This window comes from Streptomyces sp. SID12488, assembly GCF_010548275.1.
In the GTDB taxonomy this organism is placed as follows: Bacteria; Actinomycetota; Actinomycetes; order Streptomycetales; family Streptomycetaceae; genus Streptomyces.
Window position 1 is genome coordinate 1 of sequence record NZ_JAAGLT010000039.1, and the last position, 55682, is coordinate 55682.

Annotated in this window: 54 protein-coding genes and 2 pseudogenes (1 of these 56 running past the window's edge); 31 read left to right on the top strand and 25 right to left on the bottom strand. The window is 70.2% G+C overall.

The genetic code is table 11. From position 1 onward, the window contains the following. Positions 1–226 precede the first annotated feature (226 nt). Entirely contained in the window at positions 227–349 is a 123-nt protein-coding gene (locus G3I56_RS44900; protein WP_275406947.1) for a hypothetical protein, read from the bottom strand. Positions 350–1196: 847 nt separating this feature from the next. Between G3I56_RS44900 and G3I56_RS37795 the strand changes: the two genes are divergently transcribed. From G3I56_RS37795 to rpmF, 5 genes are all read left to right on the top strand, one after another. Beyond that, positions 1197–2009, top strand: a complete 813-nt coding sequence (locus G3I56_RS37795; protein ID WP_164417183.1) for an SAM-dependent methyltransferase — start codon at positions 1197–1199, stop codon at positions 2007–2009. Between the two features lie 75 nt (positions 2010–2084). Continuing rightward, the gene (locus G3I56_RS37800; RefSeq protein ID WP_164417185.1) at positions 2085–2456 is read left to right on the top strand and encodes a DUF6479 family protein; all 372 of its coding nucleotides are present in this window, start codon (positions 2085–2087) and stop codon (positions 2454–2456) included. Between the two features lie 233 nt (positions 2457–2689). Next, a complete protein-coding gene (gene tgmA, locus G3I56_RS37805) occupies positions 2690–2881 on the top strand; it encodes a putative ATP-grasp-modified RiPP (RefSeq protein WP_164312055.1) in 192 nt (63 codons plus the stop codon). Between the two features lie 15 nt (positions 2882–2896). Further along, positions 2897–3889 (top strand): ATP-grasp ribosomal peptide maturase, encoded by a 993-nt coding sequence (tgmB, locus tag G3I56_RS37810; protein WP_164417187.1) that lies wholly within the window; start codon positions 2897–2899, stop codon positions 3887–3889. 88 nt (positions 3890–3977) lie between these two features. Then, complete coding sequence (gene rpmF, locus G3I56_RS37815) at positions 3978–4142, top strand: 50S ribosomal protein L32 (protein ID WP_164311920.1); 165 nt, start codon at positions 3978–3980, stop codon at positions 4140–4142. A 21-nt stretch (positions 4143–4163) separates the two neighbouring features. On the opposite strand, the gene G3I56_RS37820 is transcribed toward rpmF, so the two are convergent. Together G3I56_RS37820 and G3I56_RS37825 are read right to left on the bottom strand one after the other, a co-directional pair. After that, entirely contained in the window at positions 4164–4946 is a 783-nt protein-coding gene (locus G3I56_RS37820) for a TIGR03943 family protein (protein WP_164417189.1), read from the bottom strand. Continuing rightward, positions 4943–5989, bottom strand: a complete 1047-nt coding sequence (locus G3I56_RS37825; protein ID WP_164417191.1) for a permease — start codon at positions 5987–5989, stop codon at positions 4943–4945. Before G3I56_RS37825 ends, G3I56_RS37820 begins: the two co-directional genes overlap by 4 nt. A gap of 115 nt (positions 5990–6104) precedes the next feature. Here G3I56_RS37825 and G3I56_RS37830 point away from each other — a divergent pair, with 115 nt between their 5' ends. The 3 genes from G3I56_RS37830 to G3I56_RS37840 all read left to right on the top strand — a co-directional run bounded on the left by G3I56_RS37830 (position 6105) and on the right by G3I56_RS37840 (position 8405). Then, the gene (locus G3I56_RS37830; protein ID WP_164417193.1) at positions 6105–6512 is read left to right on the top strand and encodes a helix-turn-helix transcriptional regulator; all 408 of its coding nucleotides are present in this window, start codon (positions 6105–6107) and stop codon (positions 6510–6512) included. Between the two features lie 89 nt (positions 6513–6601). Further along, positions 6602–7720: a serine hydrolase domain-containing protein gene (locus G3I56_RS37835; RefSeq protein ID WP_164417196.1), complete on the top strand. Its 1119-nt coding sequence runs from the start codon at positions 6602–6604 to the stop codon at positions 7718–7720. A gap of 13 nt (positions 7721–7733) precedes the next feature. Then, the gene (locus G3I56_RS37840) at positions 7734–8405 is read left to right on the top strand and encodes a nucleoside/nucleotide kinase family protein (RefSeq protein ID WP_164417198.1); all 672 of its coding nucleotides are present in this window, start codon (positions 7734–7736) and stop codon (positions 8403–8405) included. A gap of 69 nt (positions 8406–8474) precedes the next feature. On the opposite strand, the gene G3I56_RS37845 is transcribed toward G3I56_RS37840, so the two are convergent. From G3I56_RS37845 to G3I56_RS37870, 6 genes are all read right to left on the bottom strand, one after another. Further along, positions 8475–10313 carry a hypothetical protein gene (locus G3I56_RS37845; RefSeq protein WP_164417200.1) on the bottom strand — a complete coding sequence of 613 codons (1839 nt, stop codon included), beginning with the start codon at positions 10311–10313 and terminating at the stop codon, positions 8475–8477. A 57-nt stretch (positions 10314–10370) separates the two neighbouring features. Next, entirely contained in the window at positions 10371–12089 is a 1719-nt protein-coding gene (locus G3I56_RS37850; RefSeq protein ID WP_164417202.1) for a hypothetical protein, read from the bottom strand. A gap of 2 nt (positions 12090–12091) precedes the next feature. Further along, positions 12092–12994, bottom strand: a complete 903-nt coding sequence (locus G3I56_RS37855) for a carbohydrate ABC transporter permease (protein ID WP_164417205.1) — start codon at positions 12992–12994, stop codon at positions 12092–12094. Beyond that, complete coding sequence (locus G3I56_RS37860) at positions 12991–13908, bottom strand: sugar ABC transporter permease (RefSeq protein ID WP_164417207.1); 918 nt, start codon at positions 13906–13908, stop codon at positions 12991–12993. Before G3I56_RS37860 ends, G3I56_RS37855 begins: the two co-directional genes overlap by 4 nt. A 122-nt stretch (positions 13909–14030) precedes the next feature. Next, entirely contained in the window at positions 14031–15353 is a 1323-nt protein-coding gene (locus G3I56_RS37865; RefSeq protein ID WP_164417209.1) for an extracellular solute-binding protein, read from the bottom strand. 277 nt (positions 15354–15630) lie between these two features. Then, positions 15631–16761 carry an ROK family transcriptional regulator gene (locus tag G3I56_RS37870; RefSeq protein WP_343240176.1) on the bottom strand — a complete coding sequence of 377 codons (1131 nt, stop codon included), beginning with the start codon at positions 16759–16761 and terminating at the stop codon, positions 15631–15633. A gap of 339 nt (positions 16762–17100) precedes the next feature. Between G3I56_RS37870 and G3I56_RS37875 the strand changes: the two genes are divergently transcribed. The 5 genes from G3I56_RS37875 to G3I56_RS37895 all read left to right on the top strand — a co-directional run bounded on the left by G3I56_RS37875 (position 17101) and on the right by G3I56_RS37895 (position 23726). Then, positions 17101–18009 (top strand): BadF/BadG/BcrA/BcrD ATPase family protein, encoded by a 909-nt coding sequence (locus G3I56_RS37875; RefSeq protein ID WP_164417213.1) that lies wholly within the window; start codon positions 17101–17103, stop codon positions 18007–18009. Positions 18010–18225: 216 nt separating this feature from the next. Next, complete coding sequence (locus G3I56_RS37880; RefSeq protein WP_164417215.1) at positions 18226–20202, top strand: phosphatase PAP2 family protein; 1977 nt, start codon at positions 18226–18228, stop codon at positions 20200–20202. Between the two features lie 290 nt (positions 20203–20492). Then, positions 20493–22052: a phospholipid carrier-dependent glycosyltransferase gene (locus G3I56_RS37885; protein ID WP_239135342.1), complete on the top strand. Its 1560-nt coding sequence runs from the start codon at positions 20493–20495 to the stop codon at positions 22050–22052. 47 nt (positions 22053–22099) lie between these two features. Next, positions 22100–23023 (top strand): MurR/RpiR family transcriptional regulator, encoded by a 924-nt coding sequence (locus tag G3I56_RS37890; protein ID WP_164417219.1) that lies wholly within the window; start codon positions 22100–22102, stop codon positions 23021–23023. Positions 23024–23336: 313 nt separating this feature from the next. Further along, a complete protein-coding gene (locus tag G3I56_RS37895) occupies positions 23337–23726 on the top strand; it encodes a hypothetical protein (protein ID WP_179200586.1) in 390 nt (129 codons plus the stop codon). 58 nt (positions 23727–23784) lie between these two features. On the opposite strand, the gene G3I56_RS37900 is transcribed toward G3I56_RS37895, so the two are convergent. Continuing rightward, positions 23785–24468: a peptidoglycan-binding protein gene (locus G3I56_RS37900; protein ID WP_164417221.1), complete on the bottom strand. Its 684-nt coding sequence runs from the start codon at positions 24466–24468 to the stop codon at positions 23785–23787. Between the two features lie 88 nt (positions 24469–24556). Continuing rightward, entirely contained in the window at positions 24557–24844 is a 288-nt protein-coding gene (locus G3I56_RS37905) for a hypothetical protein (RefSeq protein WP_164417223.1), read from the bottom strand. Here G3I56_RS37905 and G3I56_RS44370 point away from each other — a divergent pair. The 4 genes and pseudogenes from G3I56_RS44370 to G3I56_RS37925 form a co-directional block, all read left to right on the top strand. Further along, positions 24770–25019, top strand: a pseudogene (locus G3I56_RS44370) (cytochrome P450); the annotation flags it as partial. The gene G3I56_RS37905 and the pseudogene G3I56_RS44370 overlap by 75 nt on opposite strands. A 130-nt stretch (positions 25020–25149) precedes the next feature. Next, entirely contained in the window at positions 25150–25851 is a 702-nt protein-coding gene (locus G3I56_RS37915; protein WP_203691626.1) for a TetR family transcriptional regulator, read from the top strand. Between the two features lie 140 nt (positions 25852–25991). After that, positions 25992–26372: a zinc ribbon domain-containing protein gene (locus G3I56_RS37920; protein ID WP_164417227.1), complete on the top strand. Its 381-nt coding sequence runs from the start codon at positions 25992–25994 to the stop codon at positions 26370–26372. Between the two features lie 181 nt (positions 26373–26553). Beyond that, positions 26554–29343: a hypothetical protein gene (locus tag G3I56_RS37925; RefSeq protein WP_164417229.1), complete on the top strand. Its 2790-nt coding sequence runs from the start codon at positions 26554–26556 to the stop codon at positions 29341–29343. 56 nt (positions 29344–29399) lie between these two features. On the opposite strand, the gene G3I56_RS37930 is transcribed toward G3I56_RS37925, so the two are convergent. Continuing rightward, a complete protein-coding gene (locus G3I56_RS37930) occupies positions 29400–29792 on the bottom strand; it encodes a PPOX class F420-dependent oxidoreductase (RefSeq protein ID WP_164417231.1) in 393 nt (130 codons plus the stop codon). 165 nt (positions 29793–29957) lie between these two features. Here G3I56_RS37930 and G3I56_RS37935 point away from each other — a divergent pair, with 165 nt between their 5' ends. The 3 genes from G3I56_RS37935 (at position 29958) to G3I56_RS37945 (ending at position 33338) form a co-directional block, all read left to right on the top strand. Further along, a complete protein-coding gene (locus G3I56_RS37935; RefSeq protein WP_343240177.1) occupies positions 29958–30926 on the top strand; it encodes a hypothetical protein in 969 nt (322 codons plus the stop codon). Between the two features lie 82 nt (positions 30927–31008). Beyond that, positions 31009–31830: an SAM-dependent methyltransferase gene (locus G3I56_RS37940; protein WP_164417235.1), complete on the top strand. Its 822-nt coding sequence runs from the start codon at positions 31009–31011 to the stop codon at positions 31828–31830. A 149-nt stretch (positions 31831–31979) separates the two neighbouring features. Then, the gene (locus G3I56_RS37945) at positions 31980–33338 is read left to right on the top strand and encodes a S1 family peptidase (RefSeq protein ID WP_164417237.1); all 1359 of its coding nucleotides are present in this window, start codon (positions 31980–31982) and stop codon (positions 33336–33338) included. Positions 33339–33411: 73 nt separating this feature from the next. Here the strand turns inward: G3I56_RS37945 and G3I56_RS37950 are convergent, their stop codons facing one another. Then, positions 33412–33597, bottom strand: a complete 186-nt coding sequence (locus G3I56_RS37950; protein WP_164417239.1) for a hypothetical protein — start codon at positions 33595–33597, stop codon at positions 33412–33414. Between the two features lie 109 nt (positions 33598–33706). Further along, the gene (locus tag G3I56_RS37955; RefSeq protein ID WP_164417240.1) at positions 33707–34867 is read right to left on the bottom strand and encodes an ROK family transcriptional regulator; all 1161 of its coding nucleotides are present in this window, start codon (positions 34865–34867) and stop codon (positions 33707–33709) included. A 182-nt stretch (positions 34868–35049) separates the two neighbouring features. Between G3I56_RS37955 and G3I56_RS37960 the strand changes: the two genes are divergently transcribed. Genes G3I56_RS37960 through G3I56_RS37975 form a run of 4 tightly spaced genes read left to right on the top strand, consistent with a single transcriptional unit; the run spans position 35050 to position 39577 of the window. Beyond that, complete coding sequence (locus tag G3I56_RS37960) at positions 35050–35952, top strand: sugar ABC transporter permease (protein WP_164417242.1); 903 nt, start codon at positions 35050–35052, stop codon at positions 35950–35952. Between the two features lie 16 nt (positions 35953–35968). Then, on the top strand, positions 35969–36916 hold the full coding sequence (locus G3I56_RS37965; protein WP_164417244.1) for a carbohydrate ABC transporter permease: 948 nt from the start codon (positions 35969–35971) through the stop codon (positions 36914–36916). 47 nt (positions 36917–36963) lie between these two features. Continuing rightward, the gene (locus G3I56_RS37970) at positions 36964–38319 is read left to right on the top strand and encodes a sugar ABC transporter substrate-binding protein (protein WP_164417246.1); all 1356 of its coding nucleotides are present in this window, start codon (positions 36964–36966) and stop codon (positions 38317–38319) included. A 55-nt stretch (positions 38320–38374) separates the two neighbouring features. Beyond that, positions 38375–39577: a Gfo/Idh/MocA family oxidoreductase gene (locus G3I56_RS37975; RefSeq protein ID WP_164417247.1), complete on the top strand. Its 1203-nt coding sequence runs from the start codon at positions 38375–38377 to the stop codon at positions 39575–39577. Between the two features lie 36 nt (positions 39578–39613). Here the strand turns inward: G3I56_RS37975 and G3I56_RS37980 are convergent, their stop codons facing one another. Next, positions 39614–40309, bottom strand: a complete 696-nt coding sequence (locus G3I56_RS37980; RefSeq protein ID WP_164417248.1) for a L,D-transpeptidase — start codon at positions 40307–40309, stop codon at positions 39614–39616. A gap of 250 nt (positions 40310–40559) precedes the next feature. On the opposite strand from G3I56_RS37980, the pseudogene G3I56_RS37985 reads away from it, so the two are divergent. Continuing rightward, positions 40560–40891, top strand: a pseudogene (locus G3I56_RS37985) (hypothetical protein); the annotation flags it as partial. A gap of 20 nt (positions 40892–40911) precedes the next feature. On the opposite strand, the gene G3I56_RS37990 reads toward G3I56_RS37985, so the two are convergent. Next, positions 40912–41877 carry an SDR family oxidoreductase gene (locus tag G3I56_RS37990; protein WP_239135339.1) on the bottom strand — a complete coding sequence of 322 codons (966 nt, stop codon included), beginning with the start codon at positions 41875–41877 and terminating at the stop codon, positions 40912–40914. Positions 41878–41935: 58 nt separating this feature from the next. Continuing rightward, the gene (locus G3I56_RS37995; protein WP_164417249.1) at positions 41936–42508 is read right to left on the bottom strand and encodes a DUF6624 domain-containing protein; all 573 of its coding nucleotides are present in this window, start codon (positions 42506–42508) and stop codon (positions 41936–41938) included. A gap of 567 nt (positions 42509–43075) precedes the next feature. On the opposite strand from G3I56_RS37995, the gene G3I56_RS38000 reads away from it, so the two are divergent. The 5 genes from G3I56_RS38000 (at position 43076) to G3I56_RS38020 (ending at position 46769) form a co-directional block, all read left to right on the top strand. Continuing rightward, positions 43076–43897, top strand: a complete 822-nt coding sequence (locus G3I56_RS38000) for a helix-turn-helix transcriptional regulator (RefSeq protein WP_164417250.1) — start codon at positions 43076–43078, stop codon at positions 43895–43897. Positions 43898–43900: 3 nt separating this feature from the next. Further along, positions 43901–44146 carry a DUF397 domain-containing protein gene (locus tag G3I56_RS38005; RefSeq protein ID WP_164417251.1) on the top strand — a complete coding sequence of 82 codons (246 nt, stop codon included), beginning with the start codon at positions 43901–43903 and terminating at the stop codon, positions 44144–44146. Positions 44147–44305: 159 nt separating this feature from the next. Continuing rightward, positions 44306–44860 (top strand): hypothetical protein, encoded by a 555-nt coding sequence (locus G3I56_RS38010; protein ID WP_164417252.1) that lies wholly within the window; start codon positions 44306–44308, stop codon positions 44858–44860. Between the two features lie 76 nt (positions 44861–44936). Beyond that, a complete protein-coding gene (locus G3I56_RS38015; RefSeq protein ID WP_164417253.1) occupies positions 44937–45746 on the top strand; it encodes an SAM-dependent methyltransferase in 810 nt (269 codons plus the stop codon). Positions 45747–45833: 87 nt separating this feature from the next. Next, positions 45834–46769 (top strand): alpha/beta hydrolase fold domain-containing protein, encoded by a 936-nt coding sequence (locus G3I56_RS38020; RefSeq protein ID WP_164417300.1) that lies wholly within the window; start codon positions 45834–45836, stop codon positions 46767–46769. Between the two features lie 22 nt (positions 46770–46791). Here G3I56_RS38020 and G3I56_RS38025 read toward each other — a convergent pair whose 3' ends face one another. Together G3I56_RS38025 and G3I56_RS38030 are read right to left on the bottom strand one after the other, a co-directional pair. After that, positions 46792–47724 carry an RNA polymerase sigma-70 factor gene (locus tag G3I56_RS38025; RefSeq protein ID WP_164417254.1) on the bottom strand — a complete coding sequence of 311 codons (933 nt, stop codon included), beginning with the start codon at positions 47722–47724 and terminating at the stop codon, positions 46792–46794. A 151-nt stretch (positions 47725–47875) separates the two neighbouring features. After that, entirely contained in the window at positions 47876–49075 is a 1200-nt protein-coding gene (locus G3I56_RS38030; protein WP_164417255.1) for an FAD-dependent oxidoreductase, read from the bottom strand. Positions 49076–49318: 243 nt separating this feature from the next. Between G3I56_RS38030 and G3I56_RS38035 the strand changes: the two genes are divergently transcribed. Beyond that, a complete protein-coding gene (locus G3I56_RS38035; RefSeq protein ID WP_164417256.1) occupies positions 49319–49510 on the top strand; it encodes a hypothetical protein in 192 nt (63 codons plus the stop codon). 57 nt (positions 49511–49567) lie between these two features. On the opposite strand, the gene G3I56_RS38040 is transcribed toward G3I56_RS38035, so the two are convergent. The 6 genes from G3I56_RS38040 to G3I56_RS38065 form a co-directional block, all read right to left on the bottom strand. Next, positions 49568–50368 carry a hypothetical protein gene (locus tag G3I56_RS38040; RefSeq protein ID WP_164417257.1) on the bottom strand — a complete coding sequence of 267 codons (801 nt, stop codon included), beginning with the start codon at positions 50366–50368 and terminating at the stop codon, positions 49568–49570. A 209-nt stretch (positions 50369–50577) separates the two neighbouring features. Further along, positions 50578–51933, bottom strand: coding sequence for an aromatic acid/H+ symport family MFS transporter (locus G3I56_RS38045; RefSeq protein ID WP_164417258.1), 1356 nt, complete (start codon positions 51931–51933; stop codon positions 50578–50580). Between the two features lie 197 nt (positions 51934–52130). Continuing rightward, the gene (locus tag G3I56_RS38050; RefSeq protein ID WP_164417259.1) at positions 52131–53081 is read right to left on the bottom strand and encodes a catechol 2,3-dioxygenase; all 951 of its coding nucleotides are present in this window, start codon (positions 53079–53081) and stop codon (positions 52131–52133) included. Next, positions 53081–54181, bottom strand: a complete 1101-nt coding sequence (locus G3I56_RS38055) for a 4-oxalomesaconate tautomerase (RefSeq protein ID WP_164417302.1) — start codon at positions 54179–54181, stop codon at positions 53081–53083. Before G3I56_RS38055 ends, G3I56_RS38050 begins: the two co-directional genes overlap by 1 nt. 32 nt (positions 54182–54213) lie before the next feature. Next, positions 54214–54969, bottom strand: a complete 756-nt coding sequence (locus G3I56_RS38060; protein ID WP_164417260.1) for a 4-carboxy-4-hydroxy-2-oxoadipate aldolase/oxaloacetate decarboxylase — start codon at positions 54967–54969, stop codon at positions 54214–54216. Continuing rightward, positions 54966–55682, bottom strand: partial view of a PIG-L deacetylase family protein gene (locus G3I56_RS38065; RefSeq protein ID WP_164417262.1) — the 3' portion only. Its footprint extends 33 nt past the window's final position; only the last 717 of its 750 coding nucleotides appear in the window; the start codon falls outside the window, past its right edge; it ends in the stop codon at positions 54966–54968. The genes G3I56_RS38060 and G3I56_RS38065 overlap by 4 nt, the downstream gene beginning before the upstream one ends.

Genomic DNA, 55682 nt, shown 5'->3' on the forward strand with positions numbered 1-55682 from the left:
CAGCCCCACGACCGGCAACAACGGCTCCAGCACCGACCACTGCTCATCCGAAAGATCCCCACGCCCCACACCTAGATCATCACGGCATGAAGCATGGTCAGGGACTCAGTTCCAAAACACGGCCTAGTCGCTGGAGCAGGATCCGGGTCGTTGACGACAGAGGCGGTTGGGTTGTTGTACGCGTACAACAACCCAACCGCATCCAGGGCACGGAGCCAGACTTGAGTCAGGCCTCTACTTTGCTGTCCGCCCGCTCCATCAGGAGCTCAGCGAGCTCCATCAGCTCGGCTGCTGACAGCTGCTCAGCCAGGGCATCCGCGATCTGTTCGGCACTGCCGATCTCGATCACCGTTCGCGAAGCAGGCGCAGCGGGACGTCGTTCCGTGCTCTGCTCCGGAACCCCGGCCGGCTTCTGACTGGCACGATCCGTCTGTGACGGCTCGGGGGACTGCTTGCTGCTGGGGGCCGCCGGAGGGAGCGCCGTCTCTGAGGTCTGAGCCGGCGCTGCGACCGGATTGGGTGTCAGCGGCCTCGCGCGGCAACGGTCCGTGCCTGTCGTCGGCGCCGTCTCTGCGCCCTGCTCCGGATCCGTGTCCGAGGTCCTGTCCCCGGGCAGACCGCCCGTCAGGGTGTGGGTGCGCCGACGGAGTTGTCGTCACTCAATCAACCGGCTGCGGGGCGTTACCCGTACTCAGGTACGGACGCCGGGGCGGGAGTCCGCCCGACGTCACCGGCCCCGGGGGAAGAGTGAGAGGCAGGGGGGCGCCCTCAGGGGCAGACCTGTCGCGTCCGGCGCCCCTCACCCGCCGCAACGGCCCGCGTCCGCGCCGCCCGTCCCGACGCCCAGCCGGCAGAAGCAGGACGCCTCGACCGGGACGTCCGCCAGGGCGAGCGCGAACTTCAACTGCTGGGCCACGATCCGCGCCTCCCCGTCCTTACCGAGGCGGACGACGTCGTCACCGGCCGCCCGTGGGTACCGAGGTCTAGTCGTCCATCGGTCTCTCTCCCGCTCTCCCGGGCCTGTCCGGCGAGAGTAGGGGCCGGCGCCCGCACACGGCAGCACCCGCTGCGCCGCCTCCCTCTCCGGACGCGAAGAGCCCGGCCATAAGATCACCCTCGTAGGCGCGAACGATGTTGACGGTCCGTGTGCTCGTCAATGTCCGTGCGGGGCAAGGGAAGTGACGAGAGGGAGCGACGTGAGCGAGCAGGGCAGCACGTCAGAGGGACGCGGCCGACTGGACACCTCGGTGGCCCACAACGCGAGAGTGTGGAACTACTGGATCGGCGGCAAGGACAACTACGTCGTCGACCAGGCGGTCGGTGACCACATCGACGCCATGTTCCCGCTGATCCGCAGCGTGGCCCGCGCGGACCGCGCCTTCCTCGGGCGAGCCGTGCGCTTCCTGGTCGCCGAGCGGGGAGTGCGGCAGTTCCTGGACATCGGAACCGGGCTGCCGACGGTGGACAACACCCATGAGATCGCCCAGCGCCTCGCGCCCGAGTCACGGATCGTGTACGTCGACAACGACCCGATCGTGCTCGCGCACGCCCGTACGCTGCTGACCGGCACGCGCGAGGGGGCCACGGACTACATCGACGCGGACATCCACCGCCCCGACGGGATCGTGCAGCGTGCCTCGGAGACCCTCGACTTCGAGCGGCCCGTCGCCGTCATGATGCTCGGCATCCTGAATTTCGTGCTCGACACCGGACAGGCCCAGGACATCGTGCGCCGGATCATGGCGTCGGTGCCCTCGGGAAGTCACCTGGTCCTGACCCATCCGACGACCGACTCGGACCTCGACGGCGAGGGCAACATCGAGGCGATGAAGTTCTGGAACGAGAACGCCACCCCGCCGATCACCGCCCGCCCCCGCGCCGAGGTCGCCGCTTTCTTCGACGGCCTGGACCTTCTCGACCCGGGGCTCGTCTCCTGTGCGCGGTGGCGCCCGGAGAGCGGCTCAGCAGCCGCTCTTCCGCAATTCGGGGCCGTCGCCGTGAAGCCCTGACCGGCCGGAAAAGGACAGGGTTTTCACAGACTCCTTTCAGACGCGCATTCATATGCTGTCGGCGATAATCGGTATATGAGTACGACAACGTCTGAACTACTGGCCGCGTCGAGCGATCTACTCAACGTAGCGGCCGCATTTGTCGCGGGCCTGTTCATCGCTGGTGCACTGATCTGGGCCTTCTGGTTCGGCATGCGGGTCCGGGACCGGGAATCCGCCCGGCCCCGCCCCGACGAACAACCCACACTTCCGCCCTCCGGCCCGGTGCACGAGGTCCGCGAGATGAGAGAGCCGGACGAGATGCCGCGCGCGGCACAGGAGCGGGAGCGGCTCATGCCGCATGATCTTCATCACTCGTCGACGAAGCGGCGGGAGGACCAGCAGCGGGGGCGCTGGGATCCCGGTTCCAGCGGCTCCTTCGGCAGTGGCGGCCTGGGGCGCCACTGACCCGTCCTCGGCCCTGGCGCCGACCTTGCCCCGCGACCCCGCCTCCGCGACCCGCGAGCGCGGGTGGCGGCATGCGAAAGGCTGCCCGGACACAGTTGCCGACAACGGGAGGCAACCATTCACGCGTTCGATTCGTATAACTCCTTGGAGGCGGGGCAAGGGGGACAGGACAGTTGTATTACCGGAGCTCCACCATCCACTTGACCGACGTCGTCGCCGATCGAGGAGAAGCGATGCAGCTGTTCGTCCTGAACTACGCGCGCCCGGCTGAGCAGTTGGAGGTGAGCGCTCCGTACAGTTACGACTGCGGACTGCAGTTGAATGTGCTGCCGGGCGGGCGAATTGCCGCTCATGACCATGCCGTGATGCGCGAATTCGGGTCCACCACGTCAACTGCCGGTTCCAAGACGCACTTCGATGACTGACGTGGACCTGCCGCGATGACGGTCCTGGTTCTGACGTCCGAGGAGGATGTGACGGCGGATCTGGTGGTGGCCCGGCTGAACGGCACCGGCATTCCCGTGGTCCGGCTCGATCCCGCCGATCTGCCCGGCGAGGTCGCCCTGTCCGGCGAGTACGTGAACGGCGCTTTCCGCGGGCACCTCTCCGCCGGTGGCAGGGTGGTGAGCATGGAGGGGCTGCGGTCCGTCTGGGTGCGCAGGCCGGGGGTTCCGGGAGCGCGCGCCTCCTCTCCGTCCGGTTGGCTCACCGAGGAGGCGTCGCAGGCCTTCTACGGCATGCTCCGGGGCACCGGCGCGCGCTGGATGAACCATCCCGACGCCGCCGGCCGGGCCCGCCACAAGCCCTGGCAGCTGCATCTCGCGCAGCGCAGCCGGCTCCACGTACCGGCCACGCTGATCACCACGTTCCCGCAGGCCGCCCGGGACTTCGCGCGGCGTTTTCCCGACCTGGTCGTCAAGCCCGTCTCCGGATCGCATCCCCAGGAGCCGCCCAGGGTGGTGCCGACGAGCCGGGTGGCACCCGACGTCGACTTCAGCGCTGTCACCTTCGGGCCCACCCTGCTGCAACGCCGGGTCGACAAGCGGGCCGACATCCGTTTGACGGTGGTCGGCGACCGGATCCTCGCCGCCCGCAAGGCCGTCGCGGCAGATGCGCACCCTGACGACATCGATGTCCGCTTCGCGCCCTCGGCCGAGCCGTGGCGGCCGGTCGACGTGCCGGCGCCGGTCGCGGAGGGCGTGCACCGGTATCTGCGGGACGCCGAACTCGCCTATGGGGCCTTCGACTTCGCGGAGGATCTCGACGGCGTCTGGTGGTTCCTCGAATGCAACCAGTCGGGCCAGTTCGGCTTCGTCGAGATGGACACCGGGCAGCCGATAGCCCGGCGCGTCGCCGACTGGCTGGCCGGGGAAGAGCCGCAAGCACCGCCGTATCCCCATGACCCGCAGGACTCCATGCGCACGGCTCCCTGAGGAGCCGTCCACCCGATCACACTCAACTGTTAATGGGATCCATTTTCATGTAGCGTCCTGTCTCGCTTGCCAACCGAGGAGGACTCCCATGGCCGTTCCCAAGCGGAAGATGTCCCGCAGCAACACCCGCCACCGCCGCGCCCAGTGGAAGGCGACCACGGCACAGCTGGTGCCGGTCACCGTCGACGGGGTCGAGCACATGGTTCCGCAGCGGCTGGTCAAGGCGTACGAGCGCGGCCTGATCCAGCCCTGACCGGGTTCCCCGGCCCGTGCCTCAGTTGTTCCAGCTCTCGTCGTACGGGTCGCGCGGGGTCGGGACCGGCCTGGCATCGGTGATGTCGAAGAACGGGATGCGTCCCTTGTTCACCGGGTCCCTGGTCTGCCGATCGGTGTAGGTGCCGGTGAGTTCGAGCCAGGTGTCCGGTTGCAGCACCGGGGGGATCCGGCCGGTCAGGGCGACCTTCACCGGCTGGGCGTCCGCCGCGCAGCAGTTGAGGGCCATCCGCACGAGGTACGGGGTGCCCTTGCCGTCGAGTGCGACGAACCCGGTGATCGCGATCCGCCGGTTGCCCAGCGAGCGTCCGTGGTCGTAGGCCGCGCGGCCCGCGTAGTCGACCAGGCTGAGGCGTACGGGGTCACCGGCGGGCATGGGCGGGTAGGCCAGCGGTGCCTGGAGGGCCGTACCCGTGCGCAGGGCGCTGTAGGAGCCCAGGGCGGGCGGGGCCACCAGGATCAGCGCGAACAGGGGCAGCACCAGGAGCCAGGAGACGCGCGGTTCACGGTGGACGTGGACTTCCCCGTCGACCGCGTGCAGCTCCTCGTCGTGTTGGTGCGACTCCTTGTCGTGTTGGTGAACTTCCTTGTCGGGGCCGGTTTCTGAGTGTTTCCGCTCGTACCAGACCGTCGCCAGCGCGGCCACCATCAGCACCGCGCCGGCGCCGACGACCATCGGCTGGAGCCCCGCCTTGACGTAGCGCAGGTAGAGGTCGGTGGTGCCGGCGTGCGCCATCGCTCCGCCGACCAGGAACAGGACGACCGCCTGTGCCTGCCGGTTCACAGGAGCACTGCCCCGACGAGGACCGCCGACGCCACGGCCATCACGAAGGTGGCCGGTGCGAAGCGGAGGGCGAACCCGCGGCCGAAGGTGGCCGTCTGCATGGCGAAGAGTTTCAGGTCGATCATCGGCCCGACCACGAGGAACGCCAGCCTGGCCGTGAGCGAGAACTGGGTCAGGGACGCGGCGACGAACGCGTCCGCCTCCGAGCAGATCGACAGAAGCACCGCGAGGACGGCGAGCGCGAGGACCGAAACCACCGGGTTGTCCGCCGCCAGGCTCAGCCAGCTCGCCGGCACCATGGACTTCAGGGTGGCGGCGGCCATCGCGCCGACGACCAGGAAGCCCCCCGCGTGCATCACGTCGTGCCGTACGGAGCTCCAGAACGCGGCGCCCTTGCCGAGGCCCTCGTCCGACGGATGGGCCGGGGGGCGCAGCCAGTCGGTGCGGCCGAGCCGCTGCCAGAGCCAGCCCATCGCGCACGCCACGAGCAGGCTCGCGACGAACCGGGCGACGACCATCTCCGGTTTGCCGGGGAACGCGATGGCGGTCGCGGTCAGCACGATCGGGTTGATCGCCGGGGCGGAGAGCAGGAACGCCAGCGCCGCCGCCGGGGCGACACCCCGCCGCACCAGCGCGCCGGCCACCGGCACGGACGCGCACTCGCAGCCGGGCAGGATCGCTCCGGCCATCCCCGCGACCGGCACCGCGAGGGCGGGCCGGCTGGGCAGGGCGCGCACGAAGAACGACGGCGGTACGAACACCGCGAGCATCGCCGACAGCAGCACCCCGAGGACGAGGAAGGGCAGGGCCTGTACGACGACGGCGACGAACACCGTCATCCAGCTCTGCATCACCGGCGCGGACACCGCCTGGCGGATCGGCCCCTGCAGGGCGACCACCAGGATCATCAGCATGGTCAGGACGAGCGGCGAGCTGAACTGCCAGCCCTGCTGCTCGCCCGTCGCAGCGCCCTTCGCCTCGTCCGGTGGGGCCTCCGTGTCGCGGTGACCGGCCCCGGGCGGGGCCGCTTTGGTGATGCTCACGGGTGAGGTACCTCCGGGCGTGGCTGTATTGCGTGCGTTCCCTACCACTTCAGTACGCCTGGACGGGCAAGGTTGCTCATTTTGCGAGATCGGGGAACGAGCTAGGTTGGCGCGTATGCAGTCCTACACCATTGGTCAGGCCGCCCGTCTGCTGGGCGTGAGCCCCGACACCGCGAGGCGGTGGGCGGATGCGGGCCGGGTGAAGACCCACCGCGACGAGGGCGGGCGGCGGCTGATCGACGGCCGGGATCTCGCCGCCTTCTCGATCGAACTGGCCAACTCCGGCGCGGGCACCGGCTCCGGCGAGGAGGAGCCGTCGTACACCTCCGCCCGCAACGCCTTCGCCGGCATCGTCACGGCGGTGAAACTCGGTGATGTCGCCGCTCAGGTCGAGATCCAGGCGGGTCCGCACCGGCTGGTGTCGCTGCTGACCCGGGAGGCCGTGGAAGAACTGGGCCTCGAGGTCGGCGTGGAGGCGACGGCCCGGGTGAAGTCGACGAGCGTGCACATCGACCGGACCTGAGCCGGGTACCTGGCCCGGTGCGCACGGGTCGGGCGCGGGGCCGGAAATAATCGGTGGCCGTGTCGGCGGGGCCTGACTACGGTCGCGGCATGGTGGAGACATCCGGCACGTGCACCGACCAGTTCGCCCCGGTACGGGAGGCCTTGGCGGCCTCGCTCGACGACAAGGACGTGGGCGCGTCCGTCGCGGTGTACCTCGACGGCGAACCCGTGGTCGACCTGTGGGGCGGCCACCTCGACGAGGCCCGTACCGTGCCGTGGGAGCGCGACACGCTCACCAACACGTGGTCCACGACGAAGACGATGACTGCCATGTGCGCCCTGGTCCTCGCCGACCGGGGTGAACTCGACCTGGACGCCCGGGTCGCCCGCTACTGGCCCGAGTTCGCCGCGAACGGCAAGGACGACGTCCTGGTGCGGCACCTGCTGGGCCACACGGCGGGCCTGCCCACCTGGGACGAGCCGATGACGGTCGAGGACCTCTACGACTGGCCGACCGCCACCGCCCGCCTAGCCGCCCAGGCCCCGGCGTGGAAGCCCGGCACCGAGGGCGGCTACCACGCCATCACCTACGGCTACCTCGTCGGCGAGGTGGTCCGCCGGGTCACCGGCCGCACCCTGGGTGCGTTCTTCGCCGAGGAGATCGCCGGGCCGCTGGGCGGCGACTTCCACATCGGGCTGCCCGCCGAGCACGACCACCGCGTCGCGCCCGTGATCGCGCCGCCCGAGCGGGTGCTCGATCCGGACGCCGCCCTGCCGCGCGACCGCCCCGGCAATCCGCACTTCCCGGCCGAAACCGCCAACACCGAGGCCTGGCGACGCGCCGAGATCCCCGCGGGGAACGGCCACGGCAACGCCCGTTCGGTCGCCGCCGTCCAGTCGGTCCTCTCCTGCGGCGGCACCGCACGAGGCGTACGGCTGCTGTCGGAGGCGGGCTGTGAACGCGTCCTGGAGGAGCAGTTCACCGGAACGGACTCGGTCCTGGGCGTACCCATGCGCTGGGGCCTGGGGTACGGCGTGAGCAACGGCCAGCTCCCCAATCCCCGCACGTGTTTCTGGGGTGGCTGGGGCGGTTCGATGGTCCTGGTCGACATGGACGCGCGTCTGACGGTGGCGTACGTCATGAACCGCATGCTCGACGCGGGCGCCCTCGGCGACGACCGGGCCTTCCTGATCCTCGGGGCCGCCTACGAAGGGCTGTCCGGGTGAGAGACTCGGGCGCGTGGAACGCCGCCTCTCCTCCCCCGCACCCACCTTCGACGAACTCCTCCGCCGGGCCCGGGCGCTGGTCCGGGACGACCGGCGTGCCGTGCTCGGTGTCGCCGGGAGTCCCGGTGCGGGCAAGACGACGCTCGCTGAGCGGCTCGTCCGGGCACTGAACGGGGACGGCGCTCCCTGGGTCGCCCATGTGCCGATGGACGGGTTCCATCTCGCCGACGTCGAGCTGGAGCGGCTGGGCCTGCGGGATCGCAAGGGCGCGCCGGAGACGTTCGACGCGGCGGGGTACGCGGCGCTGCTGCGGCGGCTGCGTGAGGACAGCGGCAGGACGGGCGAGGGGGAGATCGTCTACGCGCCGGGGTTCGAGCGGGTGCTGGAGCAGCCGATCGCGGGTGCGATCCCGGTGTTTCCGTCGGCGCGTCTTGTCGTCACCGAGGGCAACTACCTTCTGCTGACGGAGGGTTCGTGGGCGCGGGTGCGGGCCCAGCTCGACGAGGTGTGGTTCTGCGAAGTGGACGAGGAGGAGCGGATCCGCCGGCTCGTCGACCGGCACGAGGAGTTCGGCAAGGACCACGACACGGCGGTCGCGTGGGTGCGGGGCACGGACCAGCGCAACGCCGACCTGGTCGCCGCGACCCGGGACCGGGCGGATCTGGTCGTGGAGAGGCAGACCTGATGGACACGACGAGGCCGAGCAGCGCGCGGGTGAGCTGCTCGGCCTCGTACGTCTCGTTCGTCGACCTTCTCAGTCGAGAAGCGTCAGCTCCGGTTCGCCGTGGGCGTCGCCCGCCGGCTCGCCGATCACGGCCGTGAACGCCTCGGTGCGCACTCGGAGGCCGTCCGGCGTGGCGTCGAAGGCCGGCACGAACTCGGCGTCGCCGTCACCGCCGTAGCGGACGGCGAAGACTCTCAGCCCCTCCGGTGCGCCGGGGGCCGGGTCGGCCTCCAGTGCCGTGGAGCTGATCAGGTGGCGCCAGCCCTCGTCGGGGTTGCCGTAGCCGCGCGGGTCGGCCGCGAGGGCGAAGGCCGCCTGTTCCTGGGTCACCTCCGCGCGGGCGTCGAAGTGGTCCGCGCCCTCGGTCTCCGGGTGCGTCAGGCGCAGGGCGCCCGCTGCGGTGACGCCGTCGGCTTCCGCCGTGCGGCGGACCCGGTCGCCGTCGTCCGTGGCGTACGGCAGGCCGGCGAGCAGGTACGGCGTGCCGTCGAGGTGTTCGACGGCGACCGTGACCCACAGGGTCGTCCCGTCCGTGACGTACAGGGACCGGACGTGGCGCAGTACGTGGTCGCGGCCGACGACGGGCTTGGTGACCAGCTTGGCCGCGAGGCCGTCGGCGCGGATGTCGCGGACGCGGACCTCGCCCATCGGGCGGCAGAGCAGGAAGCCGTCCGCCACCGGGCCGAAGCCGTGCTGGCGACCCACCGCCGCCGGGAGGTAGTACGTGCCCGCCGCCTCGACCAGTGACGGGGTCATCCTGTCGTCGAAGGCCACCGAGACCGTGCCCGCGCGGAGTTGATGGCGCAGTGGTTCGGTCGAGGGGGTGCGGTGCCAGGGGGTGGTGTCCTGGATCTGCCAGATGAGCATCCACGCGAAGTGGCCGTCGATGCCACCGTCCTGCCTGACCGCGTGGCGGGCCCAGCGGCTGTCGCCCCGGTAGCGGCCGAGGTCGGCGCCGATGCGGTGGCCGAAGTAGCGCAGGCCGAGGACCGATTCGAAGGCGGAGTGCTGTTCGCTGTAGCGGGGGCCGCCGTTGTCATAGCCGCCGTTCGTCAGGCGGGCGTCGATGTAGCGGGCCAGGGCCTCGCCGTCCTCGGCGAAGATCTCCTCGCCGCTGACCCGGTGCGCCTGGGCGAGGAAGGAGAGGGAGATCGGGCCGTAGTTGTTGTCGTAGGCGCCGCCGTGCTCGGGCGGCAGGGCCGCGCCCCGGTCCCGTACCCGGTGGGCGCGGATCTTGTCGACGTACAACGAGATCGCCCGCGACCGTACCGACTGCCCCTCTTCCGCGGGGAGATGGGGGGCGAGCATCAGTCCGCCCACGACGCAGCCGATGGCCTGGTTGCCGGCCTCCTGCGGGTTGAAGAAGGTCGCCTCGGTCAGCCAGCGCCAGTAGCCGAGCGCCAACTCGACCAGTTCCGCGCGCTGTTCGTCGGCGACGAGTCCCTCGGCCGCGTCCAGGACGTTCACCGCCTGGAGCAGCGCCCACACCGTGCTCGGCCAGTCGCCGATGGGGTGGGCCCCGGACTCCAGTACGTAACGGGCGTACGGGAGACCGGAGTTGCGGATCCTCAGGTTCGGGTAGCCGGGGTTGTCCTCGGTGTAGACCCGCTCCCGGAGGTGGAAGGCGAGGCTGCGGGCCACCGCCTCGGGCAGGCGCGGGTCCTTGCCGCGCTGCCAGGCGAAGGCCAGCAGCGAGGTGATCCCGAGGGAGGTGTCGCCGATGTCGTCGGTGGTGGCGGGGTGTTCGAGGTTACCGTCGCGGGTGAGGCGAGTGAGCGCCTCACCCGCGACGGCGGTCAGGATGGCGTCGTAGTCCGCCGATGTGTCCGGCAGATCATGCAACGGCCCTCGCTGGTGCGGGAGATGCAATGCCCTCAGCCCTTCGTGCCTGGGGTTGCCATGGCGTGGTTCGTCGGAGTCGCGGAGTCACACGACGGGTGCGGGGCGGCGGGCGCGCAGTGCGACGGTCAGGGTGTGCGGGCCGAGTCCGCCGAGGTAGACGCGGTTCCCCGTCGTCGCATCGGTGCCGCCCACCACGGTGTGGTCCTGACCTGGGTCGTAGCGCAGTACGTCGCTCCGGTCCGGTCCGGCGAGCGGTTCGCCCGTCTCGACGGCGGCCTCGACCCGGATCTCGTCGTCGCCGACGCGGTAGGTCAACGGCTCGGTCGTCAGGCACCAGCTTCCGTCGCCGAGCGGTACGGCGCCCTGCGGCTCGCCGCCCGGCCGGAAGGTCAGTTCGAGGGCCCATGGCACCGGTGGGCCGCTGATGTCGATCCGCAGGTCGGCCCCGTCCTCCCGCAGGTCGACCTCGACTCGGGTCGTGTGGGAGACCTCGTCCTGAGGGCGGTCGGGGAAAGCCATCGCCGCGGAGAAGCGGCCCTCGTCCACCAGACGGTAGGCGCCGTCGTCGCGCCTCCGGTCCTTCGGGAGCGGCTGGTAGTAGGCGCCTGTGAGGGTTTCGGTGAGCCGGTACCGGTTGTCGGCGAACTGTTCCATGTCGGCGGCGCGGAACGGGCCCAGGTCGAAGAACCCCCGCGAGAGACGGACCGCGTCGAGGACGGCGTCGCCGGCGAACAGGCGCAGGAAGGTGGGGTTGCAGGCGAGGCCCGAGCGGATGCGCCGGTGCTCGGGCACATCGGAGCCGCCGTACACCACGGTGTGCGCGGTGGCCGAGGCGTGTGCGGCGAGGCGTGCGGTGGGGAGGTACCGGTCGCGCGGGAGCTTCTCCGCGTCCGGGGCCGGCAGGGCGCGGCACAGATCCGGGGTGAGGAGGGTCTGGGCGAGCATGTCGGGGTCGTCGATGCCGTCGGCGGCCGCCAGGCGGGCCGCGCGGGCGAAGTCCCCCCGGCCGGTGCGGATCGCGAGCAGCCGGTAGTGCGGCAGGTAGGGCCACAGCGGGAACGAAAGCTTCTGGTCCTGGCGGCGCGAGTGGACGGTCTCCACCATGCCGTCCGGCCTGATCAGGTCCAGGGTCGTGGTGAGGTTGCGTTCGACGGCGTCCAGCAGGTCGGTACGCCCGAGCACCTCGGCCAGCAACAGCAGCGACGGGTTGGTCACGAGGGACGCGTAGACGGCACTGCGTTCCGAGTACAGGCCCTCCGCGTCGATGTCGACGCCCTCGGCGAGCCACTCCTCGACGCGGTCGAGCAGCCGGTCGTCCGGGAACGACCGGTGCAGCCGGGCCAGCGCCGCGCACAGCTCCCAGCGGTGGTTCGGGGTGTGCACCCCACCCGTCAGGAGACTGCCGGAGGCGGCGCCGGCGATCTCGGCGAGCGCGGCCGTGACGTCACTCAGTTCCGGCCCCGCGTCGGCGGCGAGGACGTGCGCGTCGCACACGTCGTTGACGGTGAAGGCGGAGTCCGGCGGTGACTGCACGTTGTCACCACCGGCGAAGAGGCCGGTGGTGGTCTGCGCGGCCCGCAGGGCGCGGAGGTGGGTCATCGTGGCGGCGACGGCCTGCCCGCTGCCGTGCAGTGCCGAGTCCGGGGAACAGTAGGCCGCGACCAGGGTCTTCACCCGCCGCGCCAGATCACGGTGCGGCACACCGGCGGGTTCCTCGTCGGGGCGGGCCGCCAGCGGGGCGGCCGTCCGGTCGGCGGCGCGGGCCGCCGACCGGACGAACTCGTGGTCGAGCGGGGTGGGCACGGTCAGTCCTTCAGTCCGGCGTTGATGTCGGCGCCCATGACGTAGCGCTGGAAGACCAGGAAGACGAGGATCAGCGGGATCATGGAGATGACCGATGCGCCGAGCAGTACCGACCAGTTGATGTTCTGCGCGCCGACGATGCTCTGGATGCCGATCTGCACGGTGAACTTGTCGGGGTCGTTGAGCATCAGCAGCGGCCAGATGTAGTCGTTCCACCGCCACTGGAAGGACAGGATGGCGAGGGTCAGCATGATGGGCCGGGAGATCGGCACCATGATCCGCAGGAAGATCGACAGCTCACGCGCGCCGTCGATGCGTGCGGCTTCCACGAGTTCGTCGGGAACCGTCAGGAAGAACTGGCGGAACATGAAGCATCCGGTCGCGGTGAGCACGGCCGGGAGGATGATGCCGGCGAAGGAGTTGTAGAGGCCCAGGTTGCGGACCACCAGGAACTCCGGGGCGAGCATGACCTCGCCCGGCAGCATCGTGGTGGCCAGGATGCAGATGAAGAACGCCTTGAGCCATCTGTTGTCGTACTTGGCCAGCGCGTACCCCGTGCAGCAGCTGACACCCACCGTGAGGATCGTCGTGACGACGCACACGAGGGCCGTGTTGATGAAGTACTGGGAGAAGTTGGCACTGTCCCACGCCGCCTTGAAACCCGACAGGGTGGGGTTGTGCGGAACCAGCGTCAGCGGATAGGAGAACAGGTCGCCGGCCGGCTTGAAGGAACTGAGGATGAACCAGAGCACCGGCACCCCGTACAGGCACGCCATGATCCACAGCAGTGTCGTCGCGGGCACCGCCCGCCGGAGCCCGCCACTACCCGCCTTGTAGAGCCGCTTCTTGGAGACGGACCGTTTGGGATCGGCGTCGACCGGGCGTGGCATGTCTGTGGTTGTCATCGGTTCTCCACCCGCCGGTTGACGATCAGCTGGATGATCGCGACGGCCATCAGGATGAGCATGAGCACGAACGACGCGGCGCTCGCGTAGCCGATCTGGCCCCGTTTGAAGCCGGTCTCGTAGATGTACTGGACGAGCAGGTTGTTCGATGTGCCGGGTCCGCCGTTGTTGAGGGCGACGAACACCGGGTATTCCTTCATCGCGTTGATCGTGTTGAGCAGGATGACGATGAACGAGGTGGGCGCGATGCTCGGCAGCGTGATGCTGATGAACTGGCGCCATGGGCCGGCGCCGTCGAGCGAGGCCGCCTCGTAGTACGACACCGGTACGTTCTTGATCGCCGCGATGAACAGCAGCATCGAGAATCCCGTCCAGGCCCAGGATGCCGCCATCACCACCACGATCAACGACAGGTCCGCGTTCGACTGCCATGGAACGGCGCTTCCGCCGAACTGCTCGATGACGTAGTTGACCAGTCCGAAGTTCTCACCGAACAGCCACCGCCACAGGACACCCACGACGATGGGCGACAGAAGCCATGGGATGAAGAAGACGACGCGGGCGACCGACGCGCCCTTTGCGTGCTTGTTCACCACCAGGTTGGCGGCGAGCAGCGAGAGTCCGAAGTTCAGCGGTACGAAGAGCACGGCGTACAGCAGCGTCCGGGTCAGCGCGTCGTAGAAGGTGGAGTCCCCGAACAGGTTGTGGTAGTTGTCCAGTCCGATGTACTGGAAGGCCCCCACACCCGTGTAGTTCGTGAAGGAGTAGACGAGCCCGATCACCGCCGGCCAGACGAAGAACAGTGAGAAGAGCACGACATTGGCCGCGATGAGGACGAGCGGCGCAAGGGTGTACTTACTGCGTCTCCTGCTCCTGGGCGGGCTCGCGGACACGGCCGAGGCGCGTTTTGTCATCTTCCTGACTCCGTGCTGGTGGAATGGATTCCGGTGGGCTCACGCCATGAGCCCGGCATTGCGTGGCCGCCCGGGCCGGGCGGCGGTGTCTCGACCCCGCCGCCCGGCCCGCTGGCCCACGATCAGCCGCCGACCTGCTGGTTGTAGCCGGCCACGATGTTCTCCAGGGCCTTGTCGGCCGTCTGCTGGCCGTTGATCGCCTTGCCGAGCTCCGTCTTGGTCGGGTCCTCGGTGAGGGTCTTGCCCTTCAGCACCCAGTTCGACTGCGCGGAACTGAAGTAGCCGGAGATCGGGGCATAGAGCGGGATCGACTCGTTGTACAGCTTGTACGCCGCCTGCGCCGCCTCGGACTTGAAGGGGTACTTCGGGTTCAGACCGCTCTCGACCGGCAGGAACCCGGACGCCTCGCACAGTGCCTGGTAGTGGGCCGGCTCGTACAGCCAGGACAGGAACTTCGTCGCGGCGGTGGCCGCGTCGGCGTTGTTGTTGAAGCCCACCGTCAGGCCGCCGCTGTTGACGTCACTGGCCTGCACCGGCTGGGCGGGAGTCGGGACGCTCGCCCACTCGAACTTCTTGATGCTCTCCGCGAAGGCGGGAACCTGCCACACTCCGGACCAGTAGGCGACGACGTCACCGCTCTGGAACATGGCCGACGGGTCGGCGCCGCTCGTCCACACCGACTTCGGCATGGTCTTGTCGTCGTTCCATCCGACGAAGGTGTTCACGGCCTTCTTGGTCGCCGCGTCCACCGAGAACTTGCCGGAGTCGTCCGCGTGGACGTACTGCCCGCCCATCTCGTAGACCATGGCGCGGAGCCGGGACGGCGACTGGTCGAACGTCAGGGAGTACTTGGCCTTGGTCTTCTCCCGGACCTCGTTCGCCGCCTTGATGAAGTCGTCCCAGGTCCAGGTCTTCGCGGGCGAGGTCGGGAAGGAGACGCCGGCCTTCTCGAAGAGCGTCTTGTTGATGAACATGCCGGACGCGGTGACGTCCGAGGGGATGGCCAGCACCTTCCCGGACGAGTCCTTCGCCAGGAAGTTGGGGTTGATCTTGTTGGTCGCGTTGTTGGCGATGGACTTGAGGTCGACCAGCTTGCTCGACCAGATCGGGTCCAGCGCCGGCACGGCCGCCACGTCGGGCAGGGAGTTCGCCTGCGCGGCGTTGTGCAGCTTCGCCGTGTAGCCGTCGTAGGGGATGTTGACGAGCTTGACGTCGACGCCGGCTTCCTTCTTGTACTGCGCCACCATCTTCTTCCAGCCCGCGTCCTGCCCCGGAACCGTGGAGATCCAGAACGTCAGCGACTTGGACGTACCGCCTGAGTCGGACCCCCCACCGCAGGCGGAGAGCAGCAGGGCACCTGCCGTGGCAACGGCAGCGAGGGGAGCCAGGCGGCGCATACCGCCGCGGCCGAGTCGGCGGGAGCGCCGCACACCCACAGTGGTCATCTTCGATCCCTTTTTTTCGGTAGGGGACAGAGCACGGCGCCGAATCGAGGCGGCACGGGTGCAGTTTGCAGGAAAAGTTGCCTTCCGGGGGCGCAGCCTCGCCCGGCCGCGTCGTCCACGCGGGGTGGGATCCCCAGCCGTTCTGGCTGTCACCGCACGGGCACGCCCTCGTGTGGTTGCCGTACGTCGAGTACGGGCGGGAGGCTCACCCCAAGTCGGCGTCCCGGCCGACCTAGAAAGCGCTTGTCCGGACATTGGCAGACCGAGTCCGAAACCGTCAATGCTTCGCCCGCGCCGCCTCGGTCACGGTTTGGACTCCTCTGGCGACCGCGAACCGCGCCGCGCCCACCACGGTGCCGAGATCGCCGACCTGACTGCTGACCACTTCGGTGGGCCAGCTCAGCCGCTCCAGCTCGGCCCGCACACCGGGCAGGAGCTGAGGAAACGCGCCGGTACTGCCGCCCAGGACGAGCAGCCCGGGGTCCAGCACGGCGGTCACCGCGGCGGCCAGCCGGCCCACGTCCACCGCGTGCCGGTCGACGACCGCGCGGGCCATGGCGCCGCCCTGCCCAGCCAGCGAGAACAGCTGTTCGACCGTGCGCGGGCACGAACCGTCGAATTCCGGCCAGGCCTCGACCGCCCGGCGCAGCAGCGAACGGGCGCCGATGTACTCCTCCAGTGCCTCGTGGCGGGGCTCCAGGGCGTCGCCCCAGGGGTAGGGCAGCCGTGCGAGCTCTCCGGCCGCCCCGTTGGCCCCGGCCAGTACATGGCCCCCCACGACGATTCCTAGACCGATACCGACACCGATCCGCAGATAGCCGAAGGTGTGCCGCCCGCGCGCCGCACCCTCGTGCAGTTCGGCGAGCGCGGCGCAGTTGACGTTGTTCTCCAGATGGACGGGCACCCCGGGCGGCAGCGCCACGGCCACCGCGTCGAAGACGGGTCCCGCCTTGGCGGTCGCCGGCCGCAGGGTGCCCTCCTCGGCGCGCGCGGTGACGTCGCCGACGGCCACGACGATGGTGCGCAGCGGAGCGTCCGCGGGGAGCGCGGACAGCGCTTCGCGCACCACGTCGGCGGCCTCCTCGCGGGAACCGGTGGCCTCGGCGAGCAGGGTGCCGTCAAGGGCGCAGCCGCGCACCCTGGTCAGGGCGGGGCCGAGGTCGACGGCCAGTACGGAGCCGGCCGCGGGACCGAGTCCGTACACGGCGGCAGAACGGCCCGTACCGCCGGAGGCGATGCCCGAGTGGGCGGCGAGCCCGGCGCTCTCCAGCTCCGCCACGGCGGAGGACACGGTCGGCTTCGACAGGCCCGCCAGGCTCGCGAGCTGCGGCCGGGTGGCCGTGCCCGCCCCGGCCAGCACGGCGAACACCGCGCTCGCGCTCTCGGTCAGACGGGGGCCCCTCGCCACGTCGTGTTCCACAGTCTCCCCAAGGTCGAGGGCCGCACTCCCCCGGTAGCTCGATGTCGTGGGATGCGGCGATGGGATGCCCTGGCATCGCGGTTTCCCGCTGCGTTCCGGCCCGGTCGGGCCATCGCCGCAGTCGAGTGCGCGATGCCTATTGACACGCACTGTACTTCGTTAGTTAACTTCCTAACGAATGTCACGGTGCTCGCCTGCCGTGTCCGCTCAGAGGCCCGTCCCGGGGCTTCCCTAGCTCATCTCCAGCTCTCCCGTACGTCAGGTTTTCCCTGCTCCAGGCACGGTTCGCCCACCGTCGCGCCACAGCGCAACGATGAAAGAGGATCCGTGCAGGACTCCCCATTCCCGCGCCCGCTCGTCGTGGGCATCGACGTGGGCGGCACCAAGACGCACCTGCGCGCCTGCGCCGGGGACGATCCGATCGCCGATCACGTCCGCCCGAGCAGCGGCTGGCGGCCACATGATCCGGTGGCCGCCGGCGACTGGCTGAGCGCGCTGATCGGCGAGGCGCTGCCCACGGGCGCCCGTCCCTCTTCGGTGGCCGTGGGCGCCCACGCCTGTGAGACACCCCGGCAGTGCGAGGAGATCCGCTCCGTACTCCAGAAACGTCTCGGTGTGCCGTGTCTGATCGTCGGCGACGCCGAACTGCTGGTGCCGGCGGCGGGACTGGACAAGGGTGTCGGGCTGGTCGCCGGCACCGGCTCGGTGGCCGTGGGCCGGCGCCTCGACGGCACTCTCGTACAGGTCGGCGGCTGGGGCGCGGTACTCGGCGACGAAGGAGGGGCCGCGGGTCTCGTGCGCGAGGCGGCACGGGCCGTCTGGGCCGCCCATGACCGGGGCCAGGCGCCCGACCCGCTCGCCGAGGGGCTCATATCCGCGTTCGGGGTCAGCGAAGTACCCGCGCTGGGCGCGGCGTTGGAGAGCGCCATGGATATCTCCACGGAGTGGGGACGGCACGCTCCCGTGGTGTTCGAGGCCGCCGCCAGTGGTTCGCTGATCGCCGGAGAGGTGATCGCCGAGGGCGGCCGTTCGCTGGCGTCGCTCGTGGTGCGGCTCGCCGGACGCGGGGTCCCCGTAGACGACGTGGTGGTCTCAGGCGGTACGGTGCTCGCTCAACCAGCCCTGCAAGACGCTCTGTTGGCATCACTTGCCATACTCCTCCCCGGTGCCCGGCTATGGCCGTCGCGGGTACCGCCGGTCGAAGGGGCCGTAGCGCTGGCTCGTTCACTCGTATGACAGTTCGTGGCCGTCTCGCGGTCGCCGGACCATGGGCATCGGTACATGCCCCGGCCGTAGATCTTCGCTCGTACGACCTGCCCTGTGCGCTTCCCCCTCTGGAAACACACAACACACAGGCCGCATAAACCCCATCTGCCCCATACGCACCCGGGGCACCGCCGTCCGTACGTCGTCACCCGGCCGCAGGGCCGAAGAACTCAAGAGAGGCATCGCATGCCGTCAGCAGCCGGGCCCCACGCCACCTCGTCGGCCCGTGGCCGCGAACTCGCAGTCGCCAGACGCGGGTTCCTCCGTACCTCCCTCGGCGCGTCGGCGGGTCTCCTCGCCGCGCCGACCGCCGTCAGCTGGCTGGCCGCGGCCGACGCGAAGGCCGCCACATCGCCTCTCGCGGTGGCGACCGACGCGAACTCGGCCACCGCGCCTCTCGCGTTCGTCGACGACTACAGCACGAACATCGTCGCCAACGCGACGCCCGAGACCAACGCGGTGATCCGCGCCCTCGGTGGCTTCGCCAAGGTGTGGAAGACCGGTGACGCCTGGAACACGGGCACACCCCTGCAGCCCTCGGTCCTGCGCGCCAACATGCGTTACAGCATCCAGCTCACGGGGCTGCGCACGGAGGCGCAGGCGAGGGAGGCGTTCGTCTACGACCGCCAGCACCAGAGCTACGCCATCATCAACGGGCTCGGCCCGCTGGCGGAGTTGTACCGCTCGGGCGCGAAGGCGGTCACCTCGATCACCTCGGCCCCCCACAGCATCCCGGCGGCCAAGATAAACGACGCCGTTCCGGCCGACGCGCCCGCGGGCTCCGCGCTGGGCGCCGGCTCGTACGACTCGGACCTCGGCCAGGTGGCCAAGCTCGTCGACACCGTGCGCGGGGACTTCACCTCCAGCAACCCCGCCAAGTTCAGCTTCCAGTACCCGCGGCCGTGGCGGATGAACGAGAACAGCCAGGTCGTCGACACCGGACAGCTCGACGGACTCGGTTACCCGGTCTACGACTCCGACGTCGTCGTCGTGACGCAGCTGCTGCGGCAGCGCAGCGACGTCCCGGCCGAGGACGGCGGTTTCCCCAGCGGTCACACCAACGCCTTCCACCTGGCGGCCCTGGCGTACGCGTACGCGGTCCCGGAGCGCTTCCAGGAGATCGTGACCCGTGCCTTCGAGCTGAGCCACACCCGGATCATGTCCGGCATGCACTCCACGGTCGACGTCATCGGCGGCCGGATCATGGCCACCGCGCTGGCCGCAGCCGTGCTGTACAAGCCGGAGAACACGGCGCTCAAGGCCGCCGCGCGCAAGCAGGCCGCCGAGTACTTCCAGGCCAGAACGGGCACGACGGCCGACACGCTGTTCGCCTACGCGCACTCCGACGCCCACGACAAGTACGCCGACCGGGCCGCGAACCGCGCCCTGGTCACGCCCAAGCTGACGTACGTCCTGAACCGGCAGGGCCGCTCGACGCCGCTGACCGTTCCGAAGGGCGCCGAGGTACTGCTGGAGACGCGGCTCCCCTACCTGACCGCGGACCAGCGCCGGGCGGTGCTGCGCACGACCGCGCTGCCCTCCGGTTACGTCCTGCTCGACGGCTTCGAGCAGTGGGGCCGGCTCAACCTGTTCGCCGCGGCGGACGGTTACGGCTCCTTCGAGTCCGGCGTGACCGTCAAGCTCGACGCGGCGGCCCACGGCTTCGGTGCGGCCGACTCCTGGCGCAACGACATCGACGGCCGGGGCGGGCTGACCAAGACCGGCACCGGCAAGCTCACGCTGACCGGCCAGAACACCTACACGGGCGGGACGGTCCTCAAGGCCGGCACGCTGGTCTCGGCCTCGTCGCACGCGCTGGGCCACGGCGACGTCCGGGTGCAGGGCGGAACGCTGCGGGTGACCGAGCCGGTCCAGCTGCACGGCGCGTACACCCAGCAGTCGGGAACACTGGCGGTCACGCTGCGCAAGGACCGCCGCAAGGAGGTCGTGACGGTGACCGGGCGCGTGCTCCTGGAGAAGGGAAGCGTCCTGTCGCTGACCCTCGACGCCAAGAACCCGCCGGCCGTGGGCAGCGTCGTCCCCGTCATCACCGCTTCGGCGCTCCGTGGCCACTTCGACCGCGTCACGGTGAACTCGACCAAGATCCGCGCCGTACCCGTCTACACGGCAAAGGGTCTGTCGGTACGACTCCTGAAGCGGTAATGCACGCCGCGGGGCGGGAGCTGATGCGAGAGTAGGGCCATGGCCCGGCTCCGGATCACTCCCGCCACCGCACGGGGCGGACGATGACGCGCGATCGGCACACGGCTCTCGCCCCCAGGACTCCCCCGGACGCGGGGAGCCCGCCCGGCTCCGAGGCTCCGGAGAAGTTGCTCCCCGGTACCGCTCCCGCCGCACCGGCGGCCCCGACCCGGCTCGCCCGACTGCTCGCCCGTCCCGCACGCCACCGCCGCCTGCTGGTCCCGCTCGCCGTGGCCGTCCTGCTCCTCCAGATGGCCGTGGCGATGGTCACCACGGCGGTGGAACAGACGCCCACCATCGACGAGCCCGTGTACGTCGGCACGGCGGCCGTCTATCTCCACGAGCACAGCCTGCGTCTCAACCCCGAGCACCCGCCGCTGGGCAAGCTGATCGTCGCCGCCGGGGTGGCCGCGGCCGGCCCGCATTTCGACCGGGCCTACGACGGTGACCAGAGCCATGTGGGCCGCCATCTGCTCTACGAGTCCGGCAACGACCCCTGGCGGCTGATGCTGTGGGCGCGGCTGCCGGTGATCGCGCTGACGCTGCTCTTCGGGCTGGTGGTGTTCACCTTCAGCCGTGAACTCGCCGGTGTGGTGGGCGGGTTGGGGGCACTCACCCTGTACGCATTCTCGCCGGACGTCGTCGCGCACGGCTCGCTGGCGACGCTCGACGTACCGGCGGCCGGGTTCGTGCTGACGGCCGTGTGGCTGCTGTGGCGGGCGCGGTGGCGGCCCCGCCTGTATCTGCCGCTCGCCGGAGCGGCGCTCGGCGCGGCCGTGGCCACCAAGATGAACACCCTCGCCGCCGTCCCCGTGTTGCTCCTGCTGGCCGGCCTGTCGGTGTGGCGAGCCCGGCTCACGACGGCTCCGGGAGCGCGCCTGAAGCTGCTCGCGCGCGCTGTCGCGGGCGCGGCCCTGGTGGCGCTGGTCGCGGTGGCCGTCGTATGGGCGGCGTATCTCGCCGTCGATCCGCGGCTGCGCTGGACGGCGTCCCCCGGCGAGGTACCGGTCGTGCACGGGCTGCGGGGGCGACTGGCCGGCCTGCTGCCCTTCCCGGGGGCCTACCGCGACGGGTTGCGGATTCAGTTCGGTCTGGAGAACGCGCACTGGGAGGGCTTTCTCTTCGGGCGGCACTACGAGGGATCCCTCTGGTACTACCTGCCGGCGGCGCTCCTGGTGAAGACACCGCTCGGCATGCTGGCGCTGTGGGCTGCCGGCACGGTCGCGTTCTTGACGATTCGTCAACTGCGGTCTGTCGCGCCCTACTTGCTGCTTCCGACGGCGGTGCTGCTGGCCGTGGCCATGGACGGGCAGCGGGACTTCGGGGTGCGGTACGCCATCTTCGTGCCGATGTTCGGGGCGGTGGTGGCGGTCGGGGTGCTCGCGCTGCGGCGCCGGTGGGTGCCGGTCGTCGCGGCGGGGCTGTTGGCGTTCGTGGCGGTCAGTTCGCTGCGGACCTTCCCGTTCTATCTGCCGTACGCCAACGAGGCGTTCGGCTCGGCGGCGAAGACGCACGAGCGGCTGCACGACTCCAACGTCGACTGGGGCCAGGACCTGGGCCGCCTCGCGGACCGGCTGCGGCACCGGTACGCGGGGCAGCGGGTCTGGCTGGTCTACAAGGGCAGCGGCGTCCCGTCGTACTACGGGATCCACGCGTCCGATCCGCGCGGCCGGCCCGAACGGAAGGTGCGCGGAGTGCTGGTGGTGTCGGACTCGTCGGTCGCCAAGGCGCGGGGGCGACTGGCGCGGCTGATCCACAGCAGCCACGAGGTCGACGAGGTCGGCCACTCGATCACGATCTTCCGCAGGTGAACGGTGAGCTATGTTGAGTCGCTGTGGGAGACGAACGAGGCACATCGGTGCCATCGCCGCAGCAGGCACGCGCCCAGGCGTCCGCGATCACCTCGGGCAAGACCGCCCCGGAGGTGGAGGCGGCGCCGGCCTCCCGGCTGCGGGAGTTGTTCGACGGGCCCCGGCTCTCCCCCGGGCAGCGGCGCATCGCGCAGTACCTGATCGAACACATCACCGAGGCCGCGTTCCTGTCGATCACGGACCTGGCGGACCGGGTGGGCGTGAGCCAGCCGTCGGTGACCCGGTTCGCGGCGGCCGTCGGGTTCAGCGGCTACCCCGCGTTGCGCGAGAGGCTCCAGGCCATCGCGCTCAGCACCCTCGCGAACGCGCCGGGCACGGCGGAGGAGAACCGGAGCAACGAACTCCAGGCCGCCGTGGACGCCGAGATCGCGAACCTGGAGAACCTTCGGCGGGACTTCGCCGATCCCGACCGGGTGATCGAGGTCGGCCGGAGCCTGTCGCGCTCGACTCCGCTGACCGTGCTCGGCCTGCGTATCTCCGGGTCACTGGCCGAGTACTTCGCCTACGCCGCCCGGCGTATCCACCCCGACGTCCGGCTGGTGACCCGGGGCGGCAGTGTCGCCTACGACTCACTCCTCCAGTCACGGGAGGCGGGGGGCACCTGGGTGCTGGCCTTCTCGATGCCCCGGCACGCGCAGGAGACGCTCACCGCGGTGCGGGTCGCCCGGCGGGCCGGGCTGCGGGTGGCCCTGATCACCGACCTGGCACTCGGCCCGCTGGCCGACGAGGCCGACATCACCTTCGCCACCGGCACGGGCTCCCGGCTGGTATTCGACTCGTACGCCGGGCCCGTGGTGCTGTCGGCGGCGCTCCTCCAGGCCATGACGGACGCCGATCCGGAACGGACCCAGGGGCGCCTGGAGGACTACGAGCAGAGCGCCGACCTGCACCAGTTCTTCCTTCGGGACTAAATCGGCCGCCTGTGTCGTCGCACGGGTCGTATGGGTCGTATGGGTGTTCATCCCGTTTTGTGCATGAATTTTTTCATACTTCTTGCAAACCGAACGGCATATATAAATACTGCTCACGGATCGCGTCCCGGTGGGACTCCGGGCACGATCCACGCCTGCGCACCCGCTGCCGCCGTCTCCTACCCGCGTCGGCGCCGCGGGTGTCCGGACGGGTGTCGCCTGCGCGAACGCCCGTTGCGGCCCCGGCCATCCCCTGGGCCGGGGCCGCTGAATCCCGTCGCACCACCCTGTCGACGCCGCACTCCCGGAAGCGATGACCATGCCCATGACGTCCACGATGACCACACGGACCAGCCCGGACTGGCCCTGTCAGGTCAAGATTCCCGGCAGTTACGACTGGGAGCGCTCGGCGGTCAAGTGGCTGCGCGAGCTGGTGCCGACGCGCTACGCGGGCTACCCCACGCTGATCCGCCACCCCGTCCTGCTGGCCCGCCACGCGCACATCCAGGTGCAGCACGAGATCCGCGTGGCCCGCACCGCCCTCCAGACGGCCCGCGCCGACCTGCCCGGCCTCGGCCTGAGCGAGTCGGTCATCGAGCACACGATCAAGATGTACGCCGCCGAGGTGCTCCAGCTCCAGCACATCGCCCGCAGCATCCGCGCGGTCACCCAGGCCCTGGTCGACACCCACGCCGCCCGCTGAGCCCGTCGCCGGGTCGGCTCGGCCCGGTGACGGCTGCGGCCGAGCGGCACCAGGGCGTTCAGGACCCCGTACGGGACTCCAGGTCCTTGCGCGTGTCGTCGCCGTAGACACCCGACTCGTCGCCGCGGATTCCGTACCAGAGCTGGAAGCGGGCCACGGCCTCGGTGAGGGCGGTGTCGTAACTGCCGCTCGTGGCGCCGTGGGTGTAGACGTCCGGGATGCGCAGCAGACGTTCCTGCAGGTCCGTCACCTCGGGGCCGCTGGCCCCCTCACGCAGGGTGCCCCGGCCGTCCGGGTCGGCCGCGACGGGCGCCGACGGGACGGGGGTGGCGGCCGGGGTGACCGAGGGCGCCGGCCGGACCTCGTCGCCCTCGGCGCTGCCCGGGAGCAGCAGGGCCGACCCGAAGCCGACCAGGGCCGCCGCGCCGACGGCGACCACGACAGCGGCCCGGCGCAGGTTCGGGCCGAACCCGAAGCCCCCGCCGGTGCGTTCCGTCCGTTCGGCGCGCCGACGGCGGGACACGGGGGGCAGCTCCTGCGTCGCGTCCTCGGCGCCGGGAGCCGGGCGGGGCGCGGGCCGGGGCAGGGGAACGGACTCGTAGCCCTCCGGGATTCCCGACATCGCCTCCTCGTGCTCCCGCATGAGCTGCGCCAGTGCCTCGGTGCGGCGACGACGCACCACGCGCGTCGGCTCCAGGGGTCTGCGGCCTTCCGGCCGGCCCGGTACGGGCGGTGTCGACACTCTGCTCCCCTTCCCAGCGTTCTCCTGCGTACGGACTTCACACGGGCCGCGTACGACGATGCCGTCGGCTCCGTGAAGTGATACGCGTTCAGATGCCACCGGGTTCAGTGCGGCGGGCAGAGGTTGCGGGAAGTCCGGCGTCCGGTGCCGCCTCAGCCCAGGCCGGACCGCTCGACGAAGTCTCCAGGTGGGCCGGGGCCGGGACATCGTGGCCGTCGGGACCGACACCTAGGCGCACGCCCTCGCCTGCCCGGACACCCGCGCCGTCGGACCGGGCGGCCGAACCGTCCTGCCCGGCATCGCCTCCGGCAACCGTGACGAGGCGGCCCTCGGCAATCCGTACGACTTCGACGTCGCCCGCGCGGACAACGACCACGTCACCTTCGGCAAGGGCAGCCCGCGCCTACGCCTGGGCGACCCGCCGGCCCGCACCGAGATCCGGATCATGTTCGAGGAGCTGATCCCGCGCCTCGCGAACATCCGGCCGACGGGGGGACGTTCCCCGGGTGCGCTCGAACTTCGTCGACGGGATCAAGAACGGGATCAAGTAGCTGCCTATGGAGGTCACCCTCACGTGAGCCGTCGGCACGACCCGGAGTGCACTCGGTTCCCCGGACGCAGCGCACTGAGTGCCATCGGTCCCGGTCTGATGCTAGTTTCCCGACCATGACCAAACCGCCCATGCGGGACGCCCTGGTCGCGGCGGCCTTCCAGCTGTTCCTGGAGCGTGGCTACGAGCAGACCACCGTGGACGACATCGTGGCGCTGGCCGGGGTCGGGCGGCGGTCGTTCTTCCGCTACTTCCCCTCCAAGGAGGACGTGGTCTTCCCCGACCACGAGCGGTGCCTCGCCGACATGACGGCGTACCTGGCCGAAAGCGCCGCGGACGCGGAACCGGTCCGACGGGTGTGCGACGCCGCCCGCATGGTCCTGCTCATGTACGCCGAGAACCCGGCCTTCTCCGTCCAGCGCTACCGCCTCACCAAGAAGGTCCCCGGGCTGCGGGCCTCCGAGCTGTCGGTGGTCTGGCGGTACGAGCGCGCCCTGGCCGCGTATCTGCGCGGGCGTTTCGCCGGCCGGCCCGACGGGACACTCCGGGCCGACGTGATCGCGGCGTCGGTCGTCGCGGCCCACAACAACGCGCTTCGCTCCTGGCTGCGCTCGGACGGACACGGCGACGCGACCACGGCGGTCGACCACGCCCTGGACTACGTGAAGGCCGCGTTCGGCACACCACCCCCGGCTCCCGGCCGGAACGGGCCCGAACCCGCACCTGGGTCCGAGTCCGAGGACGTGGTGGTCGTCGTCTCGCGGCGCGGGGCGCCCATGTGGCGGGTCGTCCAGGAGATCGAGTCCGTGCTCACAGCCCAGCGCGAGAACTGAGGGTACGCAGTACCTTTACGCGTGACACTGAGTGCCATACCCTGAGGCCGTGCACGGTGGCACGGCGAACCGCGCACTTCGGATCAGGCCGAGCGCAGGGAGACGACACCGTGTACCACTCACTAGGCGCCACTCGTCCGATGACCGTCGGTTCCGCCACGGGCCTGCTCGACGCCCCGGCCGACACGAACACCCTCGTGTTCCAGCGCTGCGGCTGGTGCGGCAGCGCCATGTACCACCGGCTGCTCTGCCCGGTCTGCGCGGGCAGCGACCTGCGTACGGAGCGCAGCGAGGGCACGGGCACGGTCCGGCACGCCACGGTGGTCAACCGGAACACGCCGGCCGCGCGCAACGTGTCGCTGGTCGAGATGGCCGAGGGCTTCGTCGTACGCGGCCGGGTGATGGGCCCTGCCGCCGGCATCCACAGCGGGGACCGGGTCCGACTGTCCACGGCGAAGGACCCGGTGCGCGGCGAGCCGGTGTTCCAGCTGCTCGACGAGCCGTACCGCGCCTGGATCTGACAGTACGTCAACTGCCTTCACCGCGAAGGTAGGTCGCTCCCGACTCCGCCAACCGCCGTAGTGAGCAGCGCCATTGATCCTCCTCCACAGGCAACCCACAGGTCCGTGATCCCGTCCTCCGGGGCGAGAGGGGCCGCCGGGAATCCGGGGCTCCTGAGCAAGGGCCAGGAGGAGGAGACCGTTGCTACGTGCGCGGCGAATATGGGTCACCGCTGCCGCGGTACTCGCGGTGGTGGGGGGATCGCCCGGATGGGCACAGGCGCAGCAGCCGACCCGGTCGCAGGTGACGGCCGAACAGCTGCCCCCGGGCTGGACATTCACCGGTGACGGTGCGGAGCGGCAGCTCGTCTGGCACTCCGGCAGACCGGTACCGATGGGTGACGCGCGCGTCGAGTTCTACGCGGGTGACCGGTTGCTCGGCCGGCCCCTGGCCGCGAAGGACGGCCGTACGTTCCGGCTTCCCCTGGAAGAAGCCCGTGAGGTCGACGGCCGCAAGGGTGCCAAGGCACTCCAGGACCTCCAAGTACACGCCGGTGGACGCCGGTTGGACGCGGCGGGCCTCGCGGCGCTCCCGGACCAGCGTCGCGCCCCGGTAGCTCCGCCCGCGCCTGCGCCGGGCAGTCCGGTCGACCCCGGCAAGCCGGGCTCGTACCGTACGGTCTCGGGCGAGTACACGCTCGACTCGGTGAAACTGCCCGGGATGCCCGTGCCGGTGGAGATGAAGGCCGTGGTGGTCGCCCCGACCGGGGCGACCGGCCGCAGGCCGCTCGCCCTGTTCCTGCACGGACGCCACGCCACCTGCTACAAGCCCGGCAGCGACGATGCCACCGGCGCGTGGCCCTGCCCGGCCGGCCAGAAGCAGATTCCGAGCTACCGGGGCTATCTGCGCGACCAGAAACTCCTGGCGTCCCAGGGCTATGTGACGGTGTCGATCTCCGCCAACGGCATCAACGCCCAGGACGCACCGCTCGAGGACGCCGGCGCCCAGGCCCGCTCCTCCCTCGTCCGGCAGCATCTCGCCCGCTGGGCGGGCTGGTCGGCGAACCGGCCCTCGGCACCGGCGATCGTACGGACCGCGCCGCCCGCCGACCTCTCGCGGGTACTGCTGGTCGGTCACTCGCGAGGCGGCGAGGGCGTCAACCGCGCCGCGATGGACAGCCTGTACCGGCCGCCGGCCGACCAGGACGGATACGGCGGCCCGGTGCGCTGGAACATCCGGGGAACCGTCCTCATCGGTCCGACGATCTTCGGGCAGAACCCGGTCGCCGACGTGCCGTCGATGACGATTCTGCCCGGCTGCGACGGCGATGTGTCCGATCTCCAGGGCGAGTTGGCCGTGGACGGCACCCGCGGGATCAGCCGCGGCGCCGCCCTGCACAGCGCGGTCTACGTGATCGGCGCCAACCACAACTACTTCAACACGGAGTGGACGCCGGGGCAGGCGCAGGCGCCGGCGGACGACGACTTCTGGTCGGACCCGGACGGACGGGACCCGGTGTGCGACGTGGGCACCAGGACCCGGCTCACCGCCGACCAGCAGCACAGGGCGGGCGCCTCCTACATCGCGGCGGCGGCCCGGCTGTTCGTCGCGGGCGACGACCGGGTACGTCCGCTGCTCGACGGCTCCGGCCTGCGGGCGCCGTCGGCCGACCCTGCGCGCGTCCTCACGCACGCGGTGGGCGGAAACCGTTCGGCCGGCATCCTGCCGGACGGCGCGGTGACCGTGCAGGGCGGCGGCGGGCGACTGTGCTCGGCGGTGGACGACCGTCCTTCGGTCAGGTGTCTGACCGCGGACGCCGGCCAGTCCCCGCACTTCGCGTGGTGGATGACGGAGCGGGAGGAGGGTCGCCGGGCGGTCGCGCTCAAGTGGTCGCAGCCCGGAACCGCGGTACGGGTCACCCCCGGGCGACCGGTGTCCCTCGGCGGCGCCAAGGCCCTCGCTCTGCGCGTCATCGTGCCGCCCAACAGCACCGGAACGCAGCTGGACGTGTCCGTCACCGACACCGCCGGCAAGCGCGCCACGCTCGGCCGGGTCAGTGTGGACGGGCTGCCCGGAAGCGCGCGGACGGCCTCGTACTGGGCGCGGGAGGTCCGCGTCCCGCTGGCCGCCGCCGCCCGGGCCGGGGTCGACCTGCGCAAGGTGCGCAGTGTGGAGCTGACTCCGCGCAGCCGTGCGGGACAGGCCTGGCTGATCGACACCTGGGGCTGGCGCCCCGGCACGCCCGCGGTGCGCCCGGCCGCGCTGCCGCGCGTCGACCTCGGACGGCTGACCGTCAAGGAGGGCGACTCCGGAACCCGGACCTACCGGGTGCCGGTCCGGATCGCCGGACAGGGCGGCGGCACGGTTCGGCTCTACGCCCAGAATCCCGGATCGGACACGATGACGAGCCGACTGGTGACGGTGCGCCCGGGCGAGCAGAGCATCGACCTGCCGGTGACGGTGAAGGGCGACACCCTGTACGACTACGACGTCTGGCGCAGCGTGTTCGTGAAGGCGGTGAGCGGCGCGGTCATCGGCTCGTACAGCGGTGGGGTGACCATCGAGAACGACGATCCCGAGCCCACGGTCACCATCACCCCCGTCACGGACCGGGTCACCGAGGGACAGCCACTGATCTGGCGCGCGACGCTGTCGGCGCCCTCCGCCGCCGAGATGTACTCGGCACTGGAGGTGGTGCCGGTCACCGGCGGCGCGGCACTGTCCACCACGGACGTCGACCCGGCATGGCTGGCGGACGTCTCCGGTCAGTCGCCGCTCCCGGAGCGGCCGTTGTCCGAGGTCCAGAGTCTCTCCCTGTTCGGGGCCGTCCCGCCGGGACAGTTGACCGCCGACCTGAGCCTGCCGACGGTCGCGGACACGGTGGCCGAGCCTGAGGAGTCGGTGCGGCTGCGGCTGACCGACTACGACGAGGAGACCGGGGAGCCGATCCCTGGCCCGGAGTTCACGGGCACCGTGCTCGACGCGTCGTAGAGGTGCGTCAATGACTGAAGGTGGGACCGCTGCCCGCGCGGGCAGCGGTCCCACCTTCAGTTGTTCACAAGAGTGATCCGGATCCCGACCGTGCCCGTCCTGCCGCGCCGCACTCGGCTGCCGAGCAGGGTCAGGCGGCCCATCACGCCGTACTTGCGGGCGAGGAGCTGCCGGTAGACGTCGGTCGCGGGCTGGTCGAGGATCTCGGCGGTGGCGGGCACCGATTCGCCGGTCGGGTTGCCGCGGACGTCGCAGGGGCCGACGAGGACGTCGGCCCGGTTGCGGATCCGCTTCACCTTCCAGGAGTCCGTCACCGACCAGGCGCCGAGCGCGTCCCCGTCCCGCACCACCCAGACGGGAGTGGCGACGGATGTGCCGTTCTTGCGGAAGCTGGTGATCAGCAGGTACTTGCCCGCAGCGAGCCGGTCCAGGGTGCTGGTGTCGTCCATGGGCGGGAGTCTAGGTGCCGGTACCGGCCGCGCCCCCGGATCCGATCAGTTCAAAGCCTCCACCTCTTCATATTCATGAATATCTTTCACAGGCCCAAATAATCGCTGTACGCAACGAGCGGTTTCGGCTATATGTCAAGACATGGTTCGTACGAGAGGCGCGGTGTGACCCGGCGGCACACGGAAGTCGAGATCGCCTGCGACGAGTCGGGGTCGGACGGCGAGAACCTGACCGGCGGGAACACGGACGTCTTCGCGCACGCCAGCGTGGATGTGCCCATGGAGTCGGCGGCGGCGGCCATCCGCGAGATCCGTGACCGGATCCGGTCGCCCGCCGAGGAGTACAAGGCGAACCATCTGCTGCGGGAGAAGCACCGGGCGGTCCTCGAGTGGCTGCTGGCGCCCTCGGGTCCGCTGCACGGGCGCGCGTACGTCCATCTCACGGAGAAGACCTTCTTCATGGTGGAGCGGGTCCTCGACCTGCTCCTCGGCGACCCGGCCGGCGCCCTTCCCCTCTGCCGTGCGGGCGCCGACGCCTTCGGGGCCGAGCCGTGGAAGGAGTTCCTGGCGGCGACCAACGCCCTGCTCCGGGTGCGCGGCGACACCGACGGCGCCCCCGGGGCACCCGTGGACGCGTTCTTCCGCACGGTGGACGCCCTGGCCCGACAGGCACCAGAGCTCCGGCACCCGGAGGCGGCGGACGTATTGAAACTGCTCGGCGGCACCCGCTCCCGCGCCGCGGACCACCGGGCCCGGCTGCTCGCCGCCCCCGCCCTGATACCCGTACTCAACCCGCTGCTGCCCGCGATCGTGCGAACGGCCGCCCACTGGAGTGCCGACGGACGGACCGTCGTGCTGGTGCACGACCGGCAGAACATGCTGACGGACGAGCGCGTCGAGTGGCTCAAGGACACCGCCCGGATCGGCGGCCTGCGCCTCGTCGTCGCACGGGACGACACCCGGGTCCAGCTGGCCGACTTCCTCGCCGGAATCGCCCGCAGCATCGCCTCCCACGAGCTGAACGGCCGAGGTGACACGACCCTCACGGCGCTGCTGCGGCCGTACGTGAACACGGGATCCGTGTGGGGCGACGAACGCAGCCGGGGGCAACTGTTCGGAGCTGCTCACAACTGATCCGCCAGAGCCCTCGCCAACATCAACAACCTTGTCTAGATTGCCAGTTGACACTTTCCGCAGGTGCCCTGGAGCTGCCCCCGTGCCCGAGAACTCGCCGGCCCCGTCGCTGCACGCACGGATCAACTCGCGACAGCCGCACACGGCCCGGATCTGGAACTACTGGCTCGGCGGCCGGGACCACTACGAGGTCGACCGCGCGGCCGGTGACCGGATCCGTGAACTGCACCCGGGTATCGGTGAGTACGCCCTCGCGGACCGGCTCTTCCTGGGGCGGGCCGTGCGTCATCTGGTCACCGAGTGCGGGATACGGCAGTTCCTCGACATCGGGACCGGACTGCCGACCGCCGACAACACCCACGAGGTGGCCCAGCGCATCGCGCCGGACACCCGGGTCGTGTACGTGGACAACGATCCCCTCGTCATGGTGCACGCCCGCGCCCTCCTCACCAGCACCCCCGAGGGACGCACCGACCATGTCGACGAGGACCTGCGCAACGTCGACGCGATCCTCGAACAGGCCGCGCGCACCCTGGACCTCACCCGGCCCGTCGCCCTGATGCTGCTCGGGGTGGTCATCTTCCTCGATGACGAGGAGGACCCGCACGGTGTCGTACGACGACTGCTGGACGCCCTTCCCCCGGGCAGCCATCTCGCGCTCTCGCACACCATCACCGGCCCGGCACTGGGTGAGGTGGACGCGGCGGTCCGGTACTGGAACGCGAACGGCACGCCCCGGCTGACCCAGCGCAGCCCCGGTGAGGTGGCGCGTTTCTTCGACGGTCTGGACCTCCTGGAGCCGGGAGTCGTGTCCTGTTCGCACTGGCGCCCGGACGGATTCCGCGCCGGTGAGGGCGAGCCGCCGGAGGTCGCCATGTACTGCGGAGTGGGCCGCAAGGCCTGACCCGATCCGCCCTCGGCCGACCGGCCCGAACGGGATCTTGGAGTCGGTGAACACGAACCGCTCTCGCCACGTATGGAAGTGAGGGTCACTCAACGACCGGAGGGCCCCGCGGTGTCGACACCGCGCGTTCAGGGTTCGGGAGCCATTTGATGAGGCACGCACGACGACGGATCGTCCGGCGAGCGACACGGCTGGCGGCCGTCGGCGGAGTCATCCTCGGCGGATTGATGGTCACCCAGGCTGTGGCGACCGAGCCCCCACAGGTCAACCTGCCCTTCAGCTCCGCCCAGGCGGCCGGCACCACCGGCAGCGAGCTCGTCACCGAACTCGGCACCGACCGGACGGCCGGCAGCTGGATCGCGGCCGACGGGAAGCCGGTCGTCGCGGTCACCGACGCCGGGGCGGCGGCGGAGGTCGAGAAGGCGGGCGCCCGCGCCAAGGTCGTCGACCACAGCATGAACGACCTCAAGTCGGCGACGCAGACGCTGCGTTCGGCGCCGCGCGTGGCGGGCACGGCATGGGCGGTCGACTACACGAAGAACGAGGTGGTCGTCCAGGCCGACAGCACCGTGTCGGCCGCCGACTGGGCCAAGCTGTCCGCGGTCGCCAAGAGCATCGGCGGCTCCGTACGCATGGAGCGGAGCGGGGGCACCTTCACCACGCGTATCAACGCGGCGCAGCCGATCCTGTCGACTGGCGGGCGCTGCTCGGCGGGCTTCAACGTGACCAACGGGTCGGCCGACTTCATCCTCACTGCCGGTCACTGCGGGCCCAACGGTTCGGTGTGGTTCGCGGACACCGGAGGCTCGACGGAGATCGGCAAGACGATCAGCAGCAGCTTCCCGATCAACGACTACTCGCTGGTGCAGTACAACGGCGGCTCTGCCGGCGACGGCGCCGATGTCGTCGCCATCGGCAATGGCCGGGGTGTGCGCATCACGGGTGCGGCCGATCCGACCGTCGGCCAGAAGGTGTTCCGCAGCGGCAGCACGACCGGGTTGCGCAACGGGAAGGTGACCGGTCTCAACGCCACGGTCAACTACCCGGAGGGCACGGTGTCGGGTCTGATCGAGACCACCGTGTGCGCGGAGGCCGGCGACAGTGGCGGTCCGTTGTTCTCCGAGGGCATCGCCCTCGGGATCACCTCGGGCGGCAACGGCGACTGCAAGACCGGCGGTACGACGTTCTTCGAGCCGGTGACCGAGGCGCTGACCGCGCTCAACGTCCGGCTGATCGGCCAGGCCGGTCAGGCGGCGGCTCCGGCGCCGACCGCGACCGCCACACAGAACGCCGTCGCTCCCGGGGAGGCCCAGCCGGGCTCGGTGGCGCCGGTGACGGGCAGCACCGCGGGGGACGCGCTCCTGGATCGGCTCGCGGACCCGAAGAACGTGGGTCCCGGACTGCTGATCGTGGGCGGCAGCCTGATCGCCCTGGTGGCCACCCGGTGGTTCCGGGTGGAACAGGAGCGGAGGGACTACCGCAGGTCGTACTCGGCCACGTGGCGCTGAGAAACACAAGAGGCCGGGGCTGACGCGCGGTGCGCGGCCCCGGCCCTGCTGCCCGAATGTCGAACGGAAGTGGTTACGCCTCGCGCCCGGGGTGCGGGGAAGCCGCGGCCCACTCGGCGACGAGCTGCTGATAGGTCAGCCGCTGCTCGCTGTTGAGAATCCCGCCCGACCGGAGCCAGAGAGCCCGGATCTCTTCGTTGACGTCGGCTGCCGAGCGATCAGGGGCGGATTGAAGAGTGGTGGACATGCTGTGAAGCATATGCCGCTCCAAGTGAAGACCAAATAGATTAATACGGACTATTCCGGCATTGGCGACCGTGTCGCTGATCACGTCCGCCGCCCGTTATCTGCCGTTTCCACGTCGGCGTTCACCTGTCGGCAGCCCCCAGTACCAGCACCTGAAGTGCGAGGACGGCGGCGCCGCGCGCCCAGTCGTGGAAGTCGGAGACCTTGGTCTCCAGATCGACCGGGTCCGCGAGCGGATGCCGGTTGGCGCGGATGCTCTCCTCGACCGCGGCGCCCGCCGCCTCGACGAGCCCAACACCCTCGCCGGCGAGCAGGATCTTCTCGGGCATCGCGAAGTTGGCGATCTGGGCGACCAGGGTGCCCAGCGCGCGGGCCGCCTCGTCGACGACGCGGGCCGTCATGGGGTCACCGGCGGCGGCCCGAGTGAGGATCTCGTCGTACGTCATGTCGTGGCCGGTGGCGGCGCGGATCTGGTAGCGGATGCTGGGGATGGTGAGCAGCGAGATGGCGCTGCCGCGCTCTCCGTCGGGGGTGAGCGGGCCGTTCGGGTTGACGATCCAGCGGCGCCCGATACCGAGGCCGTCCTCGGACGACTGCACGCGCCGACCGCCGCTGACCAGGCCGTACCCGAGACCCGCTCCTATGGTGAGGACCGCGAAGCGGTCCAGGCCGCGGCCCGCGCCGAACCAGCTCTCGGCCTCGACGAGGGCGGTGACGTCGTTCTCGACGACCACCCGCAGTCCGGTGCGCTCCTCGACGAGTTCGGCGAACGGAACGTCGTACCAGTCGAGGAAGACGGAGTCGGCGACCACGGAACGGTTCTCGACGCGTCCACCGACGCCGATCCCGATGCCTGACACGGCGGGGTGGGCGGCGGTCAGTTCGGCGGTCATCTCGCCGACCAGGTCGGCCACCTGGGCCGGGTCATGGCTGGTGAGGGGCCGGTCGAGACGGGCGACGACCACGCTGCGCAGCGTGGTGACGACGCTGTAGACCATGTCCTCGGTGATCTTGAAGCCTAGGAAGGCACGGGACTCGGCGACGACGTCGAGCGGCTGCGAGGGGCGCCCCTGGCGCACCTCGGCCGGGGAGCCGGCGTCGGGCACCTCGACGAGCAGTCCCGATTCGAGCAGCGGTTTGGTCAGCCGGGTGAGGCTGCCGGCGGAGAGGTCGAGCCGCCGGGCGAGTTCGGCGCGGGACAGGGGGCCGTTGACGAGCACCTCGATCGCCACCGAGCGCTCGCCGGGACTCAGTGGCGGCCAGCCGTCGGTCACTGCGGTCATGCCGATCGAACCCCTCACCTTTTCTTTTGCCATGGAAGTAACGTGGCCCGGCAAGGTCATCATATGGCCGGATTCCCCGCCAGGAAAAGATGTCTGCCCGCATCTTGACGGATGGATTGTTCCACCTCGAAAGTAAGTGCTCTGAGGACGAGCCGCCGAAGAGCAGACGAGGGAGTCTCTCCATGACCGTCGCCTCCACCAACCCTCCCCTGCGTAGACCACGGGGTGACGGCGCGCTCGCGGCGCTCTTCATCGCCCCGGCGATGCTGGGCTTCCTCGTGTTCCTGCTCTGGCCGACGCTGCGGGGCGTCTACCTGAGTTTCACCCGCTTCAACCTGCTGACCCCGGCCGAGTGGGTGGGCCTCGACAACTACGTCCGGATGGTCAACGACCCCATCTTCTGGGACTCGTTGACCGTCACCGTCGAGTACGTCGCCATCAACATCGGCGTGCAGACGGTGTCGGCGCTCGCCATCGCCGTGCTGCTCCAGCGGCTCACCCAGTCCGCGGTGCTGCGTGGGATCGTGCTCACCCCGTATCTGATGTCGAACGTCGTCGCGGGCATCGTCTGGCTCTGGATCCTCGACACCCAGCTCGGTATCGGCAACGAGATCGTCGCGGGCCTCGGCTTCGACCGGATCCCGTTCCTCGCGGACGAGACGTGGGCGATCCCGACGATCGCGGTGATCAACGTCTGGCGGCACGTCGGCTACACCGCGCTGCTGATCTTCGCGGGCCTCCAGGCCATCCCGACCGACATGTACGAGGCGGCCAAGGTGGACGGGGCGAGCGAATGGCGGATGTTCTGGCGCATCACCATGCCGTTGCTGCGGCCGGTCCTGGCGGTGGTCCTGATCATGACGGTGATCGGCTCGTTCCAGGTGTTCGACACCGTCGCGGTGACGACGGCGGGCGGTCCGGCGAACGCCACCAACGTCCTGCAGTTCTACATCTACGGCTCCGCCTTCGGCCGCTTCCAGTTCGGCTACGCGTCCGCGATGTCCGTGGCCCTGCTGGTCGTGCTGAGCGCGATCACCTTCCTCCAGTACCGGCTCACCCGGGCCGGCCACACCGACCTCGGCTGACCGGGAGACGCACACCATGACAACCCTGACGACACCGGCACCAGCACCGACCCCGACACCCACCAAGGCTGCCGTACGACCGCTGCGGCGCACACCCTCCCCCGGGCGGATCGCCGCCTGGGCGGTGATGGCCGTGATCGTACTGTTCACCCTGCTGCCCTTCTACTGGATCCTGCGCACCGCGCTGTCCACCAACGCGGGCCTCGCAGCCGACCCCACGAACCCCCTGCCGGTGCATCCGACGACCGGCGGTTTCGAGCGGGCGCTCGGTCTGCAGTCCACCAAGGAGGCGATAGCGCAGGGCGGCGCGGGTGGCGGCCTGGACTTCTGGCGCTACCTCCTCAACTCGGTCGTCGTGTCGACCCTGGTCACCGGCTGCCAGATCTTCTTCTCGGCGATGGCCGCGTACGCCTTCGCCCGGCTGCGCTGGCGCGGCCGGGACACGGTCTTCGGGCTGTTCCTGGCGGGCCTGATGGTCCCGGCGATCTTCACCCTCCTGCCGAACTTCGTCCTGATCAAGCAACTCGGCCTGGTGGACAACCTGTTGGGGATCGCGCTGCCGACGATGTTCATGACGCCGTTCGCGGTGTTCTTCCTGCGCCAGTTCTTCATGAACATCCCCCGGGAGGTCGAGGAGGCAGCCCTCCTGGACGGCGCCGGCAAGGTCCGTGTCTTCTTCCGGGTACTGCTGCCGATGGCGTCCACGCCGGTCATCACGCTCGCGATCCTGACGTACATCACCGCCTGGAACGACTACTTCTGGCCCCTGATGGTGTCGTACAGCGACAGTTCGCGCGTGCTCACGGTGGCGCTGGCGATCTTCCGGGCACAGACCCCGCAGACGGGCGTCGACTGGTCGGGGCTGATGGCGGCGACGCTGATCGCGGCGCTGCCGATGCTCGTCCTGTTCGGGTGCTTCGCGCGCCGCATCGTGAGTTCCGTCGGCTTCACGGGCATCAAGTGACCGCGCCGACCGGCCACCTGACCAACCGATCCACTGAGAGGACGGACATGCGAATTCGTACGGTCGTGGCACTGACCGGAGCCCTGGCGCTGTCCCTCGTGACCGGTTGCGCGCAGGGCGGAGCGGCCGGCTCGTCGTCGGACACGGTGACCTACTGGCTGTGGGACGCCAACCAGCAACCCGCCTACGAGGCCTGCGCGAAGGACTTCGAGCGGGAGAACCCCGGACTGAAGGTGAAGATCACGCAGTTGGGCTGGGACGACTACTGGACCAAACTCACCGCGAGCTTCATCGCGGGCACCCAGCCGGACGTGTTCACCGACCACATCCAGAAGTTCGGCCAGTTCGCCGACCTGAAGGTCCTCGCACCGCTCGACGACCTCGGCATCGACGACTCCGCCTACCAGCCCGGCCTCGCCGCCAACTGGATGGGCCAGGACGGCCACCGCTACGGCGCCCCCAAGGACTGGGACACCGTCGCCCTCTTCTACAACCGGAAACTGACGAAAGCCGCAGGTCTCACGGCCGCGCAGCTGAACGGCCTCTCCTGGAACCCGAAGGACGGCGGCACCTTCGAGAAGGCGATCGCGCATCTCACCGTCGACAAGAACGGCAAGCGGGGCGACGAGGCCGGCTTCGACAAGAACAACGTCAAGGTGTACGGCCTCGCCACCAACGGCGGCGGCGACGGCGACGGCCAGACCCAGTGGAGCACCTTCGCCGCCTCCGCCGGCTGGACCTACACGAACGAGAAGCGCTGGGGCACCGAGTACCAGTACGACAGCGCCACCTTCCAGTCGGTGATCAAGTGGTACTTCGGCCTGGCGAAGAAGGGCTACATGGTCCCCTTCACGGACTACAACTCCCAGTCCAACCAGGCCAACACCCAGATCTCGTCCGGCAAGGCGGCGGCGGCGTTCGACGGCGCCTGGATGATCTCGTCGTACGCCGGCTTCAAGGACCTGGACATGGCCACCGCCGTCACTCCGGCCGGCCCGACGGGCAAGCGGGCGACGATGATGAACGGCCTCGCCGACTCCATCACCAAGGACGCCCACAACATGCCGGGCGCCAAGAAGTGGGTCGCCTACCTGGCGTCCCCCAAGTGCCAGCAGAAGGTGGGGAGTTACGGGATCGTCTTCCCGGCCACGCCCGACGGCACGAAGGCCGCGGTGGCCGCGTACAAGAAAAAGGGCATCGACGTCTCGGCGTTCACCACGCCGGTCGCCGACGAGAAGGCAGGCGGGAAGGAGTTCGCCACCTTCTCCTACCCGATCACCAACTACGCGGCGGACGTGTACGCGTTGATGCACCCGGCCATGCAGGACATCTTCGGCAACGGCAGGTCCGTGACCAGCCTCGACCGGACCAACAGCCAGATCAACCTGATCCTCGACCAGTGACGAACTCAAGTCACCGGTCGAGCAACCAAGGAAACAGAAGAAGGGCACGCACAACATGACGTTCTCCCTCGGCATCGTGGGCGCCGGGCAGTTCTCCGGCCAGTTCGCCAAGCTTTTCCTCGCCCATCCGGGCGTCGACGAGGTGTATGTGACCGACCTCCTGCCGGAGCGCGCGGAGCAACTGGCCGCGGCGGAAGGCCTGTCGGGCACGTTCCCCTCGTACGAGGCGATGCTGGAATCGCCTGCGGTCGACGCGGTGGCGATCTTCACCCAGCGGTGGACGCACGGCCCGCTGGTCCTCCAGGGCCTCGGCGCCGGCAAGCACGTGTACTCGGCGGTGCCGATGGCGGTCACGGCGGAGGAGATCGGCGCGATCATCGACGCCGTACGCGCGACCGGGCTCACCTACATGATGGGTGAGACCAGTCAGTACAACCCGGCGACCGTCCACGCCCGCAACCAGATCGCGGAGGGCGCCTTCGGCAGACTCTTCTACGCCGAGGGCGACTACGTGCACGACATGGACCTCGGGTTCTACGAGGCCTACCAGTACAGCGGCGGCGAGAACTGGAAGGCGACCGCCAGCTATCCCCCGCTCCTGTACCCGACACACTCCGTGGGCGGCGTGCTCGGCGCCTGGCAGACGCACGCGGTGAGCGTGTCGGCGATCGGGGTGCGCGACGAGCGCGGCGACGGCGTGTTCGACAAGGAGGTCAGCCAGTTCGGCAACGACTACTCCAACGCGAGCGCACTGTTCGAGGTCGCGGGCGGCGGTTCGTTCCGTACGAACGAGTTCCGCCGGGTCGGCTACCCCTCGCAGATCCGGGAGTCGCGGTTCCGGTTCTTCGGTACGGACGCGAGCATGGAACAGCTCGCCACGGTGGCCTTCTGGCAGGACAAGAAGGGGGTAACGGACATCAGCGAGCTGCTGGAACCCAAGCCCACCATGGCTTCTGACGATCCGTCACTCCAGCACATCGCACCGGACCTGCGGGCCGCGTTCACGTCCGGCTCGGCTCCGGTGCACGACCGCTCGCGCCTGCCGAGGGAGTTCGACGAATTGCACAACGGCCACGAGGGCAGCCACCACTTCCTGGTGGACGACTTCGTGACCGCGGTCAACACCCGCACTCTGCCGTCGGTGAACGCGTGGGTGGCCGCCCGCTACACCCTGCCGGGCATCGTGGCCCACGACTCGGCGCGGCAGGGCGGGGCGAGGCTGCCGATCCCCGACTTCGGGGACGCGCCCGAGGCGTGAGCGGGGCACAGGGCGAGAGACGGCCGGCCGGGTGCCTCAGGTGCCCGGCTTGCGCCCGTACACGAAGACGTCGTCGCCGTTCTTCAGCAGCGACCAGTACTTCTTGGCGGTCGTCTTCGTCATGTTGACGCAGCCGTGCGAGCCGGGCGGGTTCCACATGCTGAGGCCGACCGAGTGGAAGGCCTGCCCGCCGTCGAAGAACTGGCTGTAGGGCATCGGGACGTTGTAGATGTTCGAGACGTGGTCGATGTCCCGCCAGTAGATCTTCGTCAGTCCGGTGCGGGTCTCGTAGTGGTCGCGGCCGGTGCGGACCGGCACCGGGCCGTAGACGAGACGGCTGCCGTCCTGGATCCAGCTCAGCTGGAGCGTGAGGTTGACGCAGGCTATGCGGCCCTTGTTGGTAGGGCACTTGCCTTCCTTGTTGGGCTTGTTGCCGACGGCCTTCTGCTTCTGCATCAGGTCCATCACACCCCAGGTGACGGAACCCGCGTAGCCCGCGCTGGGGGTGATGCCGTGCTTCTTCTGGAAGCCCTGGATGGCCTTGCAGTCACCGGTGGACTGCACCCCGTCGACGGGCCGCCCGAGGAACTTCTCGACCTTCTTCTGGTACGGGCCGGTCTGCGTCGTACAGCTCGCGGCCTGCGCCGGGGCGGTGCCGAGCACGATCGTGAGCGGCGCCACCAGTCCTGCGACCCCGAGCGCGACGGCCCCTCGTCTGCGTACGTCCCCCATGTCGGTACCTCTCTCATACGTGCTGTGTGCGGGTTGTCATGAACGTTCTCTGCACTGCTAGACAGACGTTCCGGGTGATCGGTTGTAGAGCCACCCGAGCCGGGACGAAACGGTGACATTCCCGTGGCCGGCCCACGTCGTCACCGCCCCCGTCTCCTGCCCGCCCTCTGCCCGTCGAAGCGTCGTGTCATGTCACGTCTCGGACCGACCGTACTGTCCCGGCGATCAACTGGGCGGACAACGTGCGCACATGTCCGCGTTCATTCAGCAACTCCCCGCTCTCACAGGTGTCGTCATCGGCGCCCTCGGCTCCTACCGGGCCGTCGCACGAGGGGAACGCGTCCGCTTCCGGCGGGAGCGGGAGGCGCGTTGGGAGGAGCGGCGGCTCGCGGTGTACACGGACTACGCGCGGGCGCTCAAGAAGTCGGTCACGCTGACGTACCGGGTCGCGCCCAGTCTCGCAACGACCCGCATCCGCCTCCTCTGACGCCCGAGGAGGCGGCACCGTTCATCACCGAGGCCACCGTCGCCCGGGACCCGTACGGGGAAGCCCTGCTTCTGCTGGGCGATCCCGCGGTGGTGGCGATGGCTCTGCCACCGCTCTAGCGGTATCCGGCCGCGTCAGCCGGTTTTCCCGCGTCCTGGACCTCGACCATGTAGCGCCAGGCGTCCGGACGGCTGCCGTCGAGGTCGGTGAAGCCGTAGACCTGGGCAAGTCCGCCGCTGGAGAAGGACCCGCCGTTCCAGCGGGCCACGTCGGGGTCGGCCGCCAGGGCCGTCACGGCGCGGCCCACGTAGCGCGGGGTCTCCGAGATGGCGAAGTGCGGGAAGCGTTCCAGGGCGTCCCGCCAGTTCTCCTCGCGGACGCCGAAGTTGTCGAGCATCATCTCGGAGCGCAGCCAGCCGGGGGTCAGCGCCACGGCGGTGGCGCCGCGCGGGCCGAGTTCACGGCCGAGGGCGAAGCCCATGCGCAGGACGGACGACTTGGCGAGGTCGTAGAAGAAGGAGAGCCGGTAGTTGTCGCGGTTGTAGTCGGCGGTGCCGTCGGTCATCTCGACGACCAGGCCACCGGGGTTGCGCAGCAGCAGGGGCAGGGCGTGGTGGCTGGTGATCGCGTGGGTCTCGACGGCCAGCCGCAGCAGCCGCAGGCCGTTGTCGAGGTCGTGCTCCCACACCGGGCTCTCCCACTCGAAGAGGTTCTCGCCGCCCCAGACGTCGTTGACCAGGACGTCGAGGCGGCCGTGTTCCTCGGCGACCCGGTCCACCAGCGCCTTCACCCGCACCGGGTCGAGGTGGTCGGTGGGTACGGCGATGCCGTGGCCGCCCGCCGCGGTGACCAGGTCGGCGGTGTCCTCGATGGTCTCCGGCCGGTCGTACTCGGAGCGCTGCTGCCGGGTGCTGCGGCCGGTCACGTAGACGGTGGCGCCGGCGGCCCCGAGTTCGACCGCGATTCCGCGGCCGGCCCCACGGGTCGCCCCGGCGACCAGTGCGACCCTGCCCGCCAGTTTCCCGCCCTGAGCCCCTTCCCGCCGCTGCCTGTCCAGGGAACCGTCCGTCGTACTCGGCATGTCCGTGTCTCCTCCGTGCGTGAGCGCGATCCCGGCCGGCCCGGCTCGGGAACCGGTGTCACGCCCAGGGTGTCGCTGATACCGGACACCCGCTGTCCGGTTTTCCGCTCACGACATGCCGCAACGCGGGCAGATGTTCCGCCAGCGGGGCCAGACCCACGTCCGCACGGCGCTCCTCGACCGTCTCGGGGTGGCGGATCGGGTAGGGGCAGAGGGTGCCGGCGTCGATACGGGTGCCGTAGAACTGGGGCTGGCCCAGCTCGACCGCGCAGTGGTCGGCGATGTAGGCGTGGTGCACTGCCGGACAGCCGCCGTCCGCCACGGCTTCCGCGATCAGATCGCGACAGGTGAGCTGGAAGCCGAGATCGGCGGTGTGCAGCAGGATCATCAGGGCCGCCGTCGAGGCGGGCTCGCCGACCTGACCGGCCTCGGGCCAGCCGCGCCGGGCCACGACCGACCTCAGGGCGTCGGCGTTGGCACCACGGCACCGGGTGACGAAATGCCGGTTGAGCGCCGTGGGCGTCTCGCGGGCCAGCCGGGTCAGCCGCTGGTCCTCCTCGGCCCGGCGCACCAGTTCGGCGGCCAGGGCTGCCTGTTTCGGTTCGGCTGCCGAGCCTCGTGCGGTCTGCATGGGCGGTGCGCTCCTCATACCGTTCTCCTGCCCCGGATGACCTTCACACCCTTACGAGGGCGGGGACGCCGTAGGTGCTGCGAGTGCCGCGAGTGCCGCCATCGGGGCTTCTTCCGTTTGCGCCGGTGCTGTTGTCGAAGACAACAGCACCGGGAGTCCGTCGGGCCAGGGAGTGCGGGGGTTGTGCGGTTGCATACGCGTAGTGGCGCATGCGCCGGTTGTGCCGCCACTGCCGGCACCGGTCGCGACCCGCGGTCGAACTCCCGCACGCTCGGCTCCCCGCGCCCCTGCCGGGCTTCTCGGTTGTCCGTTCCTCACGGCGGCCATCCAGGTCTCGCATCACGTCGGCGTGGGGTGACGCACCGCGCGATGTGCGGCAGGTCACTCAGTCACTATGGTGACCGACAGGCACAGCTCGCAACCTTCGTTCTGATAATTTCAGAATGAAGTGCAAAGACCTGTCGGTGTCAACCGAGGACGTGACACACTGCCCGCTGTGACGGCGGTCCCCGGAGGTCCCACGTGAGCGACAACCGCTCAGGCGGAAGTGCCCCCACCGTCCTTCGGATGGTCCTCGGCAAGCGTCTGAGGCATTTGCGGGAGCGGGCCGGGGTGTCGTTCGAGGACGCCGCACGGGCCATCGAGGTCACGCCGTTGACGGTCCGTCGGATGGAAAAGGCCGAGGTCGGCCTCCGCATCCCCTACGTCAAGGAGTTGCTGCGCACCTACGGGGTCCTGGCCAAGGAGATCGAGGACTTCGTCCACCTCGCCCGGGAGGCCAACCAGCCGGGCTGGTGGTACTCGTACCGCGATGTGCTGCCGGACTGGTTCAGCGCCTACGTGAGCCTGGAGAGCGAAGCCAGCGTCATCCGGCTGTACGAACCCCACTACGTCCCCGGCCTGTTGCAGACCGAGGAGTACGCCGTCGCGCTGCTGCGCATCGGCTTCCCCAACGAGAGCACCGAGGACATCCGGCGCCGGGTCGCCCTGCGGCTGAGGCGTCAGGACCTGCTCGACAAGCCCGAGGCGCCCGCCGTCTGGGCCGTACTGGACGAGACCGTGCTGCGCAGGCCCGTGGGCGGGGCCGAGGTGATGCGGGCTCAGATCGACCGTCTCGGTGAGGTGTCGGAGTACCCGAAGGTCCGGCTACAGATCATGCGGTTCGCCGCGGGTCCGCATCCGGGAGCCTTCGGTCCCTTCCACTACTTCCGCTTCGGCTTCTCCGAACTGCCCGACGTCGTCTACACGGAGAGCCTCGCCGGCGCGCAGTACTTCGACCAGCCCGCCGACGTCGTGACGTACCTGGAGGTACTGGACCGGATGTCCGTTCAGGCGGAGCCGGTCGCTCGCACCAGGGAGATCCTGGCAGCACTGCGTAAGGAGTTGTGAACCATGGCAACCGACGACCCCATCCACAGCGGCATGCCCGCGTCCGAACTCGGCTCCGAGGGCTGGCACAAGCCCTGGAGCGGCACCAACGGCGGAAGCTGCGTCGAGACCAAGCGACTGCCCGACGGCAGTGTCGCGTTCCGGCAGTCCAAGGACCCGGACGGGCCCGCGCTGGTCTACTCCCGGGACGAGATGGTGGCGTTCCTGGAGGGCGCCAAGTCCGGCCAGGCCGACTTCCTGATCGCCTGACGCCCCACCGCGCGCACCACCACTCCGCACGCACCACTCTGTGAAGTCCGAAGGGAGCGGCATGCGTACGCCGCCTCGCGCCCCGGATCGAGCCATGCCGCCCGGACGTGCCGGCACCCCTCCGCCGTGCCGCTCCCCCAGGACGGGGGTGCCCACGCGATGAGCCTTCCGCAGACCACGTCGGTCGTGGCGGAGGCCGTCACCCCCTACCGGACCCTGGTCGTCGAGGGCCACGAGGGCGTTCACCGCGCCCGGCTGTTCTCCGAACTGGCCCTGCTCGGCTTCCCGTTACGGCAACCGCCGGGCGGGCTGGACCATCTCGATCCCGCTCGGCCGTACCGCGACCTGCTGGACGAGCCGGGCCGGCTCGTCATCGACGGCGGCGTCATCGGGGAACTCGTGTACGGGCCGTTGCGTCGCGGACGGTCCCGGGTGACCTGGATCCAGGCGCTCGACTTCGCCGAGGCCGTCGCGGAACGCGAGGGCGCCATGCTCCACCTCACCGCCTGTGAGCACGTGGTCGAGCACGGCGACGAGCCGGACGGTCGGCACGGCGACGACGGATCGGAGACCGCTGCCGCCAGCCACGCCTACGCGCGGGTGTTCCGGACCCTCGCCCAGCACGTTCCCGTGGTGAGCGTGAACGTCACCTCCGCCACGACCCACCTGGTCGCCGGCCGGACCCGCCGCATCCGTTCACCTGCGCCCCACTAGTCCCAACTCCGGCAACCGAACCGGCAGTTGCCGATAGGTTGGCGAAGTCCGCGCGAGGCAAGTCAGGAGAACTCCGATGACAGACGACCGGTCCACCCCCGACCAGGAAGCACTGTCCAAGATCGACACGACGGTGCCGCACTCCGCCCGCATCTGGAACTACTGGATGGGCGGCAAGGACAACTACGAGGTCGACCGCGCGGCGGGCGACGAGTACCGCGAGATCGCCCCCAACATCGAGACGATGGCCCGGGCCTCGCGCACCTATCTCATCCGCGCCGTCACCTTCCTGGCCCGCGAGCGAGGTGTCCGCCAGTTCCTCGACATCGGCACCGGCCTGCCGACGTACGACAACACGCACCAGGTCGCCCAGAAGGTGGCCCCCGAGTCGCGCATCGTCTACGTCGACAACGACCCGCTCGTCCTGCGGCACGCCCAGGCCCTGCTCACCAGCACCCCCGAGGGCACCACGGACTACGTGGACGCGGATCTGCGGGAACCCGAGAAGATCATCGAGACCGCGGGCCGGTTCCTGGACTTCGGCAAGCCGGTGGCGCTGATGCTCATGGGCATCCTCGGCCACATCCACGACTGGGAGGAGGCCAAGTCGATCACGCGCCGCCTCCAGGCGGCCCTGCCCCCGGGCAGCCACTTCGTGCACTACGACAGCACGGACACCGACGAGGAGCTCAAGCGCGCCCAGGAGGGGTACGACGACACGGGCGCGGTCCCGTACGTACTGCGCAGCCCCGACAAGCTCTCCGCGCTTTACGAGGGCCTGGATCTGGTGGATCCGGGCATCGTCTCCTGCCCCCTGTGGCGCCCGGAGCCAGGCACCTCGCCGGAGCCGACGGACGTGTACGGAGGGGTCGCGTACAAGGCTTAGCCGCTTCCGCTGTACCGATCGGTCGTGTTTAATGTCATCCTGTCGATCGACAGGATTCCTGGCAATTGCCCGACCGAACGGAACCGCGTGTCCCTCCTCGCCAGGCCTGCGGTGGCCTCCCTCATCGCCAAGACGATGCAGCGTCTCGTCATGCTGGCGGACCGACGGCCCAGCGGCCGGGGTTCCGCCGCCGCGTCCCACGCCCGCCTTCCGGAATTCCCGCGTGCCACAAGCGAGTTGACGGTTCCGACCGCGATCGCCCCGGCGAGGGTCGTGGTCTACCGGCCCGCGACCGAGGACCCGGCCCCGCCGGTCCACGTCAACTTCCACGGCGGCGGATTCATCATGCCGGTGACGGAGACGGACGACGCCTTCTGCCGTGCCGTCGCCGCGCTGGCGGGCGTGGTGGTCGTCAACGTCGACTACGTCGTCGCCCCGCAGCACCCGTTCCCGGCCCCGCCCCGGCAGTCGTACGAGGTGGTCCGGTGGATCGCCGAGAACGGCGCCGAGAACGGCTGGGACGGCACCCGGCTCACCGTGGGCGGGCAGAGCGCCGGCGGTGGTCTCGCGGCGGCCGTGGCCCGTCAGGCCCTGGAGGAGGGCGGCCCCTCCATCGCGCTGCAGGTCCTGCACTACGCGCCGCTCGACCTGGCGACCGCCGCGAAGGACAAACGGGCGGCGATCGCCAAGCCGATGCTGCGCCCCTGGATGGGCGAGGTGTTCGACAGCGCGTACGTCCCGGACCCGCGCGAGCGCAGCGACCGCCTCGTCTCCCCCGCCCACCCGAAGGAGACCGCGGACCTCAAGGGCATCGCACCCGCCCTGATCGTCACGGCCGCCCACGACCGTCTCCGGGCCGAGGGCGCGCGTTATGCCGAGCGGCTGCGGCAGGTGGGCTCGCTGGTCGAGCACCATGACGTGGCAGGGGTCGATCACGCCTACGACCTGGGCGACGACGAGAAGGGCCGGGAGATCTACGCCTTCATCGCCCAGCACGTACGGCGGGCCACGGCGGACGCCTGACGCCCCCGTGGGCCGCTCCCCCTCATCGCAGGGTGAGCGGGGTCTCCGTTTCGGCCCGGGTCAGTTTCTCGGGGTTGCGGACGTAGTAGAGACCGGTGACGAGGTCGTTCTCGACGCGCATCGCCATGATGCCGTCGAGCTCGCCGCCCAGGTGTACGGCGACTGCCAGGCCGCCGTTGACCATGGTGGGGGTGAAGGCGATCGGGCCCTTGTTCTTGCCCGCGGTGCCGAACAGGAAGCGGACCACCTTGTCGGCGCCGTTGATCGGCCGCAGCGCTGCCTGCTTGATGCCGCCGCCGTCGCTCACCAGGACGACGTCCGGGGCGAGCACGTCGAGGAGGATCTGCGGGTCCCCGGTTTCCAGTACGCGCTGGAACGATTCCAGGACGGCCCGGCCCACATCCGGGGAGACCGTCTGTCGGGGGCGCCGGGCGTCGACGTGCCGCCGGGCGCGGTGGGCGATCTGGCGGACGGCCGCGGGGCTCTTGTCGACGGCGGCGGCGATCTCCTCGTAGCCCGTGTCGAACACCTCGCGCAGGACGAACACGGCGCGTTCGGTCGGCGAGAGGGTTTCGAGGACGAGCATCAGGGCCATCGAGACGCTCTCGGCGAGTTCGACGTCCTCGGCCACGTCGGGCGCGGTGAGCAGCGGCTCGGGCAGCCACTGACCGACGTACGCCTCCTTGCGGCGGCTCATCGTGCGCAGCCGGTTGAGGGCCTGCCGGGTCGTGATCCTGACCAGATAGGCGCGCTGCTCGCGGACCTGTGTCAGGTCGACCTTGACCCAGCGCAGCCATGTCTCCTGGAGGACGTCCTCGGCGTCGGCCGCCGAGCCGAGCATCTCGTAGGCGACGGTGAAGAGCAGGTTGCGGTGGGCGACGAAGGTCTCGGTCGCCGGGTCGGTGGCCAGGTCGGTGGCCGGCTCCGGTTCCGGGGCGGTGGTGTCCTCGCTCATGTTCCGGCCTCTGTGCGGCGCGGGCGGCGGCCCTGGTCGCCGACGGTTCTCAGGCTTGCTTCCACAGCATGGTCCTCTTCGTCTTCGTCGACAGTCGTTCGATCGGCAGGGGGACACTGCCCGGCGCTCCGCCGTGGCACGCCGGGCTGTCTCAGGCTGCCCGCTCGGCGGTGGTCCGTTGCTGGTCGGGTCCGGCCTGGAGCAGCTGCCTGCGCCTGGCGTCCTTGGACCACCAGGTGCGCGCACCTGGCTTGCGTGCCTCGTACGACAGCTGCCAGGGGATGCTCCGGCAGATGAGCTCCTTGATCTTCGCGCCCGCTCGGCCACCGACGTAGTACCTCTTGGCGGTGTCGTCCCTGCCCATGAGCTGAAAGACGCCCGCGCCACGACCCAGGCTGATGCACGTGCCGACGAACCCCACATCGATGGACGCGGGCCGCTCACCGGCGATCCGGCTCAGCACCGTCTCGGCGGCCTGCGGGCCCAGTTGGACCGCTGCCTGGCAGCTCATCCGGAACGGCAGGCCCGACGGGGCCGCCGAGTCCCCGGCCGCGACGATGTGCTCGTCGTCGACGCTCGTCAGCGTCTCGTCGGTGAGCAGGCGGCCCAGGGCATCGGTGCGCAGACCGCTGCGCGCGGCCAGGTCGGGCACCCCGAATCCGGCGGTCCAGATCGTCACCGTGCTCGGCAGCTCACAGCCACCGGCGAGCCGTACGGCGTCACGGGTCACCTCCGTCACCTTCGTGTCGGGGCCGTCGAGCACGCTCACCCCGAGTGCGGCGAGCCGCCCGGCCACCGAGCGGCGCCCCCGCGGATGCAGGGACGGGCCGAGCAGCCCGCCGCAGAGGAGGGTCACGGTGCGGCCCTGTTCCGCGAGCTCGGCGGCGGTCTCGATGCCGGTCGGCCCGGCGCCGACCACGGTCACCGGGGCCGAGGCGGGCGCCGCGTCGAGGACCGGCCTCAGCCGCCGCGCCTCCTCCAGGCCGGCGATCGGGTAGGCGAACTCGGCGGCGCCGGGTACACGCGGGTCGGCGCTGCCGCTGCCCACCGCGTAGACCAGGTGGTCGTAGCCCACGGTGTCGCCGCTCGCCAGTGTCAGGGCGCGCCCGGCCGCGTCGATCAGCGTCACGGTGTCCACCACCAGCCGGACGCTGTCGGCCAGGAGCTTGCCGTACTCGGCGACCGCCTCGTGGGTACCGGCCACGAGCTGGTGCAGGCGGATCCGGTCGACGAAGGTCGGGCGCGGGTTGATCAGTGTGACGGTGACATCGGCGCGCTGCGTCAGACGGTTGGCCGCCATGACGCCGGCGTAGCCGCCGCCGATCACGATCACCTCGGTGTTGCCGCTCATGGTGTCTCCTCCGCTTGGACTGTGCCCCCTCTTCGGGGTTCGGCCTCAAGACACCGCTCGGGCGGTGGTTGTGACAGGTCGGTACGCTCGATCTTTTTTCGCCCCCGCCGCCCCTACCAGCCCCCTCCCGTCCCCTCCTCTCCCGTCCCATCTCTGGGCATGAGTTGCCGAAACGAGTTGTGATCCCGACCGTCCGGCCTTCTGTCCGGGCATCGGCCCGGTCGAGGCACGTGCCGGGGCGAGTTGGCCGGTCATCCGTTCAAGGACCCGTTCGGCGATGACAAGTTCGTCCCGCTCGGCCCGTACCTCCGCCAGCTGGTCGGCCAGTTGTTCTTCGAGTTCGTCCGGTTCCGCGCGCCGCGCGGTGATCCGTTCTATCGGCTCGGGATCCAGCACGTACCGGATCGCGGAGAGCCGTCCGGCCCCAGCGAGTAGCACCTGGAACGCACTCGCGCTCCAGGTGCTGGGAAACGGAGCCACGGCGGCTCGTCATCAGTGTGCCCAGGGCAGACGAACCGCCTCGATTTCAGGGTCGTTCAGCAAAGCATCGATCAGCGCTGGGGAACCGGCGATCTTTGTGCCCCACAGGTCGTAGTCGGTGCACAGGACCCAGGAGCGGTCATCGGCCCAGAGGTTGGACGGGCTGAAGTCCGCTCCGGACAGGTCGTACAGCAGTTCTGCATCGCCGAGCCGACCCGCACGCACGTGGAGGTTGTCGAAGTCAGTGGCTCCAAGCGACAGAGGACTCCAGTAGGCCAGGCAGCGGGTGTCCGGGCCTTCGGGACCGCACTGGCTGAGGGTGACGATCAGCTGATTCCAGGTCTCACGGTCCAGGCTTCCTTCGGTCGGCGGGATCATGCTGAGCGGCCAACTGCCCTTCTTCTTGGCCGAGGGAAAGCAGCGGTGGGAGGGCATCAGTCCGTCGGGCACCATCGGGTCGCCGGTCCGGCGGGCAAGCTCGGCCCAGCGCAGCCGCCGTCGGCCAGGGCCGGGATGCCGGGCGCGGCCCAGACCTCCCCCCGTGGTGACGCTCACAGCATCGAGGTCGATGGCTCCGACAGTGCGGGGCTGGGTGCTGCCGGCGGCAAGACGTGCCCGGTGGTGCTCGTCGTACGACACTTCGTTCGACCCCTGGTTGTGCTCGTACATGGAGTTGAGCACCCACACCGCGTCAGGCATCGCCGGAGGCATGAACCCGGTCAGGCCGTCGCCGCACAGCTCCAGCAGCCAGTCGGTGGCTCCGGACCGCACGAGCGGCCACAGGCTGGACATCGGGTTCGGTTCCTCGGACATCCGCTCATGGTCCCAGGTGCGAATCCGCCCTTCTTCGAGGGGACGACGTGACGGGCCCCGAACCCCGCCGCCCGAGCGCGTCTCCGGGTACCTGCAGCGTTCTCGTGACGCCGGAGGGCTGGAAATGCCGCCCGGTACCGAGCGGTTCAAGGCAGCCTGGCAAGCAGGCCGAGGCGAGTGGTGAGTGGTAGACCAAGGCCTGGGTGGTATCAACCTCGGCTGTCGGACACCGGATGCTTCGGATGGGTCTCGGCAGACGCCGGACGAGCCGGGCGGGCCTTCGCCTGGCTCAGCGCGACGAACACCGTGGCGAGCACCGCCGCGACGGCGAACGCCGTGAACCCCCAGCCCTCCGACCCGCTCGCCACCAACTGGCCGCCCAGCCACGGCCCGAACACCGCGCCGAAGCGGCCGATGCCCGACACCCAGCCCAGCGCCGTCGCACGGTCGGCGTCGGTAGAGCGGCCGGCCACCGTCGCGTAGATCATGGCCTGGGCGCTGAAGAGGAACATGCCGGTGAGGAAGACCACGGTGTAGGTGACCGGCAGCGCCATGTGGATGCCCAGGAGGTAGACGCCGACCGCGGTGCAGGCGAACCAGATGGTGGCGATGCGGGCGGCGCCGTAGCGGTCGGCGCAGCGGCCGGCGACCAGCATGCCCACGATGCCGCCGAGGTTGATGACGATGAGGAAGGACAGGGACGAGCCGAGTTCGTAGCCCGCGCCGCGCATCATGGTCGGCAGCCAGTTGCTGACCCCGTAGACGAGCAGCAGGCCGCAGAAGGAGGCCAGCCAGAAGAGGGCGGTGGTGCGCCACAGGTTGCCGCGGAAGAGGGACGCGACGGCACTCCAGCGGTCCCCGGTCGCGGGGCGCTCCGTCGCGGCGACCGGCAGCTCGACGTCGTAGCGGTCGGCGAGGGCCCGGGCCTCCTCGACGCGGCCCTTGGCGATCAGGAAGCGCATCGACTCGGGCAGGAACCTCGCGACCAGCGGGACTCCGACGAGCAGCGGGATCACACAGACCCAGTAGGCGACGCGCCATCCGTCGGGGCCGCTCGTCCACAGGCCCAGGAAGCCCGCCATGATGCCGCCGGCCTGGTGCGCGGTCATCAGCGTGCCGACGATCAGGGCGCCCCGGCCGCGCGGGGCGTACTCGGAGACCATCGTGATCGTGGTGGGCAGCAGGCCGCCCAGGCCGAGGCCCGCGATGAAGCGGCCGAGGCCGAACACCCCGATGCTGGGGGCGAGTGCGCACAGGGCGGACGCCAGCGAGAACACGGCGGTGCAGGTGAGGATCACCTTCTTGCGCCCGATCCAGTCGGTGACCGTACCCGCGGACAGCGCGCCGATGAGCATGCCGAAGGTGGCGTAGCTGCCGAGGTCGCCCGCCTGGTCGGGGACGAGTCCGAGGGCCTTGTGCTCCAGCATGTGGGGCAGTTCGGCGCCGTAGACGAACATGTCGAGGCCGTCGAAGAAGACGACAAGCCAGCACAGGCCGACGACGAGCACGGCCAGTCTGCCGCCGCGAGCGGGCGGGGCGGAGGCAGGGGCGGGGGACGGAGACATCGTTGTTTCCTATCGTCCGGCAGGAGAGTCCCTAGGGAGGGAGAAGTCACTGCGCCATAGGGAGGGGGGAGGTGCGCTCGACGTTAGGGAGCCCTCCCAGGAGTGTCAACGTTTTTGTCAACAATCTCATGGACGAGGTGGGCCGTGCCGTCGTCGGTCACGGCCCGTGCCGCAGGTGGGAGCGTCGGCCGAGCCCGTCAGTCGAGCGGAGGCGTGCCGTGCGTGTGGAAGGACTCGATGGTCTTCAGGCCCCACGCCTGTCCCTTGGCGCGCTCGGCCTGGGTCCAGGTGATCAGCGGCCAGTCGGGGGCGAGCACCAGGCGGGTGAGCGGGTTGCACAGCTCGATGCGGTTGCCGCCCGGCTCGTAGACGTACAGGAAGAACGTCTGCTGGATGGCGTGCTTGTGCGGGCCGGTCTCGATGTGCACGCCGTTGTCCAGGCACAGGTCAGCGGCGCGCAGGATGTCCTCGCGGGTGTCCGTGGCGAAGGCAATGTGGTGCAGGCGGCCGTTGGAGCCGGACCAGTCCTCCGTGTAGACGATGTCGTACGACTTGTTCGTGAACGTCAGCCACTGGGCGGCCAGGCGTCCCTCGTCGAGGACGATCTGCTCGGTGGGGCGGGCGCCGAGGACGCGCTGGACGAACCCGGCGTTCGCTTCGACCGCGGCGGCCAGGAAGTTGACGTGGTCGAGGCGGCGTACGCCGACGCCCGTCGCGGGTTTGGCCTGGGGCTGGTTCTTGAGGCCGGGCCGCAGCTCGGGCGGTGCCTGGTACCACTCGCTCTCCCAGTACAGGGCGATCTCGTGGCCGTCGGGGTCGGTGGTGACGTAGAGCGGGCCGAGGCCGGGTTCGTCCTCGGCCCAGCGGCCGGGGCGGCCGGCGTTCTCGGCCTCCTTGACCCGGCGCTGCAGGGCCTCCTCACTGGAGGCGCGCAGGGCGGTACGGCGGATGCCCGAGGTGGAGTGGGCGGTGAGGGTGAGGCTGTGGTGCTCGTAGTCGTCCCAGGTCCTCAGGTACACCGAGTCGCCGGAACGGCCGTTCTCGGTCAGGCCGAGGATCGTGGTGAAGAACCGGACGCTGGCGTCGAGGTCGGGGGTGAGGAGTTCGACATGGCCGAGGTGGGCGATGTCGCCGAGCGGCGGGGTCATCAGCGGCTCCTGTCAGCGAGAGGGACAGCGGGAGGGACTGCGGGCGAGGCAGCGGTGAGGATGACGGGGCGGGGGAAGACCGTGCCGTCGAAGATCTTGCGGGCGGTGCGGACGACGGCCGTGCGGTGCGCGACCGGGGTAGGGCCGTCGGTGTCGACGACGGACTCGACGTCCAGGAATCCGGTGGGGTGTTCGATGCGCAGCGGGTCGCCGTCGTGGGCGGGGAGGCGCGCCAAGCCCTCCCCGACGCCGCCGGCCATGCTCAGACCCGCGGCGACGCTCGCCGCCCCCAGCACGCCGATCGCCGTGTGGCAGCGGACCGGGATGAAGGTGCGGGTCGTGACGGTGCCGCCGTGGACGGGCGGGGCGAGCAGGGTGAGCTTGGGCACGGTCGTCGCGGAGACATCGCCGAGGCCCATCAACCTGCCTGCCGCCAGCCGGATTTCACGCAGCCGTTCGTTGAGGGTGACGTTCTCCTCCAGGTCCCCGGGGTCCTCGTAACCGGTGACCTGGAGGGCGGAGGCGGCGATCAGTACGGTCGGCATGCCGTTGTCGACGCAGGTCACCGGTGTCCCGGCGACGGTGTCGCGGGCCCGGCCGGTCGGCAGCAGGGGTGCGCTCCCCCGCCCGAAGCCGATCGTGACCGGAGCGGCGGCGCCGGGCACACCGGAGATCTCGGTCGTGCCCGAGTAGACGACACGCCCACCCTCGGTGGGGAAGGTCGCGGTGGCGTGTTCACCGCTGTTGACCATGCGGATGCGTACGGAGGTCAACTCCTCCCCGGCCGCGACCAGTCCGCGCTCCACGGCGAACGGGCCGACACCCGCGAGCAGGTTCCCGCAGTTCTGACGATCCGTCACAGTCGGCTGTTCGACGCCGACTTGGAGGAACAGGTAGTCCACGTCGGCCTGTTCGTCGGCCGAGCGGGAGACGACGGCGACCTTGCTGGTGAGGGGGTGGGCTCCGCCGAGTCCGTCGATCTGGCGGGGGTCGGGGCTGCCCATGACCCGCAGCAGCAGATCGTCGCGCGCCGCGGGGTCGGCCGGCAGGTCCTCGGCGAGGAAGTAGGCGCCCTTCGAGGTACCGCCCCGCATCAGCATGCAGCGCAGCCCTTCCTCCGGGCGGCCCGTGTTCACGGACGGGCCCCCGGTCCGGCGGCCGGGTCAACTCCCGCACCGGTAATCGAGTTGGCACCCCCCGCGTACTCCTCGTACGACTGGTACCGCACCCCCAGCCGTACGAGGGTCTCGCGCAGCCCGTACCGGTCCAGGCCCAACTGGCCGTCGGCGAAGGCGAGTCGGGACGCCTCCTCCTTCGCGGTGCGGGCCTCGGACGCCTTGACGGCCTCGGCGGAGCGCTGCCGGGGCACGACCATCACGCCGTCGTCGTCGGCGATGATCACGTCGCCGGGGCGGATCTGCTGCCCGCCCACCACGACGGGGACGTTGACCGAGCCGCCGGTCGCCTTGACGGTGCCCTGGGCGGACACCGCCGCCGACCAGACAGGGAAGCGCATGGCGCGCAGTTCGGCGGTGTCACGTACGCCGGTGTTGATGACCAGGCCGCGTACGCCCCGGCGTCGCAGCGCGGTGGCGAACAGTTCGCCGAACAGGCCGTCCGTGCAGGGGGACGTGGTGGTGACGACCAGGATGTCGCCCTCGGCGCACTGTTCGACGGCCGCGTGGATCATGAGGTTGTCGCCGGGCCAGCACAGCGCGGTGACGGCGGTGCCCGCGATACGTACGTCCTGCTGGATGGGGCGCAGGGTCGGGCCCAGGAGTCCGGTGCGGCCCAGGGCCTCGTGGACGGTGGCCACGCCGTGGCCGGCCAGCGCCTCGACGTCCCCGGCGGCTGCGCGCGGCGGCCCGGTGACGATCACGCCGCTCATGCCAGTTCCCCCGTGACCTGCGGGTAGGGGCGCATATAGGCCTCACCGTAAGTGGTGTGCGGCAGACCGAGGTTGGGGCCTGCGTTGCGCTTGAGCTGGACTCCGCGACGTTTCGCGAGGTCGGTGTAGTAGTCCCACAGGTGCTGTTGGGCCGGCAGGCACTCCATGGCCTTGCGCTTGGTGTCGAACACCTCGGTGATGTCGAGCAGTACCTGTGGGGTGAAGTCGCACATCTCCGGCTGGTGGGGCTCGAAGAAGAACACCGGTGGCGCGCCCAGGACTTCACCGGGGGCCGGGTAGCCGATGGCCTGGGCGAGGATCCGCGCGTCCAGGGCCATCCGGGCGGCGGCCGGGTGGTCGGCGTTGTAGGGGTCGGACAGCGGGTGGGTGAGGACCACGTCGGGCTGGGTGTCGCGGTAGACGCCCACGAGGCGGTCGGTCAGCTCGGGTGTGGCGAGGAGGGGATAGTCGCCGGCGTCGAGGAAGCGGACCTCGGCGCCGAGTGCGGCGGCGGCCTGCTCGGCCTCGGTCCGGCGTATCCCCTTGATCTCGTCGAGCGACCTGCCCTCCCGCCAGGCCTTGGCGGACTCGCCGCGCTCCCCGTACGACAGGCACGCGATGACGACCTTCTCGCCGCGCGAGGCCGCCAGCGCGATGGCACCCCCCGCCCGCCAGACGAAGTCACCGGCGTGTGCGCTGATCACCAATGTCGA

Excerpts from the sequence above, each read along its gene's own strand:
- G3I56_RS37920 (WP_164417227.1), top strand. The coding sequence starts at position 25,992 with ATGACCGTCGGTTCCGCCACGGGCCTGCTCGACGCCCCGGCCGACACG.
- G3I56_RS38055 (WP_164417302.1), bottom strand. The coding sequence starts at position 54,181 with ATGCTGATGCGGGGCGGTACCTCGAAGGGCGCCTACTTCCTCGCCGAG.
- G3I56_RS37955 (WP_164417240.1), bottom strand. The coding sequence starts at position 34,867 with ATGACCGCAGTGACCGACGGCTGGCCGCCACTGAGTCCCGGCGAGCGC.
- G3I56_RS38045 (WP_164417258.1), bottom strand. The coding sequence starts at position 51,933 with ATGTCTCCGTCCCCCGCCCCTGCCTCCGCCCCGCCCGCTCGCGGCGGC.
- G3I56_RS37970 (WP_164417246.1), top strand. The coding sequence starts at position 36,964 with ATGCGAATTCGTACGGTCGTGGCACTGACCGGAGCCCTGGCGCTGTCC.
- G3I56_RS37880 (WP_164417215.1), top strand. The coding sequence starts at position 18,226 with ATGCCGTCAGCAGCCGGGCCCCACGCCACCTCGTCGGCCCGTGGCCGC.
- G3I56_RS37835 (WP_164417196.1), top strand. The coding sequence starts at position 6,602 with ATGGTGGAGACATCCGGCACGTGCACCGACCAGTTCGCCCCGGTACGG.
- G3I56_RS37975 (WP_164417247.1), top strand. The coding sequence starts at position 38,375 with ATGACGTTCTCCCTCGGCATCGTGGGCGCCGGGCAGTTCTCCGGCCAG.
- G3I56_RS37960 (WP_164417242.1), top strand. The coding sequence starts at position 35,050 with ATGACCGTCGCCTCCACCAACCCTCCCCTGCGTAGACCACGGGGTGAC.
- tgmA (WP_164312055.1), top strand. The coding sequence starts at position 2,690 with ATGCAGCTGTTCGTCCTGAACTACGCGCGCCCGGCTGAGCAGTTGGAG.
- tgmB (WP_164417187.1), top strand. The coding sequence starts at position 2,897 with ATGACGGTCCTGGTTCTGACGTCCGAGGAGGATGTGACGGCGGATCTG.
- G3I56_RS37945 (WP_164417237.1), top strand. The coding sequence starts at position 31,980 with ATGAGGCACGCACGACGACGGATCGTCCGGCGAGCGACACGGCTGGCG.
- G3I56_RS37895 (WP_179200586.1), top strand. The coding sequence starts at position 23,337 with ATGACCATGCCCATGACGTCCACGATGACCACACGGACCAGCCCGGAC.
- G3I56_RS38000 (WP_164417250.1), top strand. The coding sequence starts at position 43,076 with ATGGTCCTCGGCAAGCGTCTGAGGCATTTGCGGGAGCGGGCCGGGGTG.
- G3I56_RS37950 (WP_164417239.1), bottom strand. The coding sequence starts at position 33,597 with ATGCTTCACAGCATGTCCACCACTCTTCAATCCGCCCCTGATCGCTCG.
- G3I56_RS37980 (WP_164417248.1), bottom strand. The coding sequence starts at position 40,309 with ATGGGGGACGTACGCAGACGAGGGGCCGTCGCGCTCGGGGTCGCAGGA.
- rpmF (WP_164311920.1), top strand. The coding sequence starts at position 3,978 with ATGGCCGTTCCCAAGCGGAAGATGTCCCGCAGCAACACCCGCCACCGC.
- G3I56_RS38015 (WP_164417253.1), top strand. The coding sequence starts at position 44,937 with ATGACAGACGACCGGTCCACCCCCGACCAGGAAGCACTGTCCAAGATC.
- G3I56_RS38025 (WP_164417254.1), bottom strand. The coding sequence starts at position 47,724 with ATGAGCGAGGACACCACCGCCCCGGAACCGGAGCCGGCCACCGACCTG.
- G3I56_RS38040 (WP_164417257.1), bottom strand. The coding sequence starts at position 50,368 with ATGTCCGAGGAACCGAACCCGATGTCCAGCCTGTGGCCGCTCGTGCGG.
- G3I56_RS37930 (WP_164417231.1), bottom strand. The coding sequence starts at position 29,792 with ATGGACGACACCAGCACCCTGGACCGGCTCGCTGCGGGCAAGTACCTG.
- G3I56_RS37830 (WP_164417193.1), top strand. The coding sequence starts at position 6,105 with ATGCAGTCCTACACCATTGGTCAGGCCGCCCGTCTGCTGGGCGTGAGC.
- G3I56_RS37995 (WP_164417249.1), bottom strand. The coding sequence starts at position 42,508 with ATGCAGACCGCACGAGGCTCGGCAGCCGAACCGAAACAGGCAGCCCTG.
- G3I56_RS38030 (WP_164417255.1), bottom strand. The coding sequence starts at position 49,075 with ATGAGCGGCAACACCGAGGTGATCGTGATCGGCGGCGGCTACGCCGGC.
- G3I56_RS38050 (WP_164417259.1), bottom strand. The coding sequence starts at position 53,081 with ATGACCCCGCCGCTCGGCGACATCGCCCACCTCGGCCATGTCGAACTC.
- G3I56_RS37865 (WP_164417209.1), bottom strand. The coding sequence starts at position 15,353 with ATGACCACTGTGGGTGTGCGGCGCTCCCGCCGACTCGGCCGCGGCGGT.
- G3I56_RS37915 (WP_203691626.1), top strand. The coding sequence starts at position 25,150 with ATGCGGGACGCCCTGGTCGCGGCGGCCTTCCAGCTGTTCCTGGAGCGT.
- G3I56_RS37860 (WP_164417207.1), bottom strand. The coding sequence starts at position 13,908 with ATGACAAAACGCGCCTCGGCCGTGTCCGCGAGCCCGCCCAGGAGCAGG.
- G3I56_RS38060 (WP_164417260.1), bottom strand. The coding sequence starts at position 54,969 with ATGAGCGGCGTGATCGTCACCGGGCCGCCGCGCGCAGCCGCCGGGGAC.
- G3I56_RS37990 (WP_239135339.1), bottom strand. The coding sequence starts at position 41,877 with ATGCCGAGTACGACGGACGGTTCCCTGGACAGGCAGCGGCGGGAAGGG.
- G3I56_RS37885 (WP_239135342.1), top strand. The coding sequence starts at position 20,493 with ATGGCCGTGGCGATGGTCACCACGGCGGTGGAACAGACGCCCACCATC.
- G3I56_RS37965 (WP_164417244.1), top strand. The coding sequence starts at position 35,969 with ATGACAACCCTGACGACACCGGCACCAGCACCGACCCCGACACCCACC.
- G3I56_RS38005 (WP_164417251.1), top strand. The coding sequence starts at position 43,901 with ATGGCAACCGACGACCCCATCCACAGCGGCATGCCCGCGTCCGAACTC.
- G3I56_RS38010 (WP_164417252.1), top strand. The coding sequence starts at position 44,306 with ATGAGCCTTCCGCAGACCACGTCGGTCGTGGCGGAGGCCGTCACCCCC.
- G3I56_RS37800 (WP_164417185.1), top strand. The coding sequence starts at position 2,085 with ATGAGTACGACAACGTCTGAACTACTGGCCGCGTCGAGCGATCTACTC.
- G3I56_RS37855 (WP_164417205.1), bottom strand. The coding sequence starts at position 12,994 with ATGACAACCACAGACATGCCACGCCCGGTCGACGCCGATCCCAAACGG.